We start from the raw sequence: 56056 nt of genomic DNA on the forward strand, positions 1-56056 counted from the left end.
ATGCCTGCAAGGCGCGCCTCGATAAAGCCGGCGAGTTCCGCGCCTTCGCGTTCGCGGTTTTCCACCACCTGCTTCAGTGCCTGCTTGAAGCCGTCAAGGATCGCGCTGGCCTGTTCCTCGGCATCGGTTTCGGGCTCAGCGATCACGCCTGGCCACTTCAGCACTTCCAGCGGGTTTAGCGGCTGGCTTTCAGTCGCCACCTGTTGCGCGGCCTTGACGAGCTCGTTTACCAGTGCCTGGTTGATTTCTATGCCCGCCACTTCGCCACTGCTGGCTTTCAGGTTCAGGGTCATTTCCACTTTACCGCGGCTGAGGTTTTTGCGCAGGGTTTCGCGCAATTTTGACTCCAGCGCACGGGCGGCTTCCGGCAGGCGAAAATGGGGTTCCAGGTAGCGGTGGTTGACCGAGCGCATTTCCCATACCGCGGTGCCGGTAGAGTAATTGACTTCTGCACGCCCGAAGGCGGTCATGCTGCGCACTTTGTTGTTGGCCATACTGCCGAACTCCGCAAATACTGGGTAATGGTTTTTGGTGACGAAAAACAGCGGCAAATCATAGCACAGGGTGATTTGCGGTTTAGATGGCTATAATGCCGGGCCTTAAGGATTCTGATTGAACAATAGAGGTGCAATATGCAGCGACCAAGCGGCCGCAAACCCGAACAACTGCGCGATGTGCGCATTACCCGCCAATATACCCGCCATGCAGAGGGCTCCGTGTTGGTGGAGTTCGGCGACACCAAGGTGCTGTGTAATGCGTCGGTAGCGGCGGAAGTGCCGCGCTTCCTGCGCGGTCAGGGCGGTGGCTGGATCACCGCGGAGTACGGCATGCTCCCCCGCTCTACCGGTTCCCGCATGGGGCGCGAGGCGGCGCGCGGCAAGCAGGGCGGGCGCACGGTTGAAATCCAGCGCCTGATCGGCCGATCCCTGCGCGCGGCCGTCGATCTCAAAGCACTGGGCGAGCACCAGATTACCCTGGACTGCGATGTGATCCAGGCGGACGGCGGTACCCGCACTGCCTCCATTACCGGGGCCTGTGTCGCCCTGGTGGACGCGCTGCGTTATATGCAGCGGGAAAAAATGATCACCACCGATCCGCTGATCAATATGGTGGCGGCAATTTCTGTTGGCATTTATCAGGGGGAGGCGGTGCTTGACCTGGATTACCCGGAAGATTCCAATGCCGATACCGACATGAACCTGGTGATGGCCGAAGACGGTGGCATGATCGAGGTGCAGGGTACTGCGGAAGGCGCGCCGTTTACCGAGCATCAGTTTGCCGAGATGCTGGCTCTGGGCAAAGCCGGAATCAAAGAGCTGGTCGAGCTGCAGAAAAAGGCGCTCGCCGAATAAATGCTATCCGCCGGCACGGACGGCCGTATGTGCCGGCGGAGCTTTCCCTGCTTTATGGCAAAATAGACACGGGATACCACGCGTCTTTTCCATCGCGGCGATATCGCCGCGTAAGCTTTTCAGCACCATAAAATGGTCGCGAGGAAAGCCCGGCATGGAAATCCGTCAGATAACCGCTTCCCTGGTCCTGTCGCTTGTTTTCGCTACAGCAGCGGTTGCGCAGCAAACCGACAAAAAGCCGGAACCGCAACACAAGCACTACCGCGAATCCGAGCAAGCGAACAAGCCCTCCCCCTCCGGCGCCCTTGCGCCACGCCTGCAGAATCTCGGCAAACACATGTTTCCGGTGAGCTGTACTTCCAAGCGTGCACAGTTGTTTATTAATCAGGGCGTCAACCTGGCGTATGCATTCAACCATGCCGAGGCCGGGCGCTCATTCCGCGAGGCGGCGCGGCTGGCCCCTGATTGCGCGATGGCTTACTGGGGGCAGGCGCTGGTACTCGGCCCCAATATCAACGTGCCGATGGACCAGGAAGCAGAACCCAAAGCCCACGAGCTGGCACAGAAGGCGATGTCCCTGCGCAATAAAGCGGGCGTAACCGACCGCGAGCGCGCACTGATCGAAGCGCTTGCACAGCGCTATACCGGCGACCCTACCGATCGTGCCCAGGGTGACGAGGCCTACGCGGCGGCGATGGCGAAAGTGGCCGAACGTTTTCCCGACGATCTGGATATCGCGACTTTGTACGCCGAATCGATGATGGATTTGCGGCCATGGAATTACTGGATGCGCGATGGCACTCCCTATCCCGGCACCCGGGAAACGATCGCACTACTGGAGTCGGTGATGGCACGCAACCCGAAACACCCGGGAGCGTTGCACCTGTACATTCACCTGATCGAGCCCACCAAAAACCCCGAGCGCGCCGAAAAAGCAGCGGACACCCTGAAGGGACTGATGCCGGGTGCCGGCCATATTGTGCACATGCCCGCACATATCTATCAGCGCGTGGGCCGCTATGAAGATTCTGCCAATACCAATCGACGGGCGATCGCCGCCGACGAGGATTACATCAGCCAGTGCCGGGCCCAGGGCATCTACCCGATGGCCTACTACCCGCACAACATTCATTTTCTGTGGTTCGCCACTACTGCCCAGGGCCACAGCGCCGCGGCCATCGATGCTGCGCAAAAGACCGCCGAGCAAATTTCCGATGAAGCCCTGGTCCAGATGCCGCTACTCGCCGGTTTCCGGGTAGTGCCTTACTGGGCGCTGGCACGGTTCGGCAAATGGGATCAGGTTCTGGCGCTGCCGAAACCACCCGCGGATCCGTTCCTGACCGGCGCCTGGCACTATGTGCGGGGGCTCGCCTATATCGGCAAGGGAGATCTGGATGCCGCAGGTGCCGAGCTGCAGACCCTGCAAAAGCTCGCGGCCAGTCCCGCACTGGATTACTCCATGTTTTCGCCCAACAGTGCTGCGGGGATTCTTGCGGTCGCGCCCGAGGTGTTGGCGGGCGAGCTGGCGGCGGCACGCAAAAACTACGATGAGGCCATTGCCCACCTGAGCCGTGCGGTACGGCTGGAGGACGGGCTGGTGTATACCGAGCCTGCGGAATGGCACTACCCGCCGCGCCTGGCCCTGGGCGCTGTGCTGCTGGAGGCCGGGCGCCCGGGGGAAGCGGAAACCGTGTACTGGCAGGACCTGGATCAGCACCCGGATAATGGCTGGGCCCTGTTTGGCCTGGCCGAGGCGTTAAAGCAGCAGCACAAATCCGATGAGGCGGAGCAGATCGAGGCCCGGTTCAGGAAAGCCTGGCGGAATGCCGATGTGAAACTGACCGCCTCCCGGATCCGCTGAGATAAAAAAGGGGCGCAGCGGTTTTTCACCGCTGCGCCCCTTTTGGGATCCTGGGACCACGAGTCTGGCGATCAGACCTCCAGGTCGTAATCCATGATCAGCGGCAGGTGGCTGGAGAAATTGACGTTCTTGTTGATGGCGCCGTATTCGATCTTGTTCTTCAGGGTCTGGGAAACGATCTGCATATCGGTGCGCCAGCCGTCGCCCTTGCCCGGTTCGCCGCTGGGCCACCAGGTAAATTCGTCCGCGTCTTTCACTACCCGGCGGAAGGCGTCTACATAACCGATCTCGTTGAAAAGCTGGTCGAGCCAGCGCTGTTCGTGGCGCATGAACCCCGGGGTGTCCTGGTAGTCCTGCCAGTTCTCCACATCCGCGCGGCGGTGGGCCATGCCCCAGTTGCCACAGAAGATGAAGTCCCGGCGTTTGCGACTGATCTTGGACAGGTGGGCCTGCATGTCATCGAAGAACTGGACCTTTACCTCAAGCGACGCTTCATCGGTGGCCACCGGGGCGAGCAGGGAGCCGACACTCAGGCGCTCGAAGTCCGCTTGCAGGTAGCGGCCATACATATCGACGCCATTGGCAAAGCCCATGCCATAGATCAGCGCTTTGGGCTGGGCACGGGTATAGATCGCCACACCATTTTCATGGGGCGTGCCCGAGTCGAAGAAATAGCTGTAGTATCCGTCCGGATGGAAGATGGGGTGATCCAGCTCCGGTTCCAGTGAGCGCAGATCCTGCAGACAGATGATATCTGCGTCCTGATCTGACAGCCAATCGTACAGCCCGCGCTGTGCAGCCTGGTGCACACCGTCAACGGACAAACTCACTATTCGCATTATTAGCCCCTTACCAGCGGACTGTGTAAAATTGCAGTCGTTATTCGTCTGAACATTTTTTCGATAGCCGCTCCCCATTCCTTGGGGACCTTCCTTCACCTTAGCCAATAGTTATCAAATTGCCATGCAGCAGTACCAGCGCGACTTTATCCAACTGGCCCTGGAGCACGATGTGCTCTGTTTCGGGGATTTTACGCTGAAATCCGGGCGCCAGAGCCCCTATTTCTTCAATGCCGGTCGATTCCACAGCGGTGCGGCGCTTGCCGCTCTGGGCAATGCCTATGCGGAGGCGATCATAGCCTCTGGAGTGGAGTTTGATGTCATCTTCGGGCCGGCTTATAAAGGCATCCCGCTGGGAGCGGTGACCGCGGTGGCGCTGGCGCAGAAAGGGGTAGATAAACCCTTCTGTTACAACCGGAAAGAGGCCAAGGACCACGGCGAGGGCGGAACCTTAGTGGGTGCGCCGCTTAAAGGCAAGGTTTTGATCATCGATGACGTGATTACTGCGGGAACCGCCGTGCGTGAAGTCATGCAGATCATCAAGGCCCAGGGCGCCGAGCCTGCAGGTGTGGTGATTGGCCTGAACCGTCAGGAAAAGGCCGGGGACGACACCGAACTCTCCGCGATTCAGCAGGTTGAGCAGGAGTACAGCATTCCTGTGATTGGTATTGTGGAACTGGATGATATTATTTCTTATCTTAAGTCCGAGGCTGCCAGTGACGCGTTACTGCAGCAGATTATCGACTACCGCGAGCGTTATGGAGTGAGTACTGAGGGGTAACCCGGTACACTCGTCATATCGCTACAGGGCGCGAAAGGATTAGCGTCAAAGGTCAATATTTAAGCGATGTACGGTAAATATAAGTAGAGGCACGCGTGAAAATCGCAATTGCGCTGGCATTGGCCGGCGCCTTCCTGACAGCGGATGTCGGAGCTGCAAGTGAGGGGTGGGATGGCAAGAAGCTGTACCGCTATACCAACGAACACGGCATTCAGGTGCTGGATGACGTGGTGCCTCCCCGTTATGTGGCCGGTGGCTACGAGGTGTTGACGACTTCCGGGCGTGTTCTGGAGGTGGTTGAGCCCGAGCTGAGCGGCAAGGAGCTGGCCGAGAAGCAGCGTCGCGAGGCGCGTATGGCCGCTGACCTTCAGTTGCTGAAGCGCTACAACAGCGTTGCCGACATCGAATCCGCGCGCAAGCGCAAGCTTGCCATCGTGCAGCAGGATGTAGCGATCCTGCGCTCTAACAAGGCCTCCCTGCACCGACAGATCGAAAACGAAGAGTCCGCGGCGGCGCGCACCCAGCGCAACGGCGGCACGGTGTCTCCAGAATTGCTGGAGCGGATCGAAAACCTTCGCAAAGAAGTGAAAGTCGTCAGCGAACGATTGTCGCTACGTGAAAAAGAGGCGGTGGCGATCAACAGTGAGTTTGATCGCGCAGCCAATCGCTATCAGGAAATAGCCGGCAAGTAAGCCGGCTTTTTTATCTATCCCTGCGCAGCCAGCGCACCTTCCCTGAAGAACCCCGCGACCAGTACCGGCCACTGCTCCATCCAGTGTTCGGTGGGCTTGCGTTTGAACCCACTGCGCACGTACTGGACGATGCGACCCTCGGCGCTCGCCAGCAGCAGGTTGGCCGCGGCAGTGAGCGGGATCGCAGGGCGCAGCTGCTCGCGCAATTCGGCTTCCCGCAGAATCTGTTTGAGCTGGGTTTCCAGGCGGTCGAACAGTTGCAGGATACGGCCGTGCAGGCGTTCGGTTTCACCGGTCAGGGCGTCGCCGGTGAGCAGGCGGGTGATCCCGGGGTTGCGTTCGCAGAAGGCGAGCAGCAGATGCAGGATTTTCTGGCAGCGGGCCAGTGCACTGGGCTCGTCCTGCATGATGATCTTGATGCGGCTGAAGATGGTCTCTTCGATGAATTCGATCAGCCCTTCGAACATCTTGGATTTGCTGGGGAAGTGGCGGTAGAGCGCCGCTTCGGAGAATCCCACCTCTTTGGCGAGTGCCGCGGTGGTGATACGGGCGCCGGGACTGGCTTCCAGCATGTGGGCCAGGGCCTGCAGGATCTGCTGGCGCCGATTGATTTTTTCGCTGCTCATGAACTGCCTTTACCCGGAATATTCAGCCGGGAACTGATTTTGTTGTTGTACCGGTATGCTTCTCGTTGCGCTCGGCTTTACAGCGTTTGTAATGTGGGGTGTCAGAAGCCCATTGTTGGCTGCTAATAAGCAGTCGCTGAAAAGCTCATTGTCCGGCGGCAGAATCGTAACCATTCGCCGCCGCGGCATCAATTGTTAGTGCTTGTTAACAACGGTAATGTGATCGGTGTCACGCACTCTCTTCTTCCCTTTCAAGAACACTATTGGTAATCAGGGTCCCGACGCCGGTATCGGTGAAGATCTCGAGCAGTACCGCGTGGGGCACGCGCCCATCAATGATGTGCGCGGAAGTGACGCCCGCTTTTACGGCATCCAGCGCGCAGGCGATCTTGGGTAGCATGCCACCGTAGATGGTGCCATCGGCAATCAGGCCGTCCACTTCCAGGGTTGAGAGGCCGGTGAGTACCTCGCCTGCCTTGTCCTGTAGCCCGGCCACATTGGTGAGCAGCATGAGCTTTTCCGCTTTGAGATACTCGGCGATTTTGCCTGCTACCAGGTCGGCGTTAATGTTGTAGGACTCGCCATTTTTACCAACCCCGATGGGGGCGATAACCGGGATAAAGTCGCTGTTGATCAGCATGTCGATCACGCCGGTGTCGACGCTTTCCACTTCACCCACGTGGCCGATGTCGATGATTTCCGAGGCGTGCAGGCCGGCCGTGTCTTCCTTGCGGCGCAGTTTGCGGGCGCGGATCAGTAGCCCGTCCTTGCCGGTGACACCAACGGCGCGGCCGCCATTTTTGTTGATCAGGTTGACGATCTGTTTATTCACGGTGCCGCCGAGCACCATTTCGACCACGTCCATGGTCTCACTGTCGGTCACGCGCATGCCGTCGACAAAGCGCGATTCGATGCTCAGCTTGTCCAGCAGGTCGCCAATCTGGGGGCCGCCGCCATGCACAACTACCGGGTTCATGCCCACCAGCTTCATCAGGATCACATCGCGTGCGAAGCTGTTCTGCAGCTTTTCATCCACCATGGCGTTGCCGCCGAATTTGACCACCACGGTCTTGCCGATAAAGCGCTGGATATAGGGCAGGGCTTCATTGAGAACCTGCGCCACACGCAGGGCAGATTTCTGATCCAGGGACATAGCGTTTTCCTTGCTGCTTTTCTTCTCTGCTTGTTTGTGCGGATCAGCCCGATGGTACTTATTGCGGTAGGACCAGGGCGGAATCGAGTTTCTGAAGTTGCGTGGATACCTGCTCGCGAATGCGCGCGAGGGCGGTCTCGTCATCGGCCTCGAAGCGCAGGGTGAGCGCGGCGGTGGTATTGGAGGCGCGCACCAGTCCCCAGCCGTCGGCGAACTCGATACGCAGGCCATCGATGGTATTGAGGTCGGCGTCACCGAAGCGGCCTTCTTTACGCAGGCGATCGATCAGCGCGAACTTATCGCCTTCTGCGACCGGCAACAGAATTTCCGGAGTGTTGACCATCTGTGGCAGGGAATCGATAAGTTCGTCGAGGGTCTGCTCGCGCAGTGCCATGATCTCTAGTATCCGCGCCGCCGCATAGATGCCGTCGTCGAATCCGTACCAGCGGTCCTTGATAAAGATGTGCCCGGAAAGCTCCCCGCCGAGCAGCGCGCCGGTCTCCAGCATTTTTTCCTTCATTGGCGCGTGCCCGGTCTTCCACATCACCGGCCGGCCGCCATACTGGGTGACCAGGTTGGCGAGGGCCCGGGTACTTTTCACATCGAATACGATATCCGAGCCCGGGTTGCGCGCCAGGATATCCCGCGCGAGCAGCATCACCAGCTGATCCGCCCATACGATGCGGCCGCTGCTGGTGACCAGGGTGACCCGGTCACCGTCGCCATCGAGGGCAATACCCAGATCGGCGCCATCGCCCTTTACTGCGTCGATAAGGTCCGCAAGGTTTTCCGGGCGTGAGGGGTCCGGGGCGTGGTTGGGGAAGTTGCCATCCACTTCGCAGTAGAGGGTTTGGACTTCGCAGCCCAGTTGCTCGAACAGTTCCGGCGCCAGTTCGGAGGTGGCGCCGTTGCCGGCATCGATGACGATGCGCGGCTGGCCCGCCAGGGCGACGTCATTGAAGATTTCGTCGATATAGCTTTCGCGCACATCCTGACGGCCGTTACTGGCCTCACCACTGGCAAACTCACCGGACTGCATCAGCGCGCGCACCTCGTGCAGGCGCTCGTCGGCCAGCGGACGGCCGTTCATCACAATCTTGAAACCGTTGTATTCGGCGGGGTTGTGGCTCGCGGTCACCATCACGCCGCTATTGGCGTTCTTGCCCTTGGCGCAGGCGAAATAGAGTACCGGGGATGGCACCAGGCCGAGATCCACGGCAGCACAGCCACTTTCCAGAATGCCCTCGATCAGGCAGTCCCGCAGCAATTCACTGCTGTTGCGACCGTCGCGGCCCACCAGCAACAGCTGCTCACCGGACTGCAGGGCGATGGTGCCCAGTGCGCGGCCCAGCTGGTACGCAAATGGCTCGTTGATTTCCTCCCCGGCGACACCGCGGATATCGTAGGCGCGGAATACATGTGCCGGAATGTCGGTGCTCGGGGTGCGCATCAGCTCGCCGCGGGCAGCTTCCTGAACCTTGGGCGCCGATGCCGCAGCGGTTGCCAGTGCTGCCTGTTGGGTCGTGGGCGGGCTTTGCAGGTCTTCCTTGCTCAGGCCTTTCTTCGCCGGCGTCCGGCCCTTGCGGGAAGATTGCTCCCAGGGCGCGGCACCGCCATCGGCGGGGAGCTGTTTCCACAATGCAAACAGGGAGGCGAGCAAACCGATCAGCGCAACGCCGTAAATCCAGCCCGCGGAAATGCTGTGATCGGCCGCGAATGCAGTGGATGGGGTAAAAGTAACCTTCAGGTAGGAACCGTCCACCGGTGCGCTGGCTGAGTCACCACCCCTGGGGACAGCGGGCGAGCCCCACAGGCTCTGTGCGGGGCCGTCGGGGAACTGCTGGTTAACCTGAATGGTGCCGATACTCTGGTCGAGCCCGGACAGTGTGCGCTCAAAAAACGCGAATGGCTGGCTGGCGAGGAATATGCCACCGGCGTCGACACGCGCACTGTAAAGCCGCCACTGGTTGTCGCTGCCGCGCAGGAATTCCGGCTTCTGGGCCTGCTCCAGGCTGCGTTTCAACAGGTCGACCTGGGCAAAATCGAGGGGTGGTTTCCCCGCGCCCACACGCAGCTGCTCCGGTGAGAAAAACTGCAGGGTAGTCTGCCCCACCGCGGTGGCAATACTGGTTTTTTGCGGAAGCTCCAGGGTGTCGAGCTTTTGTGCTCGCTGGGCGAAGAAGGTCCCGAGTTTCTGCGCATACCCGTTTGCGGCGGTTTGTGCTGCACTGTGCACACTGCTGGCATTGTGCCCCTGAATGACATTCGACATCAGCAGGTGCGCACCGCCCAGCCATACCGCTACAGCGAGTAGCGCGGGCAAGCTCAAGCCGCTGTGCCACAAAGGCCTTTTTTCTTTTTGAATTTGTGAAGCCACGACTAGCTCAAGTCTCCCAGTCTTCCCAGACCAGCCCCCGGACCGGTTAAGTATTTTTCTGAATCTTGTGTGTTGTTGTTTCTTTTACTGGTGCTGACCCGGAAATGCCCGGGTAGCGATCAGTTCTACCAGCTGTGTCGCCAGTTCCGTCTTGAGTGCCGCTGGCAGCGCTTGCTCGCCAGCGTGATCGATCACCATGACCTGATTGCGGTCGCTGTTGAAGCCCCCTTCCGGGTCGCTCACGTCATTGGCAATGATCATGTCGAGATTTTTACGTGCGAGCTTGCCTTTGGCGTGCTCGGCGACCTTTTCGGTCTCTGCGGCAAAGCCCACAACAAACGGGCGCTTGCTGGTACGGCCTGCGATAGTGGCGACAATATCCGGATTTTTTACCAGTTGCAGCACATCGCTTTCGTTGTCGTCTTCTTTCTTTATCTTCTGTGCGGCGACCACGGTCGGCCGGAAGTCGACCACCGCGGCGGACGCAATAAACAGGTCGCAGTCATCGGCGGCCGCTTCTGCGGCCCTGAGCATATCCTCGGTGCTGACCACATCCACCCGCTTGATCCCCGCCGGTGTGTCGAGACGCACCGGACCGGCGATCAGGGTGACTTCGGCGCCGGCGCGGGCGGCGGCGGCGGCAATGGCGAAGCCCATCTTTCCCGAGCTGTGATTGCTCAGGTAGCGCACCGGGTCCAGCGCCTCGCGGGTAGGACCGGCGGTGATCGTGACCTTCTTGCCCTTCAGTACCTGTTCCGGTGCGATGGCTTTTATCAGCCCGTCGACGATATCCAGCGGTTCGAGCATACGTCCGGGGCCCACATCGCCACAGGCCTGACTGCCGGCGCCCGGCCCCAGCAGGGTTGTGCCGCGGCGTTGCAGGGTTTTCGCGTTGTCCTGGGTCGCGACGTTTCGCCACATGGCCTGATTCATCGCCGGGGCGACGATCAGCGGCGCGTCGCTGGCGAGGCACAGGGTGGTCAGCAGGTCGTCGGCGATACCGGCGGCGAGCTTGGCCATCACACTGGCGCTGGCCGGGGCAATCAGGATCACATCGGCCCACTTGGCCAGTTCGATATGTCCCATGGCGGCCTCGGCGGCCGGATCCAGCAGATCGGTGTGTACCGGGTTGCCAGACAGGGCCTGAAACGTCAGCGGCTGTACGAATTCGCGGGCTCCGGCGGTCATCACCACGCGCACGGTGGCGCCGCGATCCTGGAGCCTGCGTACCAGGTCGGCGCTTTTATAGGCGGCGATGCCGCCGGTAACGCCAAGCAGTATCCGTTTGTCGGCCAGAGAGGGCATATTGTGTGGTTCCGAAACGCTGAGAGCGCGTAAGATTACCATCTTACGGGCGGTGGCAGTATGGCCCATCGTCAGTGGTTGTTGGCTCGCAATGGAAGCGAGCATTCACTTTGACCGCATGGTCTCGCCCAGGGAGGGGATTATGGCGATTACGGACTGGCCGGCGGAAGAGCGGCCGCGGGAGAAGCTGCTGGCCAAGGGGGCTGCAGCGCTGTCCGATGCAGAGCTGCTGGCGATTTTTCTGCGCACCGGGCTTCCGGGTATCTCGGCGGTGGATCTGGCGCGGCAGTTGCTGGCGGACTTTGGCGGTCTGCGGCCGTTGCTGGAGGCGGAGCGCAAGGTGTTCTGCGCCGGCAAGGGGCTGGGGGATGCGAAGTTTGTGCAGCTGCAGGCAGTGCTGGAGATGGGGCGGCGCCATCTGGCGGAAGACCTGAAGCGCGCGAATGCGCTGACCAGTCCGCAGGCGGTACGTGACTATCTATCCGCACAGTTGCGCCACCGTACCCGGGAGGTGTTCTGCTGCCTGTTTCTGGACAGCCAGCACCGGGTGATTGCCTATGAGGAGTTGTTCGAGGGTACGCTGAACGCGGCGAGCGTCTATCCCCGTGAGGTGGTGCAGGCGGCCCTGGCCAGGGGCGCCGCAGCCGTCATCCTCGCCCACAACCACCCCTCCGGGGTCAGCGAACCCAGCCAGGCGGATATCCACATCACCGGGCGGTTGAAGGATGCGCTGGCACTGGTGGATATCCGGGTGCTGGACCACCTGATCGTCGGCGAAGGCGCCGGGTGCTCGTTTGCGGAGCGGGGTCTTATCTGACTGCGTTGGCGGCATGACACCGGGTGCGGCTTTTCAGGACCGCTGCGAACCCATCCCTGGGCGCTTCGGCGCAAACATCCTGTTTGCGACGATCCTGAAAAGCCGCACCCGGCGCCATGCCTTCTCGTCGGCCCATATACTTCGTAGTCCGATATATGCTCTCGACCCAAAGTGGCCGACGAGACAGCAAAAAAGCTGGTTAAAACTTGCCCCCTAAAGGGTGTTCTGGTATAAAACGCCGCTCTTTGCGGCCGGGCTAGATTCTGTACAGATCCTGCGGTCGCGCTGGAACCGAATTTTGCACCTGCCCCGCCGCCGCGCTGAGGGCACGAGAGAGTTAAAGAGGCTAATCAGATGTCCAAGGTATGTCAGGTAACCGGCAAGCGCCCGGTAACCGGAAACAACGTTTCTCACGCCAAAAACCGCACCAAGCGTCGCTTCGTGCCGAACCTGCAATCCCACCGTTTCTGGGTGGAAGCAGAGAAGCGTTTCGTTAAACTGCGTGTATCCACCAAAGGTATGCGTATTATCGATAAGAAAGGTATCGATACCGTACTGGTTGAGCTGCGTAAGCGCGGCGAGAAAGTTTAATTGCTGCGCTAGCAGCAGATCGGAGATAGAACAATGCGTGACAAGATTCGCCTGAATTCCAGCGCCGGTACCGGCCATTTCTACACCACTGACAAGAACAAGCGCAACATGCCTGAGAAAATGGAGATCAAAAAATACGATCCCGTTGTTCGCAAGCACGTTATGTACAAGGAAGGCAAAATCAAGTAATTGATTGTCTTGCTGGTTCGCGAAAAAGCCCGGTTATCCGGGCTTTTTTGTGTCTGAAAAAGCACTATTCGTTTATGCGAAGGCTTCGATAGTGATGGCCCTTTGCCAGACCGTCTGCGGCCTGGATGGCCGCAGCCGAGCCCCCAGGGATGGGTTCACGGCGTGTCTGGCAAAGGGCCATCGCTAGCGGAGCCGCCACTTGGCCAGCTAGTGGCTACCCGGGACCCGATCAATGCCTGAATTACCAGAAGTCGAAACCACCAAACGCGGACTCGCTCCTCACCTCGAGGGGCGCAAGGTAAAACTGTGCGAGATCCGCCAGCACAGTCTGCGCTGGCCGGTGGATGCCGACTTTGCGGAAAAAATCAAAGGCGCCCGTATCCAGCACCTCGACCGCCGCGCCAAATACCTGCTGGTGCAAACCGACAAAGGCATGGCGATCTGGCACCTGGGCATGTCCGGCAGTCTGCGGATCGTCGACGGCGCATTGCCCCCGCAAAAGCACGACCATATCGACTGGCTCCTCGATAGCGGCCAGCGCCTGCGCTTCCACGACCCCCGCCGTTTTGGCGCCCTGCTGTGGACCACCGAAGATATCGCCGAGCACGAGCTCATTGCCCACCTCGGCCCCGAGCCGTTGAGCGAAGACTTCCACGGCGACTACCTGTTCAGCGCTTCCCGCGGCCGCAAGGCCCCGGTGAAAAGCTTCATCATGGACGGCCGCATCGTCGTCGGCGTCGGTAATATCTATGCGAGTGAGGCCCTGTTTGTGGCCGGTATCCGCCCCACCACCCCCGCCGGAAAAATCTCCCGTCTGCGTTACCAGAGGCTGGCGGAAGCGATAAAGGCTGTGCTGGCTTCCGCCATTGCACAGGGTGGCACCACCTTAAGAGACTTCGTCGGCGGCGATGGCAAGCCCGGCTACTTCGCCCAGCAGTTGAACGTCTATGGTCGCGCCGGTGAGCCCTGCCGGCGTTGCCCCGGTACCATCCGCGAGCAGATCATCGGCCAGCGCAACACCTTCTTCTGCCCCCGCTGCCAGCGCTGATTGGGAAATCGTTTTTCCTCACCGCCCTTATTTCCGCCAGATTTAGCTGGCGTAGTCGGCGTCGAGGGGAGCAATTGGCTGGCTCGGCAGTTAGGCGGGAATCAGTTTTCCGGTGATCCTGTTATTGAATGTGCTGTCGACACTGTTGGAATGTGGGGTCGGGCGCTGTCCGGATAATCCCACTAACTCTCTCTGGTGGCCCAATTAACTGGATTCAGGTGGGCGAGGTCAGCTTGAGACCGATAATCCCGGCCACGATCAGCCCGATGCAGGCCAGACGTGGCAGTGCGCTGGATTCCGCGAACAGTACGATCCCCAGAATCGCCGTCCCCACGGCGCCGATACCGGTCCACACCGCATAACCGGTGCCCACCGGAATGGTCTTCAGCGCCTGGGCGAGGAAATAAAAGCTCGCGATCATGGTAATGATCGTGAGCACACTGGGCAGTGGTTTGGTGAAGCCCTGTGTGTATTTGAGCCCAATCGCCCAGCCCACTTCCAGTAGTCCCGCTATCAATAAAAGAAGCCACGGATTGGGCATGGGTGTATTTTCCTGGCCGGCGACCGGCGTTACCTGCCCTGGGCGCTGCCTTCGCGGCGGGTGTCCGCGCCGCCCAGCAATTTGCCGTCTTTAAGCGCGATAGCGTGGATACCGCTGTTCAGTTCTCTGCGCACTACCTTGTGGCCAAGCGCCTCGAGCTTTTCCAGTTCCCCTTCCGTGAGCGCGTCCGGCTCCACTTCCACCCGGTAGCCGATCGCCGTCACATTGCCGGTATGGATGGCCTCGGCGATGGGCATGTCCTTGGCCAGGTGATAGAGGATGGTGCGTGCGGTGTAATCGATAATGCGCGAACCGCCGGGAGAGCCGACGATCAGGCGCAGGCTGCCATCGCGGTTGAACACGATGGTTGGTGACATCGAGGAGCGCGGGCGCTTGCCCGCCTGCACGCGGTTGGCCACCAGATTTTTTTCTGCGTCGCGCGGCACGAAGGAAAAATCCGTGAGCTGGTTGTTCAGCAAAAACCCCTTCACCAGCAAGCGCGAGCCGAAGCCGGTTTCAATACTGGTGGTCATGCTCACCGCATTGCCATACTTGTCGACGACGGACAGGTGGCTGGTGTTGGGCATCTCCGGTGATTTCGCCTTCAGGCGTTTGCCGGCAAACTCGCCGGGTACGCCGGGCCTGGCCGGCTGGGCCTTTTCCATATTGATCAACTTGGCGCGTTGGGCGAGATAGTGTGGTGCCACCAGCGCTCTGGCCGGTACATCGATAAAATCGCTGTCCGCGGCATAGGTGTTGCGGTCGGCAAAGGCCAGCTCCGAGGCTTCCGCAAACAGGTGGGTCAGTTCCGCGCTGCCCACCGGGTATTTGTTCAGCGGGAAGTGCTGAAGCATGCCGAGGGTGGCGCCCACGGTGGTGCCACCGGAAGACGGCATCGCCGCACCGCAGACTTCATAAACCAGGAACGCCGAGCACACCGGCTCGCGCATTTTGGCCTGGTAATCTGCCATATCCTTGCGCGTCATCACCCCCGGGTTTTGCGGGTCGTTGCGCACCGCGTCGACGATGGCTGCGGCGATGTCACCCTCATAAAACGGCGCGGCACCCTGCTCGGCGAGTTCTTTCAGGGTTTCGGCATAGGCCGGGTTTTTCAGGATATGACCGACCGGCAGCGGTTTGCCGTCTTGGCCGAACAGATAATTGCGAATCGCCGGGCGCACCGCTACCCGCGGCATCCGCAGTGCCAGCTGGTAGAGCCGCGGGGAGATTGCGAAGCCCTGTTCCGCCAGGGTAATGGCCGGCTGAAACAGCTCCTTCCATGGCAGCTTGCCATCGCGCTTGTGGGCCAGCTCCAGCATGCGCATGACACCGGGTACTCCCACGGAATAACCGCCGATCACCGCGTCGAGAAACCCGCGGGGCTGGCCGTCGCGGATAAAGTAATTTTCATCCACCGCCATGGGGGCAGTTTCGCGGCCGTCGTAGTTGTAAAGCGTCTGGTCGTCCGCACGATAGCTGAGCATGAATGCACCACCGCCAATGCCGGAGGACTGCGGTTCCACCAGCCCCAGCACCAGTTGCGCTGCGATGGCGGCGTCCACGGCGCTGCCGCCTCTGGCCAATATCTGCTCTGCGGCGGTCGATGCGTGGGGGTTGGCGGTTACTGCCATATATTCCCGCGCACTGGCGGATTTGATTTGCGTGCGCCCGGTGGCGACTTCCGGCTGCATCTCCTGTTGCGCGGCTTGCTGGGCGCGCAGGGACGGTGCGGCCACCGCGGTGGCAGAGGTCAGGGAAACAGAAAGGAAAAAATGCAGAAGTCTGTTCACAGGGCGATCCGGTGGCTAATTTCGCTGGGATCGCCCGAGTGTATCAGACCGTCAGTGACTGAAGCAGGTCAGGGAGTCTGCTGGTTGTATTTTTCCTGCAGGGCTTTCTGTACGCCCGGGGGTACAAACTTGGTGACGTCGCCACCGAGGGAGGCGATCTCGCGTACCAGTGAGGAAGAGATGTAGGACAGGTGCTCTGCCGGGGTCAGGAACAGGCTTTCCATCTGTGGCGCCAGCTGACGGTTCATATTGGCGAGCTGGAATTCGTACTCGAAGTCCGATACCGCACGCAGACCGCGCACCACACCATAGGCGTCTACCTGGCGCACGAGGTCGGCGAGCAGGATGTCAAAGCCGATTACCTCGATATTTTTCAGGTGGGCGAGCTCCTGCTGTGCCAGCTCCACCCGCTCCTCCATGGTGAACAGCGGGTTTTTGCGGGTGCTGGCCGCCACGGCGACGATGACGTGGTCAAACAGGCGGCAGGCCCGTTCTACCAGGTCCATGTGGCCATTGGTGATGGGGTCGAAAGTACCCGGGTAAACCACTTTTTTCATAAGCCAATTCGTCTTGCCGGCCAGAAGGGACGCGCATGTTAAACAATTTAGGCCCGGCTCTCAAAAACTCCGGTGAAAATGACGAGAACCGGGATGAATCCGGGGGATTCACGCGGCGAATAGTCGCAGGCAGACCTGTCCCGCCTGCTTTTCTTTCTCGAGTTGCCAGCCCGCAGGTGCATTGATCCGGGTGTCGCGCGGTGATTCCACATAGATCAGGGTGCCTTCGGCCACACATCCCGCCTCAATCAGGCCGGCCAGCGTACTCTGCCACAGGTCGCCGGCAAAGGGCGGGTCGACAAAGATGATGTCGAAGGCACCGGTCGCCTGGCTCAGGAAGACTTCGGCGGGGCAATTGTGTACCCGGCCACCCTCGGCCTGCAGCAGATCCAGCTGCTGGCGCAGCATTTGCGCCGCGCCGCGGTCCAGCTCCACAAAATCCACAGCCGCCGCGCCACGGCTCAGTGCCTCAAGGCCGAGGGCGCCGGAACCGGCAAACAGGTCCAGGCAGCGGGCCCCGGGCAAATGGAATTGCAGCCAGTTGAACAGGGTCTCGCGCAGCCGGTCGCCGGTCGGGCGCAGGCCCTCGATGGGCGCAAAAGCCACTTTGCGCCCGCGCCAGCGGCCGCCGATGATGCGCAACTGCGACGGCGGGGCCGGTTTTGAACGGTCACTGGAACGGGGTCTGCGGTTTCTCGGCATTTGCTGTCCGGTCGATGGGGAAATAAGCGGGCATCACTGTGTGCTAAACAGTCAGCGGTGCTAAGATTAGCGCCTTTCCGCCACTGGCCGCCAGTCGCCGCCGGTGGCCATGTCATCTACCGTATCTCCAGTCGAAGAATTCACATCCGATGATTTTTGATTTCCTGCGCAAGAAAAAGCCCGAGGCTGAAGACTCCACCGAAGAGCATGTGGATAACCCCCTGGCCCCGGAATCAACCGAACCCGATTCCGAGTTGGTGCAGGAACCGGAACTGGAAATCCCGGACAACCTGCTGGCCGATTCCGGCGAGGGCGCTCCCGAGCCTACCCCGGAGCCTGCTGGTGCGGGTGAAAAGCTCTCGGTCGAAGAGGCTCCGGAGTCGGCGTTCGATCCCGCTGCGGAATTGGCTGGCGTTGCCGAGCCAGAGGCGCCCGAATCTTCACCGGAACCTGTGTCCGAAGCTGCACTCCAGCCGGCCACCCAGGACAAGCCGAAAAAAGAAGGCTTCTTCGCGCGTATCCGCCGCGGCCTGTCGCGTACCAGCAGCCAGTTTGCGGAAGGCATGGGCAATCTGTTCCTGGGCGCCAAAGAGATCGACGAAGACCTGATGGAGGAGCTGGAGACCCAGCTGTTGATGGCGGATGTGGGAGTGGATGCCACGACCGAGATCATTGACCGCCTTACCGAGCGTGTCTCCCGCCGCGAGTTGTCGAACGGCGAAGCGCTGTACAACGCCCTGCAGGAAGAGTTGGCCGGACTGCTGGACAAGGTGGAAGCACCACTGTCGATTGACCAGGCCAAGAAACCGTTTGTGATCCTGGTGGTTGGCGTCAACGGCGTCGGCAAGACCACCACCATCGGCAAGATGGCACACCGCTATCTCAATGAGGGCAAGTCGGTGATGCTGGCGGCAGGTGATACCTTCCGTGCGGCAGCGGTGGAGCAGCTGCAGGTGTGGGGCCAGCGCCACAATGTACCGGTGGTGGCCCAGCACACCGGCGCCGACAGTGCCTCGGTCATCTTTGATGCAATACAGTCCGCCCAGTCCCGCGGTGTGGATGTGGTGATTGCGGATACCGCGGGCCGCCTGCACAACAAGGCGAACCTGATGGAAGAGCTGTCGAAGGTTCGCCGGGTGATGGGCAAGCTGGACGGTTCCGCACCCCACGAGGTGTTACTGGTGCTGGATGCGGGCACTGGCCAGAACGCGCTTTCCCAGGCAGAGACCTTCCGGGATTCCGCCGGGGTCACTGGCCTGGTGCTGACCAAGCTGGATGGCACCGCCAAGGGCGGGGTAATTTTCGCGCTGGCGCAGAAGCTGGGGATTCCGGTACGCTTTATCGGTGTGGGGGAGCAGGCAGAAGACTTACAGCCGTTTGCGGCGAAGGATTTCGTAGCCGCCCTGTTTAACCGATCGCAGGGGTGACTAGCTAGGGCTCGGGCCCTTTCTCGGAAAATCCGGTGGCGGCGCTGCTACCGGGTATCGCTTTCTGAGACACGCCGTGAACCCATCCATGGGGGCTCTTCCGCGAGGTCCCTCTCGCGGAAGGTCTCAGAAAGCGATACCCGGTATCAGCGCCTTCGCGCAAAGTTCTGCGAGTTCGACGGCGATGTACCGTAGCTGAACTAAAAACAACAAAAATGCGCTCATGATCCAGTTTGATAATGTCAATAAACGCTACGAGTCCGGCCAGGATGCGCTGGGGCGTGTCAGTCTGGAAATCGACCGCGCAGAAATGGTGTTTCTCACCGGCCACTCCGGCGCCGGCAAAAGCACCCTGCTGAAACTCCTCACCGCCATCGAGCGCCCGACCCGCGGCAGCATCATCGTCGGCGGCCAGAACCTCAACCGGCTGCGCAACAGCCAGATCCCCTACTACCGCCGCAATCTCGGCATCGTGTTCCAGAACCACCAGCTGCTGTTCGACCGCAGCGTGTTCGACAATGTGGCCCTGCCTTTGTCCGTCTCCGGCTGTAGCAAGCGCGAGGTGGGCCGGCGGGTGCGCGCGGCGCTGGACAAGGTGGGGCTGCTGCACAAGGAAAAGCAGAATCCCATCGTGCTGTCTGGCGGTGAACAGCAGCGGGTCGGGATTGCCCGGGCGGTGGTGAACAAGCCGGCGCTGCTGGTGGCGGACGAGCCTACCGGTAACCTGGATCCCAAATTGTCGGAAGAGATCATGCAGCTGTTCCGCCAGTTCAACGCCGTGGGTACCACGGTGCTGATTGCCAGTCACGATCTCGAGCTGATCGCACGCATGCGTCAGCGGGTGCTTACCCTGCAGCAGGGCCAATTGATCTACGACGGATACCCCAGCCGTGAACCAGCGTACTAAACCCTCCTCCCCGGCTACCGAGCGCACCCGATCCGCTGGCGCGGTAGCCGCGCGCACCGGTGTCGGTGACCGTTTCAGCAGCTGGCTGGACCATCACCGCGAGATGTGGCGCGAATCCTGGGTGCGCTTTTTTGCCGCGCCCATGTCCAGCGGCATGACGGCGCTGGTGATTGCGATTGCACTGGCGCTGCCGGCGGCGCTGCAGTTGGGGCTTGCCAACTTTCAAAGAGCGGTGGCGGGCTGGGATGGCCAGCCACAGGTTTCCGTGTTCCTGCACAAGCGGGCCCAGGAGAGCGCGGTGACCTCCTTTGCCGACGACCTGCGCGGCGATCCACTGGTGGCGGAGGTGACGTATATTTCCCCGGAGCAGGCACTGGCGGAGTTCCAGCAGGCATCGGGGCTTGGCGACGCACTACTCGGCATGGACACCAATCCGCTGCCGGCCGTATTACTGGTGCGGCCGAAAGGGTCGGACAGCGCGGCGCTGGAGGCGTTGGCGCAACGCCTGCGTGAAAGCGCGCTGACGGATTCCGTGGTTCTGGATATGGCCTGGGTACAGCGGCTGGCCAATCTGACCGAGCTTGGCCGGCGTATGAGTCTGGGACTGGCGTTTTTGCTGGCACTGGGGGTACTGCTGGTGGTGGTAAACAGTATCCGCCTGCACATCGAGAATCGCCGCCAGGAAATTCTGGTAGTGAAGCTGGTGGGTGCCACCGATGCATTTGTGCGCCGTCCATTCCTGTACACGGGGCTGGTATATGGCCTGGTGGGCGGGCTGATTGCCTGGCTGCTGGTGAGTATCGGCGTCTGGTTGCTGGCGGGGCCGGTCAGCGGACTGGCGAACCTGTACGGCAGCGGCTTCGAGCTCGACGGGCCGGGGATTACCTATCTGTTCGGACTCGGTGGCGGCGCTGCCCTGCTGGGCCTGACCGGGGCATGGCTTGCAGTGGCGCGGCATATCTCCGCGATTCAGCCGAGGTAACTGCGCGCAAGCGGGCAGATGACGGCCCCCGAGCTCCCGCTCCGGGCGCAATTTGTCGTACCGTTAAACTGGCTGACCTATCGGTCAGTCAAGATTCGCAAAGTCCATCGCCCGGCGTGGAACTTCCCCTGTGGATAACTGTTCTAACACACCGGAAATCAAGGGCTGGCGGGGTGTGCCGGCCGATCTCGGACGGGGTTCCATTTCCCGTTGCGAGTGCTACACTGTGGCCAACTTTGCACTTCCAGTGCCGCTCAAAGGCTGACCAGCCCAGGGCTGGAGGGAGCAAGCCGCCGCAAACTACTGGTCCCGGTAAGTATTAGTCCGGGCAGCAAGTGCCAAGCGGGGCAATAGAGAGTTACGAGGAGAATCCTGAATGGGAACCAATCTACAGCCGATCCACACACTGTCTCCGGGCGCCAATCTGAACGCCTATATCCAGACAGTCAGCGGCTTTGAGGTCCTGTCCGCCGAGGAAGAAAAGAAGCTCGCGGAAGATCTCTACTACCACGAAAACCTTGAGGCAGCCCGCCAGCTGGTCATGTCTCACCTGCGTTTTGTGGTACACATCGCCAAGTCTTACTCCGGTTACGGTCTGAACCAGGGCGACCTGATTCAGGAGGGTAACGTGGGCCTGATGAAGGCGGTGAAGCGTTTCAATCCCGAGAAGGGTGTTCGCTTGGTGTCCTTTGCGGTGCACTGGATCAAGGCGGAAATCCACGAGTTCATTCTGCGCAACTGGCGCATCGTCAAGATCGCGACCACCAAGGCGCAGCGCAAGCTGTTCTTCAACCTGCGTGGCCAGAAGAAGAAGCTGGCGTGGCTGACCAACGACGAAGCCAAGCGCGTGGCTGCTGAGCTGAATGTCGATGTGCAGCATGTGCACGATATGGAAGGCCGTCTGGCGGCCCACGATGCGGCGTTTGACGCCGGTGTGGACGACGACGAAGATTCCGCCTGGCAGGCGCCGGCGCACTACCTGGAAGACCGCCGTTACGATCCGGCCACCATGCTGGAGCACGATAACTGGCAGGAAACCAGCGTGAACAACCTGACCGCCGCCATGGAGAAGCTGGACGACCGCAGCCGCGATATCATCGAGGCGCGCTGGTTGAGCGAGAGCAAGTCCACGCTGCACGAACTGGCCGACAAATACGGTGTTTCCGCGGAGCGTATTCGCCAGCTGGAAAAGAACGCCATGAAAAAAGTCCGGGTGGCGATGGAGGCCTGATACGCCTTCTCACTGACCGGATTCAAGAACCGCGCTACTGGCGCGGTTTTTTCGTATCTGGCCCCGGCTTCTGTGGTGTGTGCTTTGAAGCGGGCTCGGTGGCGGAGGATCGCTGGGTGCGGGTTTTCAGAACCACTGTGAACCCATCCCTGGGCGTTGCGGCGGCGACGTCCTGTCGCCGACGCTTCTGAAAACCCGCACCCAGCGCTCCCCCTTCGCGTTGGACTGTTTAACTTCGCAAGCCGATTGGTAAGGAAAACACTGATGGCTAAATTGTATCTATTGCTCGCCGCGTTTTTTGGCGGCACCGGCGTTATCCTCGGCGCCTTCGGGGCCCACGGCCTGCGCGACAAAGTCGCGGAAAACCTGCTGGAAGCCTTTAAAACTGGTGTGCATTACCAGATGATCCATGCCCTGGCGCTTATTGCCGTGGCTATCCTGATTCATCAGATCGGGGCCAAAACTTCACTGATTGTAAGCGGTGCTCTGTTTGCTATCGGTATCCTGCTTTTCTCAGGAAGCCTCTATGGCCTCACTTTTGGCGGCCCCAGAATCCTTGGCCCTATCACGCCACTGGGGGGAACCTTGATGATCGCTGGCTGGATAGCACTATTTATCGCCGCACTGGGTTACGCAAAGTAACTGCCCACTCGAGGTGGTTAGGCCACAAAAATATGAATCGAAGGCCAGGTGCCGGGTATGAGTTTTCAGAAGCGTCGGCGACAGGACGTCGCCGCCGCAACGCCCAGGGATGGGTTTACAGTGGTTCTGAAAACTCATACCCGGTGCTTGGCCGCCAAGCACCAGCTACGAAGCACCCAGGAACAGTGCTCCGAGCCAAGAGGTAACCAAACCAAGATGCAAGAAGAACCCAACAAGGAACAAGGTAACGAGGAAGAAGACTTCCCCTACCGCACCGAATTCAAAAAGAAATCTATCCGCAGTTACGTGATCCGCGGCGGGCGCATGACCGAAGGCCAGCGCAAGGCCTTCGATACCTACTGGGGTCCGTTTGGCCTGTCCCTGTATGACGGCGCCATCGAGCCGAAAGAAATCTTTGGCCGCGAGGCACCCGTGGTGCTGGAAATTGGTTTCGGCATGGGCGACTCCCTGCTGGAAATGACCGAAGCGGAAACCGACAAGGACTTTATTGGTATCGAAGTCCACCCGCCCGGGGTTGGTCGCCTGATCAACAACGCCGGCAAAGCCGAGGTCAAAAACCTCCGCGTGTATATGGCCGACGCCATCGACGTGCTGAACGACTGCATTCCCGATGCCAGCCTCGACCGTTTCCAGCTGTATTTTCCCGACCCCTGGCACAAGAAAAAGCACAACAAGCGCCGCATCGTGCAGCCCGAGTTTGTAAAGCTCCTGTGCAGCAAGCTCAAGCCCGGCGGCCTGATGCACATGGCCACCGACTGGGAAAACTACGCTGAACAGATGCTCGAAGTACTGGAAGCCGAGGAGCAACTGGAAAATACCGCCGGTAAAGGCAACTATGCCCCGCGCCCGGAATTTCGCCCACAGACCAAATTCGAGCGCCGCGGCGAACGCCTCGGCCACGGTGTCTGGGACCTTCTGTACAAAAGAAAATAAGCGCCGTGTGCAGCGGGCCTGCAAAAAATTTGCTGCGGCCCGCTGTGCTATCTTCTGTCTACCGGTAATGGATGCTCCGGAGCAACAATGACAACAAGCCCCACCCTCGCCCGTCGACGCCTGTGCGCGCTACTCATCAGCAGTGGCCTGCTTGCACTCAGCGGCCCCGTCCTCGCCGATCAGGAAGGCACCCTCAACCTCTACCTGAACGCCGGGCAGTACTGGTTCGATGAGCAGCGCCTCGACGGCACGCCTTACTCTGGTTTTGAGCTGGACGACAGCAGCGGTGGCGGCATCGGATTTGGCTACAACCTCACCGACCGCTGGGCAATCGAAGGGGTTTACGACTACTTCAGCGTCAATGTTGAGGACACCGGTGAAGACGTCGGTGTACAGAATTACCACCTCGACCTGATGTATCAATTCGGCGGCCAGTTCTGTTACAACTACCTGTGGCAGCCTTACGTCGTGGTGGGTGCCGGTGAGCTGCGGGTGGATGAAGACTCGTTCGATTATCCGGACAACTGGCACCAGCGCCAGACCATGGTCAATTTTGGGGCCGGTATCAAATACCAGCTGGCATCGCGCTGGCAGGTCAGAGGGGATCTGCGGGGCTTTCAGGGTGTCGAGGAAGGTGGTGTGGACGGCTTCCTGAGCTTTGCGATCGGCTACCAGTGGCAGGATGAAGTGACCCCGCGGGACTGGGATGGCGATGGGGTGTACAGCAATGTTGATCAGTGTCCGCAGACGCCACCGGGTATTGATGTGGATTTGCGCGGCTGCCCCATCGACAGCGACGGCGATGGTGTGCCGGATTATATCGACCAGTGTCCGATGACGCCCATGGGCATGGCGGTGAACGAAGATGGCTGTCAGCGCGAAGCCTACGACCCGGGTGATTTTTCCAAGTAATGCCGTGGCCGGGGCCCGGAAAACATCCCGGGCACCGTTTAGCCAATCCCGTTGCGCCCCGTGAACGACTGTCGCTTATTCGCTGCGCGCCTGTTCCAGCTGCTCGGAAATCTCCAGCCACTCCATTTCCAGCGCATCCAGCGTTTCCCGAGCCTCTCCCTGGGCTTTCGTCAGGCGTGCGATTTCGTCCTGCTGACCGCCGCTGTAGAGGTCCTCGTCCGCGAGCTGGGTTTCCAATGTGGCCAGCACCTTTTCCGCCTTCCCCATTTTCTGTTCGACGCTTTTCAGCTTGTTGGTCAGCGGCTTCAGTTGTTCGCGTCTGGCCGCGGCGGCGCGGCGCTGGGCCTTCTTGTCTTCGACGGGTTTGTCGGTGGTCTCTGAAGCACCGGAATCACTCTCCTGACGGCGTTTTTCATCGCGCTTGAACGAGAGTAGCCACTGCTTGTAATCCTCCAGGTCGCCGTCATAGGGCTCCGCACGCCCGTCTGCCACAAGAATAAACTCGTCGGTGGTGTTGGCCAGAAGATGACGGTCGTGGGAGACCAGCAGCATTGCGCCGGGGAACTCCGCCAGTGCCAGTGTGAGCGCGTGGCGCATCTCCAGATCCAGGTGGTTGGTGGGCTCATCCAGCAGCAACAGGTTGGGTTTCTGCCAGGCGAGCAGCGCCAGAGCGACACGGGCCTTCTCACCGCCGGAAAATCCGCCGACCGGCTCGAATACGCGGTCGCCCAAAAAGCCATAACCGCCGAGGAAATCCCGCAGTTGCTGTTCGCTGGCATCGGGAGAAAGGCGCTGAATATGCAGCAGCGGCGAGGCTTTCGCATCCAGCGCTTCCAGCTGGTGCTGGGCGAAGTAGCCAATTTTCAGGTGTTCGCCACACTGGCGTACGCCGGACAGCAGCGGCAGTTCACCGGCGAGGGTCTTGATCAGGGAAGATTTACCGGCGCCGTTGGGACCCAGCAGGCCGATGCGGCGGCCGGGCTGGATCCCCATTTCCACGCTCGGCAGGATGGTCTTGCCGGGGTAACCGATTTCCGCCTCACGCAGGTCGATCAGCGGGTTGGAGACCTTGTCGGCACACGGCAGGCGAAAACGGAACGGCGAGTCCACATGTGCCGGAGCGATTTCCGCCATGCGGTCCAGCGCCTTGAGGCGGCTCTGCGCCTGCTTGGCCTTGGTGGCCTTGGCGCGGAAGCGGCGCACGAAGTCTTCCATGTGCGCGCGCTGGGCCTGCTGTTTCTCGTACTGGACCTGCTGCTGTGCCAGGCGCTCGGCGCGGGCGCGCTCAAAAGCGGTGTAGTTGCCGCTGTAGAGCACCAGCTCCTGCTGCTCGAAGCTGACGATCCCGTCCACGACCGCGTCGAGGAAATCGCGGTCGTGGGAAATGATCAACAGGGTGCCGGGGAAGCGCTGCAGCCACTGCTCCAGCCATAGCGTGGCATCTAGATCCAGGTGGTTGGTGGGTTCGTCCAGCAGCAACAGGTCCGCCGGACACATCAGCGCGCGCGCCAGGTTCAGGCGGATGCGCCAGCCCCCGGAAAAACTCTTTACCGGGCGTTCCTGGTCCGCGTGGGAGAAGCCGAGGCCGTCGAGCAGCTGTGCGGCCCGCGCAGGCCCGCTGTAGCCGTCGATGGCCGCCATGCGCTCGTGTAGCTCGGCGATACGCTTGCCGTCGCTGCCATCGGCCTCGGCGGCCTCCAGCGCGTGCTGCAGGTCGCGCAGGCGGTGGTCACCGTCCAGGGCGTAGTCGAGCGCAGTCTGGTTGGTGGCCGAGACCTCCTGGGCCATATGCGCCACTTCCCAGCCGGCCGGCACCTCAATGGTGCCCGCATCGCTGTCCTGCTGTTTGAGCAGCAGCCTGAACAGTGTGGACTTGCCGCACCCGTTTGCGCCGATGACGCCCACCTTGTGACCGGGGAAAATTCGACAGCTGGCGTTGTTGAGCAGATCGCGCCCGCCCACCTGCAGCGACACGCCTTGCAGATTAATCAATGGAAACCTCTTTGAATTCGCCCGATTTTGACTAGGCTATCGGCTATAACAAACCGCCGGGATTCTATCGTGACAGAAACCGCACCTCCATCACCGCCGCCCTCTCCGCTGCATAATCCGCTCTGGCACTTCAGCCTGGAGTTCTATTCTCAGCCCCAGGTGGCCGATTTCCTGCTGCAGTGCCAGGACACCCGCGGTGCGGATGTCTGTCTGCTGCTTTGGGCAAGCTACACCAGCGCCTGCGGGCGCCAGTTGAGTGAAGAAAGCTGGCGGGTGGCCGATCGCGGCCTGGCACCACGCAGGCGCATGATCAATAGCGTGCGCAACCTGCGCCGTCTGCTGGGTCGGGTAAAGAAAGACATGGGGCTCTACGAGTGGTGCAAGCGCTGTGAGCTACGTATGGAGCAGCGCCAGTTGGCGGCGCTGTGGAAGCTCCAGGGCGAAACCTGGCCGGAAACCCGCTCGCCGCTGGAGCTGGCCGGTCAGCAATACGGCTTGCTACAAAAAGAACAGGCCCGCTGGGCGGGCCTGATCGATGCCTACAGTACCAGCGTCGATGAAGCGCTGGAGGGTGTGGCGGTTGACGGTCGCGCGGTGCCAAAAAATGGTGGCGCGCCGGGAGGAGACGCAGTTTCCTGATCCACCGCAGCGCGTTGCCCACGGCGAACCAGGACACCTGGCTCAGTGCTTGTGTTTGTGCTCTTCCGGACCGTAGTGCGGGTTCTCCTCGGTGGAAAACAGGCTGTTGGCCGGGGTGCTCGGGGTGATGGTCGGAGTCGTCGGCGTCACTGCCGCCGGGCTGGATTCCGGGATCAGTGGCTTTGGCTCGGAGGTTTTACCCATCACCGGTTCGGGGGTCGCCGGTGTACTGGACGGCGCGATGGGTTTTTTCTGGGCGGCTGGCTTGCTGCCGTTGGTCTTGGCGGTTGCTGACTTGGTATCCGCTTTCGGAGTCTTTGCCTTCTTCGGTGCGGCCTGCTTCGCCGGTGTCTTTTTGGCAACGGCCTTCTCGGATGTGGCGCTGGCGGCTTTTTTCGCGGGTGCTTTCTTTACCGCCGCCTTTTTCGCCGCTGTCTTTTTGGGGGCAGCCTTTTTCGCTGTGGTTTTGCTGGCTGCCGCTTTTTTGGCGGCGGGCTTCTTGGTAGAGGCTTTCTTTTCTGCCGGCTTGGCCGCGCTGGCCTTGGGCGCTGCTTTTTTGGCTGCAGTTTTCTTGCTGGTGGTCTTTTTCTTTTTCGACTTGGTGGCAGCCAGTACTTTTTTCGCAGCCGCTTCACCGGCCTTCTTGATGGTATTGGCAGTCTTGTCGGCAAACTTGGCTGCAGCGGATGCGGCCTTGGATTCGCTCAGTGACTTGGCGGCATCCTTGGCTACCTTCTCTAGTTTGGTAACTGCAGCTTTTGCGGCGTCGACCTTTTTCTTGGCGGAGCTTTTTGCCGCCGGAGTTTTTGCCTTGCCAGCAGCAGTGCGCGCGGTTGCCAGTTTCGCCTTGGCTTTGGTTACCTGCGCCTGGGCGCTCTCTGCTTCCTTGCTGGCTTTTTTCAGGGCTTTTTCGGCATCGGCCGCGTCCTTGGCCCGAGCCTTGTCGAGTTGGGTGGTGATCTTGGCGATCTGTTTTTCGAGATCGGCAATGGATACAGCGGCTTTGCGTTTGGCGGCCATGAGTTGGAATCCTGCGTTTGAGACGGTTATGGGTATCGGTTCGAACGGTGCCCTGAAACCCCTCCCTTTTTGTAGTGCAGAATCACCTCTCTGCAGGGGAAAAAATATCAGGGTAGAGTGCTGATAATAGCGCTGTTATTTGTTAAGTGCATCCCTGTGCAGGGTGCGATTTGATGCTTTTGCACAAGGGATTTTGCTATTTCGCCACTCGTGGATTTTTCCAGCCGCCAGGCCAAGCGGAAATCGGGCGGCAAAAAGTTACCGCAAAATGAAACCACACGCCCCATGTGTAGTCTTACCGGGCAGTGTGCAGCGTCAACCTGCATGGGGTAGACTTGCCTGTCGCTGGCCGGGCCCACAGTACTGTGAACTATCGCACAAAGTACGCGGGACTCGGGTGTACAACAGCAGAGGAGGGTGGGACCCTTCTCATACCAATAAATGCTTCACGGAAATAAAGAGACGATTCTCATGAATAAAACTTCTTTGGCAGCTGCGATTGCACTGGGTATTGCACTGGTCGGCTGTAACAAACAGGAGTCTGCCGACTCCGCGGATATCAAGCTCGAATCCCAGGAGCAAAAGGTCAGCTATATCATTGCCGAAGATATGGCCAATCGCCTCAAGAGCCAGGACGTAGCCCTGGACCCGAAAATTGTCGCCATGGCGCTGAACGATGTCTCCAGTGGCCGTGAGTCTCGCCTGAGCGAGGAAGAAAAGCAGGAAGTGATCAAGGTATTCCAGGAGAGCATGCAGGCCAAGCAGAAAGAGCTGATGGCCAAGCAGGAAGCCGAGTTCAAGGCCTCCGCCGACAAGAACCTGGAAGAAGGCAAAAAATTCCTGGAAGAGAACGCCAAGAAAGAAGGCGTACAGACCACTGACTCCGGTCTTCAGTACAAAGTGATCACTGAAGGCACAGGCGCCAGCCCCGAAGAAACCAGCGTGGTTGAAGTGGACTACAAGGGCACCCTGATCGACGGTACCGAGTTCGACAGCTCCTACAAAAATGGCAAGCCGGTGCAGTTCCCGGTTAATGGCGTGATCAAAGGCTGGACCGAAGCACTGCAGCTGATGAAGGAAGGTGCCAAATGGGAACTGTATATCCCCTCTGACCTGGCTTACGGCCCGGGCGGTGCGGGCGGCATGATTGGCCCGAACTCCACCCTGATCTTCGAAGTTGAGTTGCACAAAGCCGACGTCAGCAACGATGAAGGCGCGGCGGAAAAAGAAGCGGTGGAAGAAGATTCCGACCAGTAATTGCGAGCAGCAGGGGGTTTTCGGCAGCCGAAAGCCTCCGCGTTACACGCAAATAAAAAGGGGCCCTATGGCCCCTTTTTTACTGCCTGCGTTGTTAACCTGGCCGCGGGCGCCGTGGCGGTGAATCAGGCCAGCTGGTTTTTGTGCGCGGTGTGCAGGGTATCGATCATACGATCTTCCGCGGCAAAGCGGGTTTCCAGAGCGACGCCCAGTTCGGAGAGATCCTTGGATAGGGAGCTGAGGTCGTCGGTCTCGAGATACTTGTCATTGAAGTCCACGGCCACATCGGTGGTGCTGTCGATTTCGCGGTACAGGGCTTTGGCCTGCTCCAGGCCCGCAGTATCTTCGAACGCCTGGCCCTCCTGGATCAGCTGGTCATACACCTCGAAGTGCCCGGCAGACACATAGTCCACCAGCTGCTGGCACAGGATGCGCACACTCTTTTCGGCTTCCTTGTCGCCATCGGCAATAGCCTTTTTTTCTGAAAGCTGACAAAAACTCACCAGTAGCGACTGACGGGAGTGCAGCCATCGGTCGATGATCTGACTCACGCCACCCCAGCGCTCCTGCGCACTTTTACAGTTCTCCAACATCTCCAAGTTTCCTTTTGTGACTTCTACAACTGCTTAATGGAATGTAGAAGCTTCTGCCGCCGCGAGCAAGGACGACACCACAATAAGCGCCAGAAAGAGAACCCCGGCGGAAGTGACGAAAATGGTCGGTCAAGTCACAAGCAGCGGAAGTACCAGCGCGGTGAGTGCACCGCAGAGCCCCATGGCGAGTGCGGAGAAAGCGCCACACAGGGCACTGATTTCCAGCGCCCGCACGGTGCCAATAGCGTGGGCATTGATGCCCAGGGTGAACCCCACTACCCGCTCATCGGTGAGGTTGAGGCGGCGCAACAGGCTTGGCCCCAATACCGCGCCAATGATACCGGTAAACGCGACTACCCCTGCAGCGAGGCTCTGGATGCCGTCGATCTCCTGCGCCAGTGCCAGTGCCACCGGCGCGGTGACGGATTTGGTGCTGAGTGCGATGAGCACCGTCTGGCTAGCCCCGAGCAACAGCGCAATCACCACCGCCACCAGCGGTGCCAGCACGGCACCCACCAGCAGGCCCAGCATCAGCGGCCAGCCTACTTCCCGTATAACCGCGAGGTTCTGCCGCAAGGGTATTGCCAGTGCCACCACAGCCGGTCCCAGGAGCAGATACAGCAGACCACTTCCGCGCTGGTAGCCGGTAAAGTCGACGCCCAGCAGCACCAGTGCCGCGAATATCAGCAGGCTGCCGCCAGCCACCGGGTGCAGCAGTGGGCTGCCCACGCGACGGTACACCTTGAGGCCGATCCAGAAGCCGAGACAATTGAGGGGAAGAACCACCAGGGGGTGGGCGGTGGATAGCGGGGCTGCGAAGTCAGCGAATACCTGGTGAAGCTGGTCCAGCCAGCGCTGCCATTCACTCCACATCCTGCTCTCTCCGCTGCCTGGCGGCAGTGCGCTGGATCAGCCGGTTCAGCACCAGTGCAGTGAGGGTAAAACTGATCAGGGTGCCGAAAAACATGGCGATGGCGAGAGCAGCCCAGTCGCCCCCGGACAGGTCGCGCAGGAAATAGATCCCGACCGTGGCGGGCAGAAAAATCAGAATCAGCAGGCGCAATACCTGCCCGCCGACTTCCGCCAGTCCCCGGGGTACACGGCCGTAGATCATGAGTGCCAGCAACAGCAGAAGCATGCCGAGCACCGGCCCGGGAACCGGCAGGGAGAAGGCGGCGGAGAGGCTGCGACCTGCCAGGTCGAAGGCCAGCAGCAGGCCGGCCCCGAGTAGCCAGCGGGGGAGGTTTCTGAGCGTCGCCATGGTCGGGCAGGATCAGCTTTTGCGGAATGCCTGCCACACGCCGAACACAATCAGGCCGACAAAGCCCACCGCCGCCCAGCCGGGGATGGAAAGACCGAGCAGGGTCCACTTCACTTCGGCGCAGTTGCCGTCGCCGGTGAGCAGGGTGCGGATGACTTCAGACATGGGGAATACATCCACCATGTAGCCGATGCCCGGGCCGCAGGCCGGGACCTGGTCTTCCGGCAGTGTCTGCAGCCACAGCTGGCGGCCAGAAAAATACAGGCCGCCGATGGCCCACAGGGAGACCAGCAGGCCGTAGATACGCCGGCCGATCTGGGTCACGCCGCGGGGGTTGTGCAGGAACGCGATCAGTGAGGTGAGGCCGATACCCAGAAACATCACCCGCTGGGTGATGCACAGTGGGCAGGGTTCGAGCCCCTGGGCGTACTCCAGATAGAATGCGACGCCGAGTACAAAGACGACGGCGAGGAACATGAGCAGGAAGGTGGTGCGCGGGCTTGGCAGAGTCATTTGATTATTTTCCGGGGTATTTCTAAGGGAAACAATTACTGTCCGAGTGATTGTTGCCGGAACAGTTCAGCCTGTTGCGACAAGTCGGTAAACACTCGGTGAAAGTCCTGTTCCAGGGCATCGTTGTCAGCCAGCAGCAATGGCAGCATGTCCGCCAGTGGTTGAGGGCGCCGCAGGCGCAGGCCGACCCGTTCGAGGGTGCGCTGGATGACGTCTACCTCACGGTAGCCGGGCAGCAGTTTAAAGTGCTCGGCGCGCTGAATAAATGCCTGTGCGTTTTCGGGTATCCATTGCTGGCGCTCGCGGAAGTCGGACCAGCATTGCTGGGTGAAGGATTCGAGAGACTGGGGATGCCAGTTTTGCCAGTCTTTGGCGAGCAAGTGGTCGAACCAGATATCGAGGGCGATGCCACCGAGGCGGCGCCACTGGGGCCCCAGCCGGGTAAGCGCGGCGAGGTAGGCCGGGTGGCGGTCGCTCAGCAGGTCGATGCGCCGGTGCAGGCGCATGCCGTCTTCGATGGGCCGTGGGCGCTCTCCCTTGAGTGGGCCCTTGACGAAATCACCCAGCAAACCGCCCAGTTGCCAGTCCGGGTCCGGGCCTGAGAGCAGCAGGTGGGCGAGATAGTTCATGTCGTCGCCTTCGCGTGGGGCAGGTTCAGAGCCCTTTCTGGCAGAAGGTGTACTGGGCGTAGTACTGACCCAGAAAATCCTCAAAGCTTCCCTGGTCGGACGCTTCCACTTCGCTTTGCTTCTGCAGCGAGGCTTTCGCGTGCGCCTCAAACTCGGCCTGTTCCTTTTCGCTCAACGGGCGATCGAGGAAGTACTGGCGATGTTGCTCGGCCTTGTCCTGGGCCCACTGGAAGAAGGTCTGCTGGTGCTCGTGCATTTCCGCCAGCATCTGTGCGGCGGGAGTCGGCGTTCTGCCTTCGATTTTGTCGCGCTGTACGGCAACTGCGCGGGTGTAATCGTGGCTTTGCCAGGCCTGGTCGAGCAGTTCTGCCATGGGTGTGATCTCGTCCAGTAATTCGCCGGCCCAGTCGGTGAGCTTGCGCTCACTTCCGTTGTGGATCAGCTGAACTTCAGGGTCGCGGCCCTGGTAGACGATGCGCGCCTGATTTTGCTGGATTGCACGATAGTCAGCATCGTCGGTCATGGGGCTGTCGCTGAGCAGGCAGTGCAGCAGGAAGGCATCGAGGAAGCGCATCTGCGGAGCTTCGATACCGAGGGGAATGAAGGGGTTGAGGTCGAGGCAGCGCACCTCGATGTATTCGACTCCGCGGGCGTCGAGCGCGGAGAGCGCGGTTTCGCCCATGCCGGCGGGGTTTTTCGGGCGGATCGGCGAGTAGAACTCATTTTCGATCTGCAGCAGGCCGGTGGACAGCTGCTGGTACTCGCCGTTTTCGTCTTTGACGCCGAGCTCGTGATACGGCGGATAGGGTCGGCTGATGGCCGCGCACAGGGTCGACAGATAGCTGGACAGGTCGTTGTAGCAGACGATCAGGGATTTCTGTGCGTCGCTGGTGTAACCCAGGTCGCCCATGCGCAGGGAGGTGGCCTGCGGGGCATAGAGGCTGCGGCCGTCACCGTCGAACGGCTGCAGTTTGTGCTCGCGGTCCTGCACGAAGGTGCCACAGACGGCAGGAGCGGCGCCGAACAGGTAGATCAGCAGCCAGTAGTGGCGGCGGAAGTTGCGGATCAGGTCAAAGTAGCGCCGGGTTTTGAAGTCCTGCAGGGACTCCTGGATCGCGGTTTCGCCGCGGCCTTCCCTGGCCGCTTCTTTGGCCTGCAGCCACTGCCAGAAGGTGTCCGGCAGCGAGAAGTTGTAGTGGATTCCGGCGATGGTCTGCATGGCGCGGCCGTAGCGGAGGCCGAGGCCGAGCCGGTAGATGGTCTTCATGGTGCCGCTGTGGGAGCTGCCGTAGCGGGCCACCGGAATTTCCGGGTCGCGGCCGATGCGGCCCGGCATGCTGTTGACCCACAGGCGCTCGTCACCGATCTGGCTGTAGGTGTAGCGGTGGATCTGGTCGAGCTTTTCCAGTGCCTGTTCGGGAGTGGCCACCGGTGGGGTAATGAACTCCAGCAGGGCTTCGGCAAAGTCGGTGGTGATACTGTCGTGGGTGAGCGCCGAGCCGAGGCCACGGGGGTGGTCGGTCTGCGCGAGTTCACCCTCGGGGGAGACCCGCAGGCCTTCTTTTTCGATGCCTCGGCGAATGCCCTTCAACAGGGTTAACGCTTCCGGCTGGGCCAGGTCGGCCAGGTTAAACGTGGGCACGGGGATCTCCTGTGGGCAGCCGGTCGGCGAGCTGGCCGGGTTGCCGCAAACCGGATGGTTTACGCATCCGGCCTAAATGGGGGCGCGACGCGTCAACTCAAGGGGGCGGTGACAGCACCCCTCGAACCGGTCGGCGCGGTACCGGCCGATCAGGCCTGGGTATTGACGGATTCCGGTGGCTGGTTGGGCTCCACTTCCGGCGTGGTGCCCGGGAATTGCTCCGGGTTCACTTCCGGCTGCGGTTGTGGCGCTACCTCGGGTGCCGGCTCCGGGTCGGCTTCCGGATTGTACTCCGGCGGTGTTTCGCTGGGGGCCGGCTGCGGCAACTCGTCCGGGTCGCCGGTACTCGCTGCGTTTTCCGCGGAAACTTCCTCGCCCGGCAGCGGCTCGTCGCTCAGGGCATCGGCCGGAATCTGGGGGTGCTTTTTGGTGTCGAGCGCGCACTCGAGGAGCTCGATACGCAGGGACACATTGCGCGTGTTGGCTTCGAACATCTGGTTGATCGCGACATCTTTGTACTCGGTGCGGAACAGCTTGGTGTTCTCGCGGCCATCGATCCACTCGTTGCTCTTGCTTAAAAACTGCTGGTGCTGATTGGTCAGCACATAGACATGGCTCATGCGTGGGGACATCTTTGCTCAGACATGAGACGCAGTTTAGCGGTGGCTGGGGGGAGGCTCAAGGATTGTGGGGCATCCCGTTTGTTCGGAAAGCTGTGGCGGCACCGTGACCGGGCACAACCTTGCCAGACACGGGCTAGGCGCCCCGCCCCCCCGTGAACCCATCCTTGGGGGCTCCGCAAAAACATCCTGTTTTTGAAGGTCTGACAAGGTTGCACCCGGTCACGGCGCCTTCGCCGAGAGAAGTGGCGCTTTACCCCACTGAGGTTACAGGGTCTTCAGCGGATAATGCGCCGGATACGGCAGACGCGCCGAACCACTGTCCACCGCGGCGCGGGCCACAGCGGCAGCGACTTCCGGCAGCAGGCGCGGGTCGGTTGGCTTGGGAAGGATGTAGTTGGTGCCAAAGCTCAGCTCGATACCACCGTAACCCGCGCGCACTTCCTCAGGCACTTCCTCGCGGGCGATCTTGCGGATGGCCTCGATGGCGGCGAGTTTCATGTCCTCGTTGATACGGGTGGCGCGCACGTCCAGGGCCCCGCGGAAGATGAACGGGAAACACAGCACATTGTTGACCTGGTTCGGATAGTCCGAGCGGCCGGTGGCCATGATCAGGTCATCGCGGGTGGCGTGGGCCAGTTCTGGCGAAATCTCCGGGTTGGGATTGGAGCAGGCAAATACCACCGGGTTTTTTGCCATGTGCGCGAGCTGCTCGGCCGTGAGCAGGTCCGGGCCGGAGACACCGAGAAATACATCGGCGCCCTCGATGGCGTCGTCGAGGGTGCGCATTTCGGTGTCGCGCGCCCACTCACCCTTATAGGCATTGATATCGCTGCGACCGGAATGGATCACGCCGCGGCTGTCGAGCATGGTGATCTGCTCTTTCTTGGCGCCCGCGGCGAGCAGCAGTTTGCAGCAGGCGGTGGCGGCGGCGCCGGCGCCGAGGCAGACGATGCGCACGTCTTCGATCTGTTTGCCCTGAATCTCCAGCGCGTTGAGCATGCCGGCCACGGTGACGATCGCGGTGCCGTGCTGGTCATCGTGGAATACCGGTACTGAACAGCGCTCGACCAGGGTTTCCTCGATATGGAAACACTCCGGGGCCTTGATGTCCTCGAGGTTGATGCCGCCGAAGGTATTGGCGATGGCCGCGACCGTTTCGATAAAGCGCTCGGGGCTTGGGCAGTCCACTTCGATATCCACCGAATTGATATCCGCAAAGCGTTTGAACAGCAGGGACTTGCCCTCCATCACCGGCTTGGAGGCCAGTGGGCCAAGGTTGCCGAGGCCGAGAATGGCGCTACCGTTGGATATGACCGCCACCAGGTTGCCCTTGCCGGTATACAGGTAGGCGGCTTCAGGGTCCTTGGCGATCTCGCGTACGGGTTCGGCAACGCCGGGGCTGTAGGCGAGGGAAAGGTCTTCCTGGGTGTGTGCGGGGGTTGTCAGCTCCACCGAAAGTTTGCCCGGTGTCGGCAAGGCATGGTAATCGAGCGCTGCCTGGCGCAAGGAGTCGGTCATGGGGGTGTCATCTCTATAGTTTGGAGCGCGGCCAACATTCCCGGGTTGGCTGCAGGGTTACAGCGGATATTTTGATTTTATTGTGGGGCCGATTTGCCGACCTATCCGAGGCGCGAAGAATAACCGAGACGACTGTATGTCCACAAGCTCAAAAACTGACCGCAGGCGTTAATCCCTACTAATTTCGATGGTAAATTCGGAATCTGACGCAATGAACCACCTTTTATGCTTCTTATTCCGGGATGAGTATTTCCCTCCCCGGTCCACCAGCCAGCCTTTCACCACTATTTTGCGCCCTTGCCAGTTGCGCCCGTTTCGGTGGCCATAATCCCGTTTCGGGTCCAGGCGTACCGCCACGGGGCCGTCCAGCTCCAGCCACAGGTAGCGGTTGCGGTCCGTCTTCTGCACGGTACCGGAAAGCAGCACAAAGCCACCGTCGCCGGGGCTTACCTGGTCGGCGGCCAGCACTGGCCACACCCCTGGGGCCCATACACCGAGTCCGCGTTGGTGCGCCTCGTCTTCGCGGCTGGCGAGGCACTCGGCAAGCGTCAGGTTCGGGGCGATGGCGATGTGGAAGGCGAGTCCGGCGGAGAGCAGTGCGGACTCCAGGCTGTCGCCGCGGTGGTTATAGACGTGGGCCAGCACGCGGCCGTGGTTGTCATAGCGGTCTTTGTCGTAGACCAGTTCCAGGTCACCGCCGGCGAGAAAGCGCTCGGTAAACTCCTTTGCCTCTTCTGCCAGCGGCTGGGCGCGGCGCTGGCCGTGGGCCAGCTCGGGCGTATTGACGCCGATCAGCCGCACACGACGGCCATCTTTGAGCCGCAGGGTGTCGCCATCCACGACTTTCTTGAGCGCCACCAGTTCGTCGGCTTCCCCCAGCACGCAGTCGGCGAGCGCGTGAGGCGCAAGCAGGGCGCCAAGCAGCAACAGACAGGCACAAAAAAAGACGCCGAGGGAGGCCCTGGGCGTCTTTTTTGTAAGTAATGGGTTCTTCGCTACCGGAATCACACAAGCCATCCCGATGCGCGGCCCGGTAGTACTTACTTGGAGATGCGGCTGCCGAAACGCTTCTTGAAGCGGTCTACGCGGCCGCCGGTGCTCGCTTCGCGCTGCTTGCCGGTGTAGAACGGGTGGCAGTTGGCGCAAACGTCCAGCTGGATGTCCTTGCCAATGGTGGAACCCATTTTGTAGGAGTTGCCACAGGAGCAAGTTGCGGTAATTTCGGCGTAGTTCGGGTGGATATCGGTCTTCATGATGGCCTCTACTCGATGCCGCCACCCAGTCTTTCGCTGAGCACGGAATCGTCATTGGTTCAGGGGTCTTCACCCCGGGCTGTTTAAAAAGTCGGCGCATACTATCAGATTAGCCTGCCGATTCAAGCGCTAATGCGGCGGGCGGGGCAGTCACGCGCCGCGCCCTGCCATTGGCTGCTCAGCCCCCGGCACCGCTGGCGTCGATCAGCGACTGCAGTGCGGCCATATGCCCCTCGAGGGCCGCCCGCCCAACGGGGGTGAGCTGATACCAGGTGGTTGGCTTGCGCTCCACGAAATCCTTGCGCGCAGCGAGGTAACCCTGCTGCTCCAGCTTGCGCAGCTGTGCCCCCAGGTTGCCATCGGTGGCCTGCAGCTGGGCTTTTAGGCGGGCGAAGGTCACCTCCCCGTGCTTTGCCAGTAGCACACAGGCTCCCAGACGGATACGGTGTTCCAGCAGCGGGTCCAGGGATGCCAGCGCCTTCATTTTTCATCGCCCGCTTTTATTGCCGCGTGGCGGCTGAAGCCGGCCCAGCACAGAGCGAGGCCCACGGTAATGCCGGTGATGGTCCAGATGTGTGGTGGCATCAGCACGATGAGAATGCCGTAAGCGACAAGCATAAGGATGCCGCACCACAGCAGCGGTCGTTCCAGGTGGACCCCCGCGAGACCATAGGCGATACCGGTTACCAGCAGAAAATTGGCGCCACCCATCTCCGGTGCCACGCGGCCCAGCACTAGCGGCAGGAAGCACAGCAGGAAGGCGCCGCCCACCAGGCACCAGTGCAGCCCGTAGCGTCGCGCCAGTTCCGGATTGTTCACCCCTGCGCGGCGGCTCTGACGTGCGCCCAGCCACCAGCTGAACAGCCCGCCGCCAGTACCGACAATGAGCCAGTAGATTCCGGCAAGATGGGGGGCAAAGTCGGGAAGGCTGAAGCCCACCGGGATCAGCAGCGCCCACAGGAAGTACACCGCGGGGATGCCGCCCGCCGTGGCGTCGGCACCTACCGCGCTGCGGATATAGTCCAGGTCACTCTGAATTTTGTTGACGTCGGTCATGATCACGATTTCCTTGTGGATAATTTTTAAAGCGAGCGCGTCGGAGCACCCTCTTAGAGGACTCTAATTTTTAGAGTGTGTTTGCAGAGTACTTTAATTTTTAGAGTTGGCAACAGGTGAATAGGGAAAATGCTCTCAAACGAGGTTTCTGGTGCCAGTTTTTGCGCTTGGCCTTTCTCGTAGCGCCCTGCTGGCGCGATTCTCCCTCTCGGTGGCGCTCCTGCGTGCGGGTGGCCGTTGATGATCGTGGCTGTACCCGGAGGCGTCAGCCGGTAAACTAGCGCGCTTTCGCGCGGTGGAACCCGATCTCGACCGGGTGCGCAGCGAGCGGTCGATATCCAGGCGTATACATAGACGGAGGCAGTTTGACGGGAGTGACGGCAAATACAGGCGTAGCGCGTGTAATTCTGCGACTGGCAGTGCCGGTTCCGTTGCGCCGTCTGTTCGACTATCTCCCCCCCGAGGGGCTCACCGCAGACGACCTGCGCCCCGGGCAACGCTTCTGGGTGTCTTTCGGCAATCGCAATCTGGTCGCCGTGTTGGTGGATGTGGTGGCGGAGTCGCCGCTGGCGGAGCTCAAACCCGCACTGGAGCGTATCGACCGTCAGCCAATTTTTGATGACCGCAGCCGCGGTTTTCTGCAGTGGGCAGCGGACTACTACCAGGCACCGCTCGGCGAGCTGTATGCGGCCGCGTTGCCGGTTGCCCTGCGCAAAGGCAAGCCCGCCGACCACTGGGCAGAGCCGTGGCTGGAACTCACCACCGAGGGCAAGGGGCTGCCGGAGTCCGCGCTGGCGCGGGCAAAAAAACAGCAGTCGCTGCTGCAGCTGCTGCTGGGCAGTGGCCGCCAGAGTCGCACCGCACTCAACGCCCGCGGACTCAACAGCACCGTATGCAAGGCGCTGGTCGAGCGCGGGCTGGCGCGCTGGGTCTCCGGGCCCACAGCGCCACCGCCGATGGAGCTGGTGGAGCCCCGGCCCGCGCCGGCGCTGAATGACGAGCAGCGCGAAGTGATCGAAGCGGTGTCTGCCGAGGGTTTCAGTGCTTCTCTCCTTGAGGGCACCACCGGTAGTGGCAAGACCGAGGTCTACCTGCGCCTGATGGAGCGCGCTCTGCGCGCAGGACGCCAGGCCCTCCTGCTTGTCCCTGAGATCGGCCTCACTCCGCAGACCCTGCGCCGGATCGCCGCGCGCTTTCCCGACTTTCGAATCGCCGCGCTGCACTCCGGCCTCGCCGATGGCGAGCGCGCCCGCGCCTGGCTGTCCGCCGCCAGTGGTGTGGCGGACATCGTTATCGGCACCCGCTCCGCCATCTTTACGCCGCTGCCCCGATTGGGGGTGATATTGATCGACGAGGAGCACGACGGCTCCTTCAAGCAACAGGACGGCGTGCGCTACTCGGCGCGGGACCTGTCCGTGGTGCTGGCAAAAAACGCCGGCGTGCCGGTTTTGCTGGGCTCTGCCACCCCTTCCCTGGAGAGCCTGCACAATGCACTGTCCGGCCGCTACCAGCACCTGCGCCTGCGTCACCGTGCCGGCAACGCGCGCCCACCTGAAATAAGCCTGGTACCCATCCTGCACCAGCAGCTTCAGGAGGGATTTGCCCCGCAGGTACTGCGGCACATCGACCAGACCCTGAAGCGCGGAGAGCAGGCACTGGTATTCATTAACCGCCGCGGCTACTCACCGGCGCTGACCTGTGATGATTGCGGCTGGCTGGCGGATTGCCCCCACTGCTCGGCCAAGCTCACGCTGCATCGTCGCCAGCGCCACCTGCGTTGTCACCACTGCGACTTCCGCATGCGCGAGGTGCACAGTTGCCCGCAGTGTCACAGTCGCAATCTCAACGCCCTCGGCGCCGGCACCGAGCGCAGTGAGGACTTCCTTACCCACACCTTCGGCAATTTCCCGGTGATCCGGGTGGACCGCGATACCACCGCCAGCAAGCAGGCTCTCGATCGTCTGCTGGAGCCAGCGCGCAACGGCGAGCCCTGCCTGCTGCTGGGAACCCAGATGCTGGCCAAGGGCCACCATTTACCCAAAGTCACCCTGGTGGTCATCCAGGATGCCGATGGTGGTCTTTTCAGTGCCGACTTCCGTGCCCCCGAGCGGATGGGGCAGCTGCTGGAGCAAGTGGCTGGCCGCGCCGGTCGCGGTGAACTGCCCGGCCACGTGCTGGTGCAGAGCCGCTACCCAGAGCACCCGTTGCTACAGCTGCTGCTCAACAAAGGTTATGGGGCATTCGCCCGCCAGCTGATGGAAGAACGCAAGATCGCACAGCTGCCACCGATACGCGCCATGGCGCTGGTGCGTGCGGAGTGTGAAGAGCCACGATGGGCAGAAGAATTTCTCGCCAATGCGCGGGACTACCTGCAGGCACTGGCACCGCCCTCGCCGGAACTCCAGTACCTGGGCCCGGTACCGGCACTGCTGGAGCGCAAATCCGGCCGCTTCCGCTTTTATATCCAGATCACTGCGGACAGGCGCGGCCTGCTGCAGAAACTGCTGGCGCAGTTCAGTCAGTGGGCCGAGAGCAGCAAAAACAGAAGGTTGCGCTGGGCGGTCGACATGGACGCGCAGGAATTATCCTAAACACCGCACACAGTCCCCGGCGCAGGGGTTACAATTCCCCGCCTGCAAAATAATCATCAAGTTTCGAGAGAAGTGTCATGGCCCGCCGCAATACCCGCCGCCAGCAATCCACCGGCAAACCCGCCTGGGTCTGGTTTGTGCTCGGCAATTTCGTCGGTGGCTTTGCAGTCTTCGTATTCCTGCTAAATGACCTCAAGATCGAGCAGGGCAAGGTAGCGGCACGGGCCGAGAAACCCGCAGCGCGTGAGCCCGCGCCCACGGAAGCCAAACCGCGCTTTGACTTTTACAAGCTGCTGGAAGAAAACGAAGTAAAAGTGCCCGAGCCGAAGAAGCAGCAGGTGCGGGTACGAGAGGGGGATGACAAGGGTAGTGAGACCGCCGAGCGGGTCGAGCCCAAATCCGATCTGGTCTATATCCTGCAGGCCGCGAGCTTTCGCGATAAGGCCGAAGCCGAGCGTCTGCGGGCCCAGCTCACGCTCGCCAATCTCGACGTAAAAGTGGAATCCGCCACCGACAGCCGCGGCACCTGGCACCGCGTCCTTGTGGGCCCCTACACCAACCGCTCCAAGGTCGCCAAAGCCCGCAGCATCCTCGCCGAGCACCGCTTGATGCCGCTGGTGCTGAAACGCCCGGCCAAAGGATAATCCGGGCAGGCGTCCGGAAGCAGCGCATTCGCACAGCCTGGCATCGCCGACATTTGACGCGGAACTACTCGGTCTCCACCAGTTTCCGCGTAATCCGGTGTGCCACCGGTGCAATCACCGAGATCAGCGGAAACGCAATCACCCAGGCCGCGAGCCCCGCGTGCAGCCAGCGGTTGAAGAAACCCTCGGTGACCCCGGTATTGATGAGCGTCACTACCCCCGACATGATCGTCGACATGAAAAACGACATAAACAACGCAAAAACCAGCGTGTAATACCGGCGCTTGATACGGGCCACAGTGCTCTCCATCGAACCTCGGAAGAAGGCGCGGATTATAGGGCCCGCTCCCGAAACATTGAAATTCCCCATCCTCGACCACACTTAGTGATTCTGAAATCAGAAAGCAGAGGCACACGTGGAACAATATCGCGGCACAACCATTCTCTCCTGCCGACGCAACGGCAAAGTTGTCATCGGCGGTGACGGGCAGGTCTCCATGGGTAACACCATCATGAAAAGCAATGCCCGCAAAGTCCGCCGCCTGTACGACGACAAGGTCATTGCCGGGTTTGCCGGCGGCACCGCCGACGCCTTCACCCTGTTCGAGCGCTTCGAGGCCAAACTCCAGGCCCATAACGGCCAGCTCACCCGCGCCGCCGTCGAACTCGCCAAAGACTGGCGTACCGACCGCGCCCTGCGCCGCCTGGAAGCCCTGCTCGCCGTCGCCGATGAAACCGCCAGCCTGATCGTCACCGGAAACGGCGACGTAATCCAGCCGGAAGACGACCTCATCGCCATCGGCTCCGGCGGCCCCTTCGCCCAGTCGGCAGCCCGCGCGCTGCTGGACAACACTGACATGGATGCGCGCAGCATCGTCGAACAGGGCCTGAAGATTGCCGGTGATATCTGTGTGTATACCAACCACAACAACACGATTGAAGAACTGTCTTACTAATCGCGACCAAGTGACGAAGCACACAACCCAGAATTGAAGGTCGGGTGCCGGGGGAAAGGTTTCGAAACCGTCGGCGACAGGACGTCGCCGCCGGAGCTTACAGGGATGTATTTACAGCGTTTTCGAAACCTTTCCCCCGGTGCTCGGCCGCCACCGGACCCGCTTTAAAACTCGCGGTGGTGGAAAAACCTGAAAGAATCCGAGTATTGCCATGTCCATGACCCCCAGAGAAATCGTCCACGAACTCGACCGCCACATCGTCGGCCAGAACGACGCCAAGCGCGCTGTCGCCATCGCCCTGCGCAACCGCTGGCGCCGGATGCAAGTCAACGAAGAACTGCGCGCGGAAATCACCCCGAAAAACATCCTGATGATCGGCCCCACCGGCGTCGGTAAAACCGAAATCGCCCGTCGCCTCGCCAAGCTTGCCGGCGCCCCCTTTATCAAGGTTGAAGCCACCAAATTCACCGAAGTCGGCTACGTGGGTCGCGATGTGGAATCCATCGTCCGCGACCTCGTCGAAATGGCCATCAAACTCGAACGCGAACGGGCCATGGCCGGGGTTGAACAGCGCGCACAGGACGCCGCCGAAGACCGCGTGCTCGACGCCCTGCTGCCCCCCGCGCGCAATACTGATCCGGCCGAACGGGATTCCAGCACCCGCCAGGTATTCCGCAAAAAACTGCGTGAAGGAGAGCTCGACGACAAAGAGATCGAAATTGACGTCTCCGCGGGCCCCATGGGTGTCGAAATCATGGCGCCTCCGGGCATGGAAGAAATGACCAATCAGCTACAGGGCATGTTCTCCAATATGTCCAAAGGCAAAACCCAGAAGCGCAAGCTCACCGTCAAAAAGGCGCTCAAGCAGCTCACTGACGATGAGGCTGCAAAGCTGATCAATGAGGAAGAAATCAAAACCAAGGCCATTCAGTCTGCGGAACAGAACGGCATTGTGTTTATTGATGAGATCGACAAGGTGGCGAAGCGCCAGGAAAGTGGCGGTGCCGACGTCTCGCGCGAGGGCGTACAGCGCGACCTGCTGCCGCTGATCGAAGGCTGCACCGTGACCACCAAATACGGCATGATCAAAACGGACCACATACTGTTCATTGCCTCAGGTGCCTTCCACCTGTCCAAGCCGTCGGACCTGATTCCGGAGCTGCAGGGCCGCCTGCCGATTCGTGTGGAATTGAGCTCGCTCACCTCCAACGACTTCCAGCGTATTCTTACCGAGCCCAGCGCGTCCCTGACCGAGCAACAGAAAGCACTGATGAGTACAGAAGGCGTGAACCTGGAATTTTCTGACGACGGCATCAAGCGTATCGCGGAAGTGGCTTTTGAAGTGAATGAAACCACCGAGAATATCGGTGCGCGCCGCTTGCACACCGTGCTCGAAAGGCTACTGGAAGAGATTTCCTTTGCCGGTGGCGATGGCACCACCAGTGTCACCATCGACGCCGCCTACGTAAACGAACAGCTCGGGGAACTGAGCAAGAATGAAGACCTCTCCCGGTTTATTCTCTAGGCGCCATTGTCCAGGGAGCCCTGTTGGGCTCCTTTTTGTTTTACGAATTATCCCCCGAGTACAGCCTGCCAATGTCAGCACCCAAAAAGATACGTCTGGATAAGATCGGGAAAGAGCTCGTCCTGCAATATCCGGATTCAGAGTTTTCCCTGCCGGCAGAATACCTGCGCGTCTACTCGCCGAGTGCAGAAGTGCGGGGTCACGGTATTGGTGAGGGCAAACTGGTCAGCGGGAAACTGCATGTGGGCATCGACAGGATTGCCGCCGCGGGTCGTTACGCATTACAGATTTTTTTCGACGATGGTCACGATAGCGGCATTTATACATGGGAATATTTGCGCGAACTGTGTGATCAGAAAGAGCGTAAGTGGGAGGATTATCTCCAGCGACTCGCGCGTGAAGGCCAGGGCAGAGACCCGGATGAGAGCCCGGTAAAGTTTATCGGGTGAGGTTTTAATTCCGGGGCCGCCCTTGCTCGCCCCTTAAAGATGCGCAACGCTTCGTATTTCTTTACTCCTTCATGAAATCGTGAACTGCCTGTAACGCCACTGTCATGTGGCGGCGTTTTTAATGCCCGCCTCGAATCCAGATTAGTCAGGGGCAAATGATATGGCCAAGCAGGTTTATCGCGCGCTGTGTTCGCTAACCGCGGGCATGGCAATGACCTTTTCCACACTGGCGGCCGCCGAGCTGCCGGACTACCAGCAATCCAGTCACTGGTACCGCAGTGGTGAAGCTCTGCTCGAACATAAGATTGCGGAACCGCGGTTACAGAAAACTGCAAAGAATGTGATTCTTTTCGTGGGCGATGGCATGGGTATTTCCACCCTCACCGCAGCGCGGATTCTCGAGGGCCAGCTGCGCGGTGACAATGGCGAAGAAAATCTCCTTTCGTTTGAAGCCTTCCCGCATACCGCTCTGATCAAAACCTACAACACCAATCAGCAGACTCCAGACTCCGCCGGCACCATGACGGCAATGATGACCGGGGTAAAAACCCGCGCTGGCATGATAAATATCGACGGCGACGCATTGCGTGCGGACTGCGCCGGCACCAGCGGCAATGAGCTCAAAACCTTCCTCGAACTGATGGAACAACGTGGGCGCAGCACCGGCATCGTATCCACAGCCCGTGTCACCCACGCAACACCGGCGGCTACCTATGCGCGCTCACCCGAGCGCAACTGGGAATCCGATGACAGTCTCAGCGAAGAAGCGATAGAAAATGGCTGCAAGGATATCGCCGCGCAACTGGTAAGTCTCGCCGCAGGTGATGGCGTGGATGTGATACTCGGTGGCGGCCGCCGACATTTCACGACAACCGATAACGGCGGTAAGCGCACCGACGAGCGAGACCTCATCGGCGAATGGCAGCAGCGCTACGCTGACCAGTCGGCGGCCTATGTGCAGACCGACACCGAACTGGCGGCGACGGATATCGACGGTACCGATAAGCTGCTGGGGCTGTTTACCCGCTCTCACATGAGCTACGAGGCCGACCGCGTCGGGAATGCCAGGGACGAACCGTCCATCATGCAGATGACTGCGAGTGCCATCGACCTGCTTTCAAAAAATGACAATGGCTACTTCCTGATGGTGGAATCCGGCCGTATCGACCATGGCCACCACGCCGGCAGTGCGTATACAGCGCTGCACGACACCATTGCCTTTGCTGAAGCGGTAAAAGCGGCTGTGGCAAGGGTCGACCTGGATGAGACCCTGATCCTTGTCACCGCCGACCATAGCCACGTGATGACCATTGCCGGCTACGCAACCCGTGGTAACCCGATTCTGGGTAAAGTGAAGACCAACGACGGTACCGGCGCACCGACGGGAGAACCGGCACTCGCCGCGGACGATATGCCGTATACCGTATTGAGCTATGCCAACGGACTGGGTTTTGCGGACCTTGGTAACGAAATCGACGCCGATGCCCGTTACAATCTCACCATCAATGCCGGCCGCACGGATCTCAGTGATGTAAACACCGAGGCCCCGGGCTTTCATCAGGAAGCCATGGTGCCCCTGGGCTCGGAATCGCATGCCGGTGAAGACATCAGCCTGCATGCCATTGGCGCGGGCGCGGAGCTGGTCCAGGGCACCCTGGAGCAGAACGCGGTATTTCATTTGATGGTCGGTGCCACCGGGCTGCCGGTCATTGCCGAATAAGTTGGGGGTAACAACATGCAACCGAATCGATTTTCTGTCGCTTTTGCAGCGGCATTCGCCATTACTGTCGCCGCGTGTAGCGACAATAACTCGGGCCCTGCGCCGCAGCAGCCGCAGCCACAGCCGGAACCGGCACCGTCAGGGCTGAGCCTGCCGGAATCCCAGCGCGCCAGCAGCTGGTATCAGAATGGCGAGGCCGCGATCGCCCGTGCCCGCGATGTCGTGATCAATAACGAGCGCGGCGCGGCGAAAAACGTCATCCTGTTTGTCGGCGATGGCATGGGTATTTCCACCGTTACCGCTGCGCGTATTCTTGCCGGTCAGCTGCAGGGAGAGAGCGGTGAGGAGCACCAGCTCAGCTTCGAGAAAATGCCGTTTGCCGGACTGATTAAGACCTATAACACCAACCAGCAGACAGCGGACTCGGCCGGCACTGCCACCGCCATGGTGACCGGGGTGAAAACCAAAGCCGGTGTATTGAGCGTGGATGAAACCGTCGCCCGTGGCGATTGTGCAGCAAGCCTGCAGCGCCCGCTCACCACCGCACTCGAGCTGGCGGAGAGCCTTGGTAAGAGCACCGGGGTTGTCAGTACCGCGCGTATCACCCACGCCACCCCTGCCTCGACCTATTCAAAAGTGCCCGAGCGGGGTTGGGAGTATGCCGCTCCGGAAGGCTGTACGGACATCGCCACCCAGATGGTGGAGCTGGCTGCCGGGGACGGTATTGATGTGGTGATGGGCGGGGGTCGCCGCAGCTTCCTGCCGCAAGAGGTCACCGATCTGGAAGGCAAGGCCGGCAAGCGCATCGACGGTGTAAACCTGGTGGAGGCCTGGCAGTCGCGCTATCAGGATGGCGTCACCAACGCGCTGTATATCGAAGATAAGAACGGGTTTGATGGCATTGATGTGGCCAGTACCGACAAGCTGCTGGGCCTGTTTGAAAGCTCGCATATGCGCTATGAGGCCGACCGCAAAAATGATGTGGCCGGTGAGCCGTCCCTTTCAGAAATGACCGCCAAGGCCATCGAGTTGCTGAGTAAAAACGACCGCGGCTATTTCATGATGGTGGAGTCCGGCCGGATTGATCACGGCCACCACGCGAGTAGCGCTTACAGTGCATTGACCGACGCGGTGGAAATGGCCAATGCGGTACAGGTGGCCATGGACAGCACCAGCGCCGAAGATACCCTGATCATCGTCACTGCGGACCACAGTCACGTGATGACCATTGCCGGTTACCCGACCCGCGGCAACCCGATCCTCGGCAAAGTGGTTACCAATAACAGCCGTGGTGAGCCGGAACCCGGGGTCGCACTGGCGGCAGATGGCATGCCCTACACCACCATCACCTACGCCAATGGCCTGGGCCACGCCCACTACGGTAGCAGTGCCGATGCGGATGACCGCTATGAAGATCCGGTCAGCGCTGGCCGCCAGGACATCAGCGCCAGCGACACCGAGTCGCCCGGCTATCACCAGGAGGCACTGGTGCCGCTCGGCGGCGAAACACATGGCGGTGAAGATGTGGGGATCTGGGCGCGCGGCCCCGGCGCGCACCTGCTGTCCGGTACCAACGAGCAGAGTTTTATTTTTCATGTGATGGCACACGCGGGAGGGCTAATCGATAGATAAAGGGGCGGAAAAGTCTGGACCAAATAAAAAAGCCGCATCCTGGGATGCGGCTTGGAAGCGGGGGCCGAAGCCCCCCAGTTCTTGTTGTTTATCTGACCAAGGTTTTAGAAGGTGTAGTTCACGCCCAGGTAGAAGCTGCGGCCCATGGTGTCGTACATGCCAGAGCCACCACCGGTACCAGTCAGGTACGCGGGCGGAGCCTTGTCTTCGAGGTTGTTTACGCCACCGTAGACCTCAACCTGGTCCTGGTACAGGTAGCTGGTGCGCAGGCTGTTGTAGCGAACTTCACCGGTGAAGCTCGGTGCTGCGCTCTCTGGACGGGAGTTACCAATGTCGTACAGGGCCTGGTCGCCGATATAGCGGTGTCCCCAGTTTACTGACAGGTCGCCGTAGCGGTAGGTCACGTTCATGTTATAGGCATCTTCCGGGTCGCCAATCTCGCCGGCAACCGGGTCGACACTGTCAGGCTCGTTCTGGAAGGAGTAGTCGTCACGCTCCAGCAGGCGGGTGCCCTGCAGGCTCAGTGTCAGGCTGCCCAGCTCAGAGTTGAACAGATCTGCCAGTGCCAGGTCGTAGCGCAGTTCGTAGTCCACGCCGCGGGCGGTGAGTTTGGAGGCGTTCAGGGCAGAGCTGGTCAGTGAGGTCAGGTCGCCATTCGCCGCGCGCTCGATGTTTCCGCAGAAGGCATTGTCAATGGAAGCACCGTCTACACACTTGTCCAGAATGGTCTGGCCGCCGTAGTAGGAGATTGCATCTTCAATTTCAATGTCCCAGTAGTCTACGGTCAGTGTCAGGCCATCGGCGAAGCGCGGAGTGATTACCATACCGTATGTCATGGTAGTTGCGGTTTCTTCCTGTAGGCTGGGGTTACCACCGCTAAAGCCTGGAAGCGTCGGGCCGCCATTCCATGGGGATTCATAGTCCGGGCCCAGGCCCAGTGCCGCACAGTTCGCGCTACGCAGAGCGGGATCCGGTGCACTGCCCACTTCACGGTAGTCACAGGGGTCGTTTACGTTGTAAAAGTTTTCGCCCAGTGGCGCGAACAGTTCGTCGATGTTTGGTGCGCGTACCGCCTGAGAGGTTGTGGCGCGAACACGGACATCGTCGATTACAGACCAATCCAGACCTGCTTTCCAGGCACCAGTGCTCCCTACGGTGGAGTAGTCAGCGGCGCGGTATGCGGTATCAAAAATCAGGCTCTGGATGCCGGGCAGATCGGAAACCAGAGGTGCAGATACTTCCACGAAGGCTTCCGTTACGTCGTACTCTCCATCAGTAGAGGCCAGCGCGTTCATGAAGGTTGCGCCGCTTTTGATGATTTCGTCGTAATCCACGAAGCTGGTTTCTTCGCGATATTCAAAGCCGCCTACTACGGAAAGCGGGCCAGCCGGAAGATCGATCAGATCGCCGGTCACAAAGCCGGATGCCACGGTCTGGGTCATTTTTTCTTCGGAGCCGGTGTCATCCAGCATCACCCAGTCAATGGCTTCCTGGGAATTGAGGCCGAAGCCAAACATGTTCAGCGGCTGACAGCCGTCTGCGCGCGCATCGGCGTCAGCACAGACGATTTCGCCATCGAGCTCAATGGCATCAATTGCTTGTCCGTAACGTTCGTTGTGACGATTGTTCACATAGTAAACATCGGCGTTGTACTCGCCGTATACCAGGCTGGTTTCATAGGTCCAGCTGCCGCCCAGCTCACCCTTCAGGCCGGTAACAAAACGCATGGTCTCGCGCTCGGCGAGGTCACCGCGATAGCCGAGGTCGGAATGCATGCGGTACATGCCAAATGCGGGCACGCCGTCAGCTACCAGGCGATCGGACAGATCCTGGTCCAGGAACGGGTTGGTGGAGGAGTAGCCATCGTAGCTGAAGCTCGCCTGTCCCCAGCTCTCCGCTTCATGGTTTACGTATTTCGCTTCACCGAACAGCTGCATGGAGTCGGAAATATCAAAGTGACCTTTTACGAAAATGTTTGCCGTTTCCATGCGCGGGTACATCTGGTACTGGCCAACAAACGCGTAGCCATCACCACCAGAGCAGCGGCCATTGATGTCGCACACGTCGCCGGGAATAACCGGGCGCGCGGTACCATCGTCATTGAAGGTGTAGTCGCCGTACGGGAGGAAAGCGATACCATTATCACTGATGAACGGAATGCGGTAATCCTCGACCACGATACGGTCGGGCACGCCATTGTCGGGAATGACTGCGCCGGTGTTCGGGTCGATATCGTCTGGGTTTACCAGGGTGCCGTAGCCCTTGGTAATCCAGTCGCGCTCGGTGCCGTAGACATCGCCGCGTGTGGTGTGCTGGACGCTACCGGCGATATTGGCGCGGCCGTCGAACAGGTTTTTACCGAAGGTAACTGAAAGTTCGGTGGTTTCCGCACCACCGCGCTGGGTGTCACTGCCGAAAGCGCTCACTTTCACGCCTTCGAAGTCATCCTTCAGGATGAAGTTAACCACCCCGGATACCGCGTCGGCACCATAAATGGCTGAAGCACCGCCGGTGATTACGTCTACACGTTCAACCAGGTCTTCCGGGATGGTGTTGACGTCCACTGCTGAAGTGCCAACGGAAGAAGAAATGTGACGGCGACCGTCTTGCAGTACCAGGGTACGGGACGTACCCAGGCCACGCAGGTCGAGAAGGTTCAGGCCCACGGTGCCGATATAGCGGCCGGAGTTCTGGCCGGAAAAGGTAGAGCGTAGCGCGGGCATGGTATTGAGGAAATCACCCAGGTTGGTCTCGCCGCTCAGGCTGATGTCTTCAGCGGTCAGCGAGGTCACCGGAGTTGGGCTCACGGCATTCGGGCGTGAGATCCGGGAGCCGGTCACGGTGACCTGCTCTATGGCGCCGTCGTCGATCGCGGAAGCGTCCACCGCTTTGGTGTCCTCTTGTGCGAAGGCAGGCGTAGCACTGACGGCTGCCAAGATGGCGCCGCGGATGGCCAAAGATAGTGCGTTACTCTTCATATTCTTATGTTCCCCCTCAGGGCATTTTCTAGGTCAGAAATCGGCAGTTGGAGTTTTATGCCGTACTTCTGTAACGAATGGGAGGAATGCACCCTCATTAAATAATTAGGTGAAATTAAATATTGCCCATTTGTAGTTGAATGTTTTTTCAGATTGTTCGACAACGGTATGAAAAAGAAAATCATGCTAATTACTCTGGCATGTGGCGCGAGAGTCATCCTGAGATGGTCAGCTTCCACAGGCGTGTGGCAATAAGGCCATGAGTGGCTGATCTGCCCTGACTTAATAAAGGGGGCGTGTACCAAAGTAGTTACACATATCCCATTCCAAGGAGCCCCATGTACAATACCGGCCTGAATTTGGTACAGCAGGCGCAAGATGACGGAACGCAAGACGACCCATTTCGGCTATCAGCAGGTACCGGTAGATGAAAAAGCCGGGCGCGTGGCGGATGTTTTTCACTCAGTGGCGGCCCGCTACGATGTGATGAACGACCTTATGTCCGGCGGCATTCACCGCCTGTGGAAGCGCTTTACCATCGAGTTGTCCGCAGCTCGCCCGGGGCAGACGATTCTGGATATTGCCGGTGGCACCGGCGATCTGACGGCGCGTTTCTCCCGTATCGTGGGGCCGACCGGCAAGGTGGTGCTGGCGGATATCAATGAGTCGATGCTGAAGGTGGGCCGCGATCGCCTGCTGGACCGCGGCATCGCGGGGAATGTGGAGACGGTACAGGCCGATGCCCAGTATCTGCCGTTTCCCGACAATACCTTTGACTGCATTACCATCGCTTTTGGCCTGCGCAATGTGACGGATAAGGATCTGGCGCTGCGCTCCATGCTGCGTGTGCTGAAGCCCGGTGGTCGCCTGCTGGTACTGGAGTTTTCCAAGCCGGAATCAAAGCTGCTGGAGAAGGTCTACGATCAGTATTCCTTCCGCCTGTTACCGTTTATGGGCAAGCTGGTGGCGGACGATGCCGACAGCTACCGCTACCTGGCCGAGAGTATCCGCATGCACCCGGATCAGGAAACGCTCAAGGACATGATGGTTGAGGCCGGTTTTGTGGACTGCGAGTTCCACAACATGACCGGTGGCATCGTGGCCTTGCACAAGGGCATCAAGCCCTAAGTTCTTATCCTTGTCGGTGGCGGTCTCACGAGGGATTGCTGCCGACTGGACCTTCGCATCAGCGTATTTCGCACGGACGAACTCAGAAAATAATGACCGACCCCACCTTCCGCGCAGGCTTCGATGCCACCCTGGAAACTGCCATCAATACTGCCCTGCGCTATGACCCGGGCAGCCGCAATCGCCTGGCCCGTCTGGCGGGTAAGGTATTGGGTGTAGACCTCACCGCACCGGCAATAAACCTGTTCCTGGTCATAGAAGACGAGGCGGATGGAGGCTACATCGAAGTGCACAGCCGCTGGAGCGGTGAAGTGACCACGGAGCTTTCCGGTTCTGCCCTGGCATTTATCCAGTTATTGAAAAACCGCGATGCCACCCCGGCCAAACTGGGCGTGACGGTGCGCGGATCCAGTGCGCTGCTGGCGGAATTGCAGTCAATCCTGCGGGACCTGGATATCGACTGGGAGGAGCCGCTGGCAAAATTGATCGGCGACTCGCCGGCCCACCAGCTGGGTACCGGCGTCCGTATGGCTGCGGGTTGGCTGAAGGATGCCCTGGGCTCGGCGCCGAAGGCCGGTGCGGAAGCCGTCAGCGAGGAGTGGCGGATGACCCCGCCACAGGCGCAGTTCGAGGCGTTTGCGGACGATGTGGCGGCTTTTGCGCAGGGTGTGGATCGGCTGGAGGCGCGCATAGAGATTCTGCGTGGCAAGCTGGAAGGCCGAGACCAGCCCGGCCAGGGGAAGCATTGACGTGCCAGTAGCAAGAAGCCTGACGATTGCGCGGATTTTCCTACGCTATCGCCTGAATGAACTGATCCCCACTGAGCATCAACCGCTGTGGCTGCGCGCTGCCTGGGCGCCGGCGAAGTTGTTGCCGGGCAACAAAAAAAGTAAATCGATGGGGCGTGGCGAGCGACTCAGGCGCGCACTGGAAGACCTGGGACCGATTTATGTGAAGTTCGGTCAGCTGCTTTCGACGCGCCCGGACCTGTTGCCGCCGGATATGGTGCAAGAGCTGAACCAGCTTCAGGACAACGTGCCGCCCTACCCGGCCGACCAGTGCATTGCACGCGTCGAAGCGGCGCTGGGTGCGCCGGTGGACGAGCTGTTTGCGGAGTTCGAGCGCGAGCCGCTGGCGTCCGCTTCCGTGGCGCAGGTGCATGCCGCGCGCCTGAAAGACGAGAGCGGTGCACCCGGCCAGTCGGTTGTGGTAAAGGTGTTGCGGCCAGGGATCGACAAGGTCATCCAGCAGGACCTGCAACTGTTGCGCTATATCGCGCGCTGGATCGAGCGTTATTTGCCGGATGGTCGCCGTATGCGCCCGGTGGAGGTGGTTGAAGATTACCGTCATACCATCGAGGGCGAGCTGGACCTGGTGCGCGAAGCCTCCAATGGCTCGGAGCTCAAGCGCAACTTCGCCAACTCCCCGCTGCTGTATATTCCCGAGGTCTACTGGGACTTCACCCGCGAAAATGTTCTGGTACTGGAGCGCATCGACGGGATACCGGTTACCGACCTGGCCCAGTTACGCGCCCAGAATACCGACATGGAGCTGCTTGCCGAGCGCGGTGTTGAGATCTTCTTCAAGCAGGTGTTCGAACACAACTTTTTCCATGCGGATATGCACCCGGGCAATATCTTTGTGTCCCGCGAGTACCCCGAGCGCCCCAAATATATCGCTATCGATACTGCCATCGTCGGCAGCCTCACCCGCGAGGACCAGTACTATCTGGCGCGCAACCTGCTGGCCATGTTCCGGCGAGATTATCGTATGGTGGCCGAGCTGCATGTTCAGAGTGGCTGGGTGCGCCGGGATACCCCCGTCAATGCATTTGAAGCCGCCATCCGCGCGGTGTGTGAGCCTATTTTCGAGAAGCCCCTGGGGGAGATTTCCTTTGCGCGCGTGCTGATCAGCCTGTTCCAGACGGCGCGGCGCTTCGATATGGAAGTACAGCCGCAGCTGGTGCTGCTGCAGAAAACCCTGCTCAATATCGAGGGCTTGGGGCGTCAGCTTTATCCGCAACTGGATCTGTGGAAGACTGCCCATCCATTTCTGGAGCGGTGGATGCGTGAGCGTATCCATCCCAAAACCATCGTCGGTGAAATCCGGCGATACGGCCCGGAGTGGCTGGAAAAATTTCCACAATTGCCCCAGCTGGCATTTTCGGCCCTTGAGCAGGGGCGCGAATTGGCACCCCAATTGCACCGCCTCGGTGACGAGCTGGCCGGCAGCCAGCGCCGCGGGCGCCGCCGCTATGCGCGCATCATCGCCAGCGCCCTGCTGGCTGTGGGGGCAGCCTTTGTGGCCTCGCCGGGGCTGGTGGCACAGATTCCTCCCGCGAGCTGGGCCCTGGGCGCGCTGGCGCTGGGGGTGCTGCTGTGGCCCTGAGCGCTGAAAAGCGCTAGTTGATGAGACGGGAATGGCAACAGGGGAAGCCCGCCAGTCAGCCTACAATAACGAAAGCAGTAAGGACGCACACCTTGAGCGACACCGATTTCACCCAAGCGGTCAGCTGGAACAGCGACGGGCTGGTGCCCGCCATCGCGCAGGATTTCAAAACCGGCCGCGTGCTGATGATGGCGTGGATGAGCCGGGAGTCCCTGCGCCTGACGGAAAAGGAAGGCCGCGCCGTCTACTGGTCACGTTCCCGTGACAAATTGTGGCGCAAGGGCGAGTCATCGGGGCACGTACAGCAGGTGCGGGAAATCCGCCTCGACTGCGACGGCGATACCCTGGTGCTGGTGGTGGAGCAGCTGGGAGGCATCGCCTGTCACACCGGCCGCACCAGCTGCTTTTATCAGGTGCTGGAAAACGGCCAGTGGCAGATCCGGCAGCCGGTGATCACCGACCCGAAAGATATCTATGCCAAAGCCGATGGCGCCGAGACAAAAAAGAACGCGGAGAAATAGGCCACCGCCATGAGTAATATGTTGATACAACTGGACCGGGTGCTGCGGTTGCGTATGCAGCAGGGCGATGCGGAGTCCTCCTATGTCGCCAGTCTGCACCACAAGGGCCTGAACAAGATTCTGGAAAAAGTCGGCGAAGAGGCCACCGAGCTGGTCCTCGCCGCCAAGGATGCCGAAGGCAAGGGCCGGGAAAGTGACGAGCATAAAGCGCTGATCAGTGAAACCGCGGACCTGTGGTTCCACTCGCTGGTGATGCTCGCACACCTGGGTGCTGACTCCCGCGCGGTACTGGATGAGCTGGGTCGCCGCTTCGGACTGTCCGGCCTCGAGGAAAAAGCCGCGCGCAATCAGGACTGATTTTTACTGCCCGGCCCCGATATATTCCGGCGCCGGCTAACCACGAAATTTAACGTTTTATTCAGGAGTATTTCTTATGGGTATTAGCTGGCAACAATTACTGATCCTGCTGGTCATCGTGTTATTGATCTTTGGTACCAAGCGCCTGCGCAACCTCGGCGGAGACCTCGGCGGCGCCATAAAGGGTTTTAAAAAGGCCATGAAGGACGAAGGCAAGAAAGACGGTGAGGATGACGGCGAGGACAAAGACCCGGAGTTGCTGACCAAGGATGAAAGCACCAAGCCGCAACAGAAAACGTCCAGCGAAGAAAAGCAGTCTCAGGATAAATAACCTGATGATGGCCATCGTCCGCAACTCATAGAGCGAAGCGCACGTGTTTGATATTGGATTTTTTGAACTGCTGTTGATCGGTATCGTCGGCCTTGTGGTCATCGGACCCGAGCGCCTGCCGGATGCCGTGCGCACCACTGTGCGCTGGTGGACGCAAGTAAAGCAGACCCTGAGTAGTGCCAAGGATGAGCTGGAGCGCGAGGTCGGTGCCGATGACATCCGCCGCGAGCTGCACAATGAGCGCGTACTGCGAGAGTTGCGCGAAAGCCAGGAGGAGATGGAGCGCACATTCAGCGAAGCGGAACGCAAATTTGAGAAGGACCTGAAGGCCGTGGAAGCACAGGCGCAGGCCCTCAAGGAGGACTCGGGAAAGAGCGCGGATACCGAGGCCAATGCCGCACAGGCGCCTGACCAGGAAGCTCTGCAGACGGACGTGGACGCCGACAGGCGGCGACAGGCGGCCGACTACCTGCCGGAAGAAGAGCGCGGCGGGCAGGCCGGTGAAAAGTCCGACGAGGAATATCTGCCAGAAGAAGATGAGGACGACGAGGACCTGGAGGATCC

Annotated in this window: 57 protein-coding genes (2 of these 57 cut by a window edge); 31 read left to right on the forward strand and 26 right to left on the reverse strand. The window is 60.4% G+C overall.

Annotation, left to right across the window (positions count from 1 at the left end):
* Positions 1-494 carry the 5' portion of a YicC/YloC family endoribonuclease gene (locus GTQ55_RS00500; RefSeq protein WP_183946622.1) on the reverse strand. The gene continues 376 nt to the left of window position 1, outside the view, so the window shows 494 of its 870 coding nt (coding positions 1-494); the start codon lies at positions 492-494; its stop codon lies beyond the left edge, outside the window.
* A gap of 138 nt (positions 495-632) precedes the next feature.
* Here GTQ55_RS00500 and rph point away from each other — a divergent pair, with 138 nt between their 5' ends.
* Together rph and GTQ55_RS00510 are read left to right on the forward strand one after the other, a co-directional pair.
* Positions 633-1352, forward strand: coding sequence for a ribonuclease PH (gene rph / locus GTQ55_RS00505; RefSeq protein ID WP_161856944.1), 720 nt, complete (start codon positions 633-635; stop codon positions 1350-1352).
* Positions 1353-1506: 154 nt separating this feature from the next.
* On the forward strand, positions 1507-3213 hold the full coding sequence (locus tag GTQ55_RS00510; protein WP_161856945.1) for a tetratricopeptide repeat protein: 1707 nt from the start codon (positions 1507-1509) through the stop codon (positions 3211-3213).
* Positions 3214-3284: 71 nt separating this feature from the next.
* Here GTQ55_RS00510 and GTQ55_RS00515 read toward each other — a convergent pair whose 3' ends face one another.
* Complete coding sequence (locus GTQ55_RS00515) at positions 3285-4052, reverse strand: exodeoxyribonuclease III (protein WP_161856946.1); 768 nt, start codon at positions 4050-4052, stop codon at positions 3285-3287.
* 124 nt (positions 4053-4176) lie between these two features.
* Between GTQ55_RS00515 and pyrE the strand changes: the two genes are divergently transcribed.
* Together pyrE and GTQ55_RS00525 are read left to right on the forward strand one after the other, a co-directional pair.
* On the forward strand, positions 4177-4833 hold the full coding sequence (gene pyrE / locus GTQ55_RS00520; protein ID WP_161856947.1) for an orotate phosphoribosyltransferase: 657 nt from the start codon (positions 4177-4179) through the stop codon (positions 4831-4833).
* A gap of 95 nt (positions 4834-4928) precedes the next feature.
* Positions 4929-5525, forward strand: coding sequence for a hypothetical protein (locus tag GTQ55_RS00525; protein WP_161856948.1), 597 nt, complete (start codon positions 4929-4931; stop codon positions 5523-5525).
* 14 nt (positions 5526-5539) lie between these two features.
* Here the strand turns inward: GTQ55_RS00525 and slmA are convergent, their stop codons facing one another.
* From slmA to coaBC, 4 genes are all read right to left on the reverse strand, one after another.
* Entirely contained in the window at positions 5540-6151 is a 612-nt protein-coding gene (gene slmA / locus GTQ55_RS00530) for a nucleoid occlusion factor SlmA (protein ID WP_161856949.1), read from the reverse strand.
* A gap of 229 nt (positions 6152-6380) precedes the next feature.
* The gene (gene argB / locus GTQ55_RS00535) at positions 6381-7304 is read right to left on the reverse strand and encodes an acetylglutamate kinase (protein ID WP_161856950.1); all 924 of its coding nucleotides are present in this window, start codon (positions 7302-7304) and stop codon (positions 6381-6383) included.
* Positions 7305-7362: 58 nt separating this feature from the next.
* Positions 7363-9633 (reverse strand): phosphomannomutase/phosphoglucomutase, encoded by a 2271-nt coding sequence (locus GTQ55_RS00540; RefSeq protein WP_237567755.1) that lies wholly within the window; start codon positions 9631-9633, stop codon positions 7363-7365.
* 132 nt (positions 9634-9765) lie between these two features.
* Positions 9766-10986 carry a bifunctional phosphopantothenoylcysteine decarboxylase/phosphopantothenate--cysteine ligase CoaBC gene (coaBC, locus tag GTQ55_RS00545; RefSeq protein ID WP_161856952.1) on the reverse strand — a complete coding sequence of 407 codons (1221 nt, stop codon included), beginning with the start codon at positions 10984-10986 and terminating at the stop codon, positions 9766-9768.
* 142 nt (positions 10987-11128) lie between these two features.
* Between coaBC and radC the strand changes: the two genes are divergently transcribed.
* The 4 genes from radC to mutM all read left to right on the forward strand — a co-directional run bounded on the left by radC (position 11129) and on the right by mutM (position 13631).
* Complete coding sequence (gene radC / locus GTQ55_RS00550) at positions 11129-11803, forward strand: RadC family protein (RefSeq protein WP_161856953.1); 675 nt, start codon at positions 11129-11131, stop codon at positions 11801-11803.
* A gap of 354 nt (positions 11804-12157) precedes the next feature.
* Positions 12158-12394 carry a 50S ribosomal protein L28 gene (rpmB, locus tag GTQ55_RS00555; protein WP_161856954.1) on the forward strand — a complete coding sequence of 79 codons (237 nt, stop codon included), beginning with the start codon at positions 12158-12160 and terminating at the stop codon, positions 12392-12394.
* Positions 12395-12427: 33 nt separating this feature from the next.
* On the forward strand, positions 12428-12583 hold the full coding sequence (rpmG, locus tag GTQ55_RS00560) for a 50S ribosomal protein L33 (protein ID WP_066960071.1): 156 nt from the start codon (positions 12428-12430) through the stop codon (positions 12581-12583).
* Positions 12584-12815: 232 nt separating this feature from the next.
* Positions 12816-13631, forward strand: a complete 816-nt coding sequence (gene mutM, locus GTQ55_RS00565) for a bifunctional DNA-formamidopyrimidine glycosylase/DNA-(apurinic or apyrimidinic site) lyase (RefSeq protein ID WP_161856955.1) — start codon at positions 12816-12818, stop codon at positions 13629-13631.
* A gap of 214 nt (positions 13632-13845) precedes the next feature.
* On the opposite strand, the gene sugE is transcribed toward mutM, so the two are convergent.
* From sugE to rsmD, 4 genes are all read right to left on the reverse strand, one after another.
* Complete coding sequence (gene sugE / locus GTQ55_RS00570; RefSeq protein ID WP_161856956.1) at positions 13846-14172, reverse strand: quaternary ammonium compound efflux SMR transporter SugE; 327 nt, start codon at positions 14170-14172, stop codon at positions 13846-13848.
* Positions 14173-14201: 29 nt separating this feature from the next.
* The gene (gene ggt, locus GTQ55_RS00575; RefSeq protein ID WP_237567756.1) at positions 14202-15962 is read right to left on the reverse strand and encodes a gamma-glutamyltransferase; all 1761 of its coding nucleotides are present in this window, start codon (positions 15960-15962) and stop codon (positions 14202-14204) included.
* Between the two features lie 68 nt (positions 15963-16030).
* Positions 16031-16519 (reverse strand): pantetheine-phosphate adenylyltransferase, encoded by a 489-nt coding sequence (coaD, locus tag GTQ55_RS00580; protein ID WP_161856957.1) that lies wholly within the window; start codon positions 16517-16519, stop codon positions 16031-16033.
* A gap of 108 nt (positions 16520-16627) precedes the next feature.
* A complete protein-coding gene (rsmD, locus tag GTQ55_RS00585; RefSeq protein WP_161856958.1) occupies positions 16628-17221 on the reverse strand; it encodes a 16S rRNA (guanine(966)-N(2))-methyltransferase RsmD in 594 nt (197 codons plus the stop codon).
* Between the two features lie 404 nt (positions 17222-17625).
* On the opposite strand from rsmD, the gene ftsY reads away from it, so the two are divergent.
* The 7 genes from ftsY to GTQ55_RS00620 all read left to right on the forward strand — a co-directional run bounded on the left by ftsY (position 17626) and on the right by GTQ55_RS00620 (position 24276).
* Positions 17626-18648 carry a signal recognition particle-docking protein FtsY gene (gene ftsY, locus GTQ55_RS00590; RefSeq protein WP_221296284.1) on the forward strand — a complete coding sequence of 341 codons (1023 nt, stop codon included), beginning with the start codon at positions 17626-17628 and terminating at the stop codon, positions 18646-18648.
* Positions 18649-18871: 223 nt separating this feature from the next.
* The gene (ftsE, locus tag GTQ55_RS00595) at positions 18872-19555 is read left to right on the forward strand and encodes a cell division ATP-binding protein FtsE (RefSeq protein WP_161856960.1); all 684 of its coding nucleotides are present in this window, start codon (positions 18872-18874) and stop codon (positions 19553-19555) included.
* On the forward strand, positions 19539-20537 hold the full coding sequence (gene ftsX, locus GTQ55_RS00600) for a permease-like cell division protein FtsX (RefSeq protein ID WP_161856961.1): 999 nt from the start codon (positions 19539-19541) through the stop codon (positions 20535-20537). Before ftsE ends, ftsX begins: the two co-directional genes overlap by 17 nt.
* Positions 20538-20913: 376 nt before the next feature.
* Positions 20914-21768, forward strand: coding sequence for an RNA polymerase sigma factor RpoH (gene rpoH, locus GTQ55_RS00605; protein ID WP_161856962.1), 855 nt, complete (start codon positions 20914-20916; stop codon positions 21766-21768).
* A 264-nt stretch (positions 21769-22032) separates the two neighbouring features.
* Positions 22033-22410 (forward strand): DUF423 domain-containing protein, encoded by a 378-nt coding sequence (locus GTQ55_RS00610; protein WP_161856963.1) that lies wholly within the window; start codon positions 22033-22035, stop codon positions 22408-22410.
* A 216-nt stretch (positions 22411-22626) separates the two neighbouring features.
* Positions 22627-23364, forward strand: coding sequence for a tRNA (guanosine(46)-N7)-methyltransferase TrmB (gene trmB / locus GTQ55_RS00615; protein ID WP_161856964.1), 738 nt, complete (start codon positions 22627-22629; stop codon positions 23362-23364).
* A gap of 87 nt (positions 23365-23451) precedes the next feature.
* Complete coding sequence (locus GTQ55_RS00620) at positions 23452-24276, forward strand: porin family protein (protein WP_161856965.1); 825 nt, start codon at positions 23452-23454, stop codon at positions 24274-24276.
* 75 nt (positions 24277-24351) lie between these two features.
* On the opposite strand, the gene GTQ55_RS00625 is transcribed toward GTQ55_RS00620, so the two are convergent.
* Positions 24352-26268: an ATP-binding cassette domain-containing protein gene (locus tag GTQ55_RS00625; RefSeq protein WP_161856966.1), complete on the reverse strand. Its 1917-nt coding sequence runs from the start codon at positions 26266-26268 to the stop codon at positions 24352-24354.
* A gap of 69 nt (positions 26269-26337) precedes the next feature.
* Between GTQ55_RS00625 and GTQ55_RS00630 the strand changes: the two genes are divergently transcribed.
* Entirely contained in the window at positions 26338-26907 is a 570-nt protein-coding gene (locus GTQ55_RS00630; protein WP_237567757.1) for a TIGR02444 family protein, read from the forward strand.
* 42 nt (positions 26908-26949) lie between these two features.
* Here the strand turns inward: GTQ55_RS00630 and GTQ55_RS00635 are convergent, their stop codons facing one another.
* Positions 26950-27927, reverse strand: a complete 978-nt coding sequence (locus GTQ55_RS00635; protein ID WP_161856967.1) for a histidine kinase — start codon at positions 27925-27927, stop codon at positions 26950-26952.
* A gap of 471 nt (positions 27928-28398) precedes the next feature.
* Here GTQ55_RS00635 and GTQ55_RS00640 point away from each other — a divergent pair, with 471 nt between their 5' ends.
* Complete coding sequence (locus tag GTQ55_RS00640) at positions 28399-29184, forward strand: BamJ family beta-barrel-assembly machinery protein (protein WP_161856968.1); 786 nt, start codon at positions 28399-28401, stop codon at positions 29182-29184.
* A gap of 125 nt (positions 29185-29309) precedes the next feature.
* Here GTQ55_RS00640 and rsd read toward each other — a convergent pair whose 3' ends face one another.
* The 12 genes from rsd to GTQ55_RS00700 form a co-directional block, all read right to left on the reverse strand.
* Positions 29310-29777, reverse strand: a complete 468-nt coding sequence (gene rsd / locus GTQ55_RS00645) for a sigma D regulator (RefSeq protein ID WP_161856969.1) — start codon at positions 29775-29777, stop codon at positions 29310-29312.
* 129 nt (positions 29778-29906) lie between these two features.
* Positions 29907-30650, reverse strand: coding sequence for an LrgB family protein (locus tag GTQ55_RS00650; protein WP_161856970.1), 744 nt, complete (start codon positions 30648-30650; stop codon positions 29907-29909).
* The gene (locus tag GTQ55_RS00655; RefSeq protein ID WP_161856971.1) at positions 30640-31038 is read right to left on the reverse strand and encodes a CidA/LrgA family protein; all 399 of its coding nucleotides are present in this window, start codon (positions 31036-31038) and stop codon (positions 30640-30642) included. The genes GTQ55_RS00650 and GTQ55_RS00655 overlap by 11 nt, the downstream gene beginning before the upstream one ends.
* Before the next feature lie 12 nt (positions 31039-31050).
* Complete coding sequence (locus GTQ55_RS00660; protein ID WP_161856972.1) at positions 31051-31551, reverse strand: disulfide bond formation protein B; 501 nt, start codon at positions 31549-31551, stop codon at positions 31051-31053.
* Between the two features lie 35 nt (positions 31552-31586).
* A complete protein-coding gene (locus GTQ55_RS00665; protein ID WP_161856973.1) occupies positions 31587-32180 on the reverse strand; it encodes an acyl carrier protein phosphodiesterase in 594 nt (197 codons plus the stop codon).
* Between the two features lie 25 nt (positions 32181-32205).
* Positions 32206-33822, reverse strand: a complete 1617-nt coding sequence (gene gshA / locus GTQ55_RS00670; RefSeq protein ID WP_161856974.1) for a glutamate--cysteine ligase — start codon at positions 33820-33822, stop codon at positions 32206-32208.
* A 149-nt stretch (positions 33823-33971) separates the two neighbouring features.
* Positions 33972-34442 (reverse strand): hypothetical protein, encoded by a 471-nt coding sequence (locus GTQ55_RS00675; RefSeq protein ID WP_161856975.1) that lies wholly within the window; start codon positions 34440-34442, stop codon positions 33972-33974.
* Positions 34443-34709: 267 nt separating this feature from the next.
* Positions 34710-35963 (reverse strand): malic enzyme-like NAD(P)-binding protein, encoded by a 1254-nt coding sequence (locus GTQ55_RS00680; protein ID WP_161856976.1) that lies wholly within the window; start codon positions 35961-35963, stop codon positions 34710-34712.
* A gap of 168 nt (positions 35964-36131) precedes the next feature.
* Complete coding sequence (locus GTQ55_RS00685) at positions 36132-36971, reverse strand: thermonuclease family protein (RefSeq protein WP_161856977.1); 840 nt, start codon at positions 36969-36971, stop codon at positions 36132-36134.
* Positions 36972-37003: 32 nt separating this feature from the next.
* Complete coding sequence (rpmE, locus tag GTQ55_RS00690; RefSeq protein WP_161856978.1) at positions 37004-37216, reverse strand: 50S ribosomal protein L31; 213 nt, start codon at positions 37214-37216, stop codon at positions 37004-37006.
* Positions 37217-37394: 178 nt separating this feature from the next.
* Complete coding sequence (locus GTQ55_RS00695) at positions 37395-37700, reverse strand: winged helix-turn-helix domain-containing protein (protein ID WP_161856979.1); 306 nt, start codon at positions 37698-37700, stop codon at positions 37395-37397.
* Positions 37697-38272: a hypothetical protein gene (locus GTQ55_RS00700; protein ID WP_161856980.1), complete on the reverse strand. Its 576-nt coding sequence runs from the start codon at positions 38270-38272 to the stop codon at positions 37697-37699. Before GTQ55_RS00700 ends, GTQ55_RS00695 begins: the two co-directional genes overlap by 4 nt.
* Before the next feature lie 374 nt (positions 38273-38646).
* On the opposite strand from GTQ55_RS00700, the gene GTQ55_RS00705 reads away from it, so the two are divergent.
* Both GTQ55_RS00705 and GTQ55_RS00710 read left to right on the forward strand, forming a co-directional pair.
* Positions 38647-40863, forward strand: a complete 2217-nt coding sequence (locus GTQ55_RS00705; protein WP_161856981.1) for a primosomal protein N' — start codon at positions 38647-38649, stop codon at positions 40861-40863.
* Between the two features lie 77 nt (positions 40864-40940).
* Positions 40941-41507 (forward strand): SPOR domain-containing protein, encoded by a 567-nt coding sequence (locus tag GTQ55_RS00710; RefSeq protein WP_161856982.1) that lies wholly within the window; start codon positions 40941-40943, stop codon positions 41505-41507.
* Positions 41508-41571: 64 nt separating this feature from the next.
* On the opposite strand, the gene GTQ55_RS00715 is transcribed toward GTQ55_RS00710, so the two are convergent.
* Positions 41572-41805, reverse strand: coding sequence for a DUF2798 domain-containing protein (locus tag GTQ55_RS00715; protein WP_202620650.1), 234 nt, complete (start codon positions 41803-41805; stop codon positions 41572-41574).
* A 118-nt stretch (positions 41806-41923) separates the two neighbouring features.
* On the opposite strand from GTQ55_RS00715, the gene hslV reads away from it, so the two are divergent.
* From hslV to GTQ55_RS00740, 5 genes are all read left to right on the forward strand, one after another.
* The gene (gene hslV, locus GTQ55_RS00720; protein ID WP_161856984.1) at positions 41924-42463 is read left to right on the forward strand and encodes an ATP-dependent protease subunit HslV; all 540 of its coding nucleotides are present in this window, start codon (positions 41924-41926) and stop codon (positions 42461-42463) included.
* A 211-nt stretch (positions 42464-42674) separates the two neighbouring features.
* Positions 42675-43988: an ATP-dependent protease ATPase subunit HslU gene (gene hslU, locus GTQ55_RS00725; RefSeq protein ID WP_161856985.1), complete on the forward strand. Its 1314-nt coding sequence runs from the start codon at positions 42675-42677 to the stop codon at positions 43986-43988.
* Between the two features lie 71 nt (positions 43989-44059).
* Positions 44060-44437 (forward strand): gamma-butyrobetaine hydroxylase family protein, encoded by a 378-nt coding sequence (locus tag GTQ55_RS00730; protein ID WP_161856986.1) that lies wholly within the window; start codon positions 44060-44062, stop codon positions 44435-44437.
* Between the two features lie 160 nt (positions 44438-44597).
* Positions 44598-46157, forward strand: coding sequence for an alkaline phosphatase (locus GTQ55_RS00735; RefSeq protein WP_161856987.1), 1560 nt, complete (start codon positions 44598-44600; stop codon positions 46155-46157).
* A 15-nt stretch (positions 46158-46172) separates the two neighbouring features.
* Positions 46173-47789, forward strand: a complete 1617-nt coding sequence (locus tag GTQ55_RS00740) for an alkaline phosphatase (protein WP_161856988.1) — start codon at positions 46173-46175, stop codon at positions 47787-47789.
* Positions 47790-47893: 104 nt separating this feature from the next.
* Here GTQ55_RS00740 and GTQ55_RS00745 read toward each other — a convergent pair whose 3' ends face one another.
* Positions 47894-50767, reverse strand: coding sequence for a TonB-dependent receptor plug domain-containing protein (locus GTQ55_RS00745; RefSeq protein ID WP_161856989.1), 2874 nt, complete (start codon positions 50765-50767; stop codon positions 47894-47896).
* 378 nt (positions 50768-51145) lie between these two features.
* On the opposite strand from GTQ55_RS00745, the gene ubiE reads away from it, so the two are divergent.
* The 7 genes from ubiE to tatB form a co-directional block, all read left to right on the forward strand.
* Positions 51146-51895 (forward strand): bifunctional demethylmenaquinone methyltransferase/2-methoxy-6-polyprenyl-1,4-benzoquinol methylase UbiE, encoded by a 750-nt coding sequence (gene ubiE, locus GTQ55_RS00750; protein WP_161856990.1) that lies wholly within the window; start codon positions 51146-51148, stop codon positions 51893-51895.
* Between the two features lie 92 nt (positions 51896-51987).
* Positions 51988-52644, forward strand: coding sequence for a ubiquinone biosynthesis accessory factor UbiJ (locus tag GTQ55_RS00755; RefSeq protein ID WP_161856991.1), 657 nt, complete (start codon positions 51988-51990; stop codon positions 52642-52644).
* 1 nt (position 52645) lies between these two features.
* The gene (ubiB, locus tag GTQ55_RS00760) at positions 52646-54283 is read left to right on the forward strand and encodes a ubiquinone biosynthesis regulatory protein kinase UbiB (protein ID WP_161856992.1); all 1638 of its coding nucleotides are present in this window, start codon (positions 52646-52648) and stop codon (positions 54281-54283) included.
* Between the two features lie 92 nt (positions 54284-54375).
* Entirely contained in the window at positions 54376-54804 is a 429-nt protein-coding gene (hisI, locus tag GTQ55_RS00765) for a phosphoribosyl-AMP cyclohydrolase (RefSeq protein WP_161856993.1), read from the forward strand.
* A gap of 9 nt (positions 54805-54813) precedes the next feature.
* Complete coding sequence (locus tag GTQ55_RS00770; protein WP_161856994.1) at positions 54814-55161, forward strand: phosphoribosyl-ATP diphosphatase; 348 nt, start codon at positions 54814-54816, stop codon at positions 55159-55161.
* Positions 55162-55237: 76 nt separating this feature from the next.
* The gene (gene tatA, locus GTQ55_RS00775; protein WP_161856995.1) at positions 55238-55492 is read left to right on the forward strand and encodes a twin-arginine translocase TatA/TatE family subunit; all 255 of its coding nucleotides are present in this window, start codon (positions 55238-55240) and stop codon (positions 55490-55492) included.
* Positions 55493-55535: 43 nt separating this feature from the next.
* Positions 55536-56056, forward strand: partial view of a Sec-independent protein translocase protein TatB gene (tatB, locus tag GTQ55_RS00780; protein ID WP_161856996.1) — the 5' portion only. 211 nt of this gene lie beyond the right edge of the window; the window shows 521 of its 732 coding nt (coding positions 1-521); it begins with the start codon at positions 55536-55538; the stop codon falls past the right edge of the window.

The organism is Microbulbifer hydrolyticus, from assembly GCF_009931115.1.
Lineage (GTDB): Bacteria > Pseudomonadota > Gammaproteobacteria > Pseudomonadales > Cellvibrionaceae > Microbulbifer > Microbulbifer hydrolyticus.

Bases quoted from the DNA above. Each gene is read 5' to 3' on its own strand.
- rph (WP_161856944.1), top strand. From the start codon at position 633: ATGCAGCGACCAAGCGGCCGCAAACCCGAACAACTGCGCGATGTGCGC.
- GTQ55_RS00510 (WP_161856945.1), top strand. From the start codon at position 1,507: ATGGAAATCCGTCAGATAACCGCTTCCCTGGTCCTGTCGCTTGTTTTC.
- GTQ55_RS00515 (WP_161856946.1), bottom strand. From the start codon at position 4,052: ATGCGAATAGTGAGTTTGTCCGTTGACGGTGTGCACCAGGCTGCACAG.
- pyrE (WP_161856947.1), top strand. From the start codon at position 4,177: ATGCAGCAGTACCAGCGCGACTTTATCCAACTGGCCCTGGAGCACGAT.
- slmA (WP_161856949.1), bottom strand. From the start codon at position 6,151: ATGAGCAGCGAAAAAATCAATCGGCGCCAGCAGATCCTGCAGGCCCTG.
- argB (WP_161856950.1), bottom strand. From the start codon at position 7,304: ATGTCCCTGGATCAGAAATCTGCCCTGCGTGTGGCGCAGGTTCTCAAT.
- coaBC (WP_161856952.1), bottom strand. From the start codon at position 10,986: ATGCCCTCTCTGGCCGACAAACGGATACTGCTTGGCGTTACCGGCGGC.
- radC (WP_161856953.1), top strand. From the start codon at position 11,129: ATGGCGATTACGGACTGGCCGGCGGAAGAGCGGCCGCGGGAGAAGCTG.
- rpmB (WP_161856954.1), top strand. From the start codon at position 12,158: ATGTCCAAGGTATGTCAGGTAACCGGCAAGCGCCCGGTAACCGGAAAC.
- rpmG (WP_066960071.1), top strand. From the start codon at position 12,428: ATGCGTGACAAGATTCGCCTGAATTCCAGCGCCGGTACCGGCCATTTC.
- mutM (WP_161856955.1), top strand. From the start codon at position 12,816: ATGCCTGAATTACCAGAAGTCGAAACCACCAAACGCGGACTCGCTCCT.
- sugE (WP_161856956.1), bottom strand. From the start codon at position 14,172: ATGCCCAATCCGTGGCTTCTTTTATTGATAGCGGGACTACTGGAAGTG.
- coaD (WP_161856957.1), bottom strand. From the start codon at position 16,519: ATGAAAAAAGTGGTTTACCCGGGTACTTTCGACCCCATCACCAATGGC.
- rsmD (WP_161856958.1), bottom strand. From the start codon at position 17,221: ATGCCGAGAAACCGCAGACCCCGTTCCAGTGACCGTTCAAAACCGGCC.
- ftsE (WP_161856960.1), top strand. From the start codon at position 18,872: ATGATCCAGTTTGATAATGTCAATAAACGCTACGAGTCCGGCCAGGAT.
- rpoH (WP_161856962.1), top strand. From the start codon at position 20,914: ATGGGAACCAATCTACAGCCGATCCACACACTGTCTCCGGGCGCCAAT.
- GTQ55_RS00610 (WP_161856963.1), top strand. From the start codon at position 22,033: ATGGCTAAATTGTATCTATTGCTCGCCGCGTTTTTTGGCGGCACCGGC.
- trmB (WP_161856964.1), top strand. From the start codon at position 22,627: ATGCAAGAAGAACCCAACAAGGAACAAGGTAACGAGGAAGAAGACTTC.
- GTQ55_RS00620 (WP_161856965.1), top strand. From the start codon at position 23,452: ATGACAACAAGCCCCACCCTCGCCCGTCGACGCCTGTGCGCGCTACTC.
- GTQ55_RS00635 (WP_161856967.1), bottom strand. From the start codon at position 27,927: ATGGCCGCCAAACGCAAAGCCGCTGTATCCATTGCCGATCTCGAAAAA.
- GTQ55_RS00640 (WP_161856968.1), top strand. From the start codon at position 28,399: ATGAATAAAACTTCTTTGGCAGCTGCGATTGCACTGGGTATTGCACTG.
- rsd (WP_161856969.1), bottom strand. From the start codon at position 29,777: ATGTTGGAGAACTGTAAAAGTGCGCAGGAGCGCTGGGGTGGCGTGAGT.
- GTQ55_RS00650 (WP_161856970.1), bottom strand. From the start codon at position 30,650: ATGTGGAGTGAATGGCAGCGCTGGCTGGACCAGCTTCACCAGGTATTC.
- GTQ55_RS00655 (WP_161856971.1), bottom strand. From the start codon at position 31,038: ATGGCGACGCTCAGAAACCTCCCCCGCTGGCTACTCGGGGCCGGCCTG.
- GTQ55_RS00660 (WP_161856972.1), bottom strand. From the start codon at position 31,551: ATGACTCTGCCAAGCCCGCGCACCACCTTCCTGCTCATGTTCCTCGCC.
- GTQ55_RS00665 (WP_161856973.1), bottom strand. From the start codon at position 32,180: ATGAACTATCTCGCCCACCTGCTGCTCTCAGGCCCGGACCCGGACTGG.
- GTQ55_RS00675 (WP_161856975.1), bottom strand. From the start codon at position 34,442: ATGAGCCATGTCTATGTGCTGACCAATCAGCACCAGCAGTTTTTAAGC.
- GTQ55_RS00680 (WP_161856976.1), bottom strand. From the start codon at position 35,963: ATGACCGACTCCTTGCGCCAGGCAGCGCTCGATTACCATGCCTTGCCG.
- rpmE (WP_161856978.1), bottom strand. From the start codon at position 37,216: ATGAAGACCGATATCCACCCGAACTACGCCGAAATTACCGCAACTTGC.
- GTQ55_RS00695 (WP_161856979.1), bottom strand. From the start codon at position 37,700: ATGAAGGCGCTGGCATCCCTGGACCCGCTGCTGGAACACCGTATCCGT.
- GTQ55_RS00700 (WP_161856980.1), bottom strand. From the start codon at position 38,272: ATGACCGACGTCAACAAAATTCAGAGTGACCTGGACTATATCCGCAGC.
- GTQ55_RS00710 (WP_161856982.1), top strand. From the start codon at position 40,941: ATGGCCCGCCGCAATACCCGCCGCCAGCAATCCACCGGCAAACCCGCC.
- hslU (WP_161856985.1), top strand. From the start codon at position 42,675: ATGTCCATGACCCCCAGAGAAATCGTCCACGAACTCGACCGCCACATC.
- GTQ55_RS00730 (WP_161856986.1), top strand. From the start codon at position 44,060: ATGTCAGCACCCAAAAAGATACGTCTGGATAAGATCGGGAAAGAGCTC.
- GTQ55_RS00735 (WP_161856987.1), top strand. From the start codon at position 44,598: ATGGCCAAGCAGGTTTATCGCGCGCTGTGTTCGCTAACCGCGGGCATG.
- GTQ55_RS00740 (WP_161856988.1), top strand. From the start codon at position 46,173: ATGCAACCGAATCGATTTTCTGTCGCTTTTGCAGCGGCATTCGCCATT.
- GTQ55_RS00745 (WP_161856989.1), bottom strand. From the start codon at position 50,767: ATGAAGAGTAACGCACTATCTTTGGCCATCCGCGGCGCCATCTTGGCA.
- ubiE (WP_161856990.1), top strand. From the start codon at position 51,146: ATGACGGAACGCAAGACGACCCATTTCGGCTATCAGCAGGTACCGGTA.
- GTQ55_RS00755 (WP_161856991.1), top strand. From the start codon at position 51,988: ATGACCGACCCCACCTTCCGCGCAGGCTTCGATGCCACCCTGGAAACT.
- GTQ55_RS00770 (WP_161856994.1), top strand. From the start codon at position 54,814: ATGAGTAATATGTTGATACAACTGGACCGGGTGCTGCGGTTGCGTATG.
- tatA (WP_161856995.1), top strand. From the start codon at position 55,238: ATGGGTATTAGCTGGCAACAATTACTGATCCTGCTGGTCATCGTGTTA.